The organism is Acinetobacter sp. SwsAc5, from assembly GCF_013391485.1.
In the GTDB taxonomy this organism is placed as follows: Bacteria; Pseudomonadota; Gammaproteobacteria; order Pseudomonadales; family Moraxellaceae; genus Acinetobacter; species Acinetobacter towneri.
Genome location: NZ_JACAXD010000001.1, coordinates 57,550 through 115,220, shown reverse-complemented (window position 1 = coordinate 115,220; position 57,671 = coordinate 57,550). Strand labels below are relative to the sequence as shown.

The window sequence follows — 57,671 nt, the reverse complement described above, 5'->3', positions numbered from 1 at the left end:
AGCGATGGAAGAAGGCGCGGTTACGGTGGATGGTGTGCGTTATAGCTTGCCGCAACCTTTTTGGGTGATTGCCACACAAAATCCACTGTTTCAAAGTGGTACTTATGCGCTGCCAGAATCACAGCTCGATCGTTTTTTAATGCGTCTGTCTTTGGGTTATCCATCGCGTTTTGCTGAAAAAATGCTGTTGCAACAAAACTCCAGACATGCGCTGATTGCCAGTTTGGCTCATATTTTTACTGAAACAGAAATTTTAAATTTACAGCAATTGGTCACAGAAATTTATGTGTCAGATACCGCGCTAGACTACTTACTCGACTTAGCCGCAGAAACCCGTAAAGCGCGTCACGGATTATCTACCCGTGGTGTTTTGGCACTTAAAAAAGCAGCGCAAGCACATGCCTTAATTGAGCAACGCAGTTTTGTCACTGCCGATGATATTCAAGCGGTATTTGTGGCAGTTGCCGCACATCGTATTGGATTGAGTGAGGCAGAAACTTTGCATGTGATGCAACAGGTTAAAGTGAGTTAGTACACGCATGTTTAAGCAGGCATGGCAAAACTGGATCAAGACACGTTTTAAGTTTGATCGACACAAAACCTTAAAACAAAAAGATATTTTGGTTTTTATTTACCAACAGGGTTATCTGTATTTAGTGCTGATTTTAATCACGTTTATTGCGGGTGTGAATTATGGCAATAACCTGATTTTAGGCTTTTGCTTTTTGATCAGCGCCATTTTATGTATCAGCTTTTATTTGACCTTTAAGCAGTTGCATGAATTAGAGATAGAAATTGTGACTACTGAAGTTGGGCAAGTGGGCGAAGTATTGCAATTACAATTGCATTTCAAACAAGAGGTCGCGCAGGCACGTTATTTATGGATTAAAGCCAATCATCAATTAGAAAAGGTTCTTATTCAAGACACCCAGCAGCAGTATGTATTGACATTTTTTGCGGAGCAACGTGGGCAGTTTAATTTCCCTCATTTACACATTTATTCGGTTTATCCTTTTGGCTTGGTACGTGCGTGGACTTATTTGAATTTGACACGTACCGCGTGGGTTGCGCCCAAAGCCGCCATGTATAGCGCAGAGAATAAACAGCATCAACACAGCTTTCAACCCGATTTAGACGAGTTTCGTGAGCTGCGTGATTTTCAATTGGGCGATTCCTTACAAGCCGTGTCGTGGAAGCAAGCGGCACGCGGTCAGGGCTTATATGTGAAAGTTTTTGAACAATATCAGGATCAACAGAGTATCGACATTCACTATGAACACATGCCTGCACCGACCCACGAAGAAAAACTAAGTTTGATGATGGGCTTAGTTGAACAATGTGAACAACAACAGTTGAATTATGCGATGTTTTTGCCGCATGCGACCCTTGAAAAAGGCGTAGGCGAGCGACAGTTGAAACAGGTAAAAATTCTTTTGGCACAGGCTTGATGATCATGCACAATTCGATTCAGCAATCTATTCTGCTTAGCCTGATCTTAATTTTGGCTGCTCACATGCTGTTTAGCCCTGTGGCATTGAGTGTCATTTTCGGACTCATGTTGTTGCTGTTGTATCTTCACTATAAAAACAAGACAGCGCATATTTCTAAAGTTTGGACTTATGGATTGACCTGTTGTGCCTTAGCCAGCATTTATTTGAGTTATAAAAGCCTGATTGGTGTAGAGGCAGGGGTTGCCTTATTAAGCACCTTTTTGTTTGCCAAAGCTTTAGAAAGTCATACTCAGCGCGACCTGATTATTTTATTTAATTTTGCGCTTTTTGTGAGCGCCAGTTCATTTTTATACAGCCAGAGCATGTGGATGACCGTGTTGGTCATTCTATGTTTAATCAGTTGTTTAATTGGGTTATATCGGATTCAAAAAAGTGCATTTTCAGATTATGCGTCGCGTCATTCGAGCAGGCAAGATGCAAAGCATGACCTTAAAAATGTCGCCAAGTTTATCGCATACGCTTTGCCATTCTTTTTATTATTGTTTTTATTCTTTCCACGTTTACCGCCATTGTGGCATGTACCTATTCCTGATGCCAAAGGCGTGACAGGTATTAGTGACACGATGTCACCGGGCGATATTGCCGAATTATCACAATCTTCTGCTTTGGCATTTCGTATTGTGGGGAATATGCAGCAACTGCCTCCACGTTCAAAACTATATTGGCGGGCGATGGTACTTGATCAATATGATGGTCGCACATGGACAAGCAATTTTAGCAATCAACAACCCGTTCAGGCAGCACAATTACAGCCAGAGCAAGTCGATTTTCAGTATCAATATATTGCAGCAGACCCACGTGCACAGTGGATTATGGCGCTGGAAAAATCTGTACCGAATCAACACGGTTATGTATTACGCCGTGATTGGAGTATGGTGCCACAGCGTCAAAATGGTCGGATTCAACCGATTGCTTTGCAGTGGGTTGGGGAATCCGCACGTATTCAAGGGGATGATGCACAGAACGAGCGTTATCGACGCTTTAGCCAGCGTTTAAATGTTCAGGTACAGACGCAATCTGACCCAAAAGCTCAGCAATTTGCCCTGCAGATGTTTGCTCAAAGTCAGCAACAACCTGAACGCTACGTGCAGAATGTATTGCAGTGGTATCGCAATAATGGCTTTAGTTATACCTTAAAACCTGGAATGCTCGGACAAAACCGAGTCGATGAATTCTTGTTTCAGAGTAAGCAAGGTTTTTGTGAACATTATGCCTCAAGTTTTGCCTTATTGATGCGTTATGTCGGGATTCCAGCGCGTGTAGTCGTGGGCTATCAGGGTGGGGAACTTGCACCCGATGGACAAAGCTGGGAAGTACGACAGCAAGATGCACATGCTTGGACAGAAGTGTTGCTCAATCAACAATGGGTACGCATAGACCCGACAGCCATCATTGCACCTCAACGTATAGATGATGGTATGCAAAACCTAATGGCAGATGATCGGGCCGTTTTGGGTGCTGACACACAAATGTGGCAATACCAACATTCTAATTTTATTCGTTCTTTACGGGTGTGGAGTGATTATGCAAGTTATCAATGGCAAAGCAAGGTCGTGGGTTATGATGCCGAGTCACAGCGTCACTGGTTTGGACGCTTAGGGCTGCACTCAAACTATGCTTTGGCAGCGGTGTTAGTTTCAAGTATTCTCATGATCTTAGCAGGGTATTTTGGCTGGATTTTTTGGAAAAAACGTCAGCAAGGTTCTCGCATAAATCGTGCCTTAGACAAATTTTCTAAAAGATTGCCCGCTCAGTTGCAAAAACAGGATGCAGAAACAGTGAGTGTGTGGATGCAGCGTTTAGCAGCGCAGGTAGATGCAAATGAACAAGAGGCATTTAAGCGTTTAGGCGTGTGCTATCAACAATATTCTTATGCGCCTGAACATGACCGTGTTTCAGAGCAGGTGTTTTTTGATTTGCTTAAAACTTGCTCGGATGTGTTGAAAAAACACAGAAAGGACTTGTCTTAAAAATCAAAACTGAATATGATGCGAAGCACTTTAGGCGTATAGCTCAGTTGGTTAGAGCGCTACGTTGACATCGTAGAGGTCTCCAGTTCGAGTCTGGATATGCCTACCAATACATTAAAATTATATGTTGTTACATAACTTCATATAAGTAATAAAGCTCTGAATTATAACGATTTAGGGCTTTTTTATTGCTTTTCTTAAAGATACATAAATTCGCTTATAGTTTAAAAATATGTACACAGTGGTGTACACATGTAAGTTTTCGGCTTATTTTGCACTAATTGGTTTTTATTTTGCACTAGAGCTTTGAAGCCTCTTTCCACATTTCATTTGTGCACTGATTCGTGAGCGAGAACATGGCACCATTAAGCATTTAACGGTTATGCTAGTCACGGTTTTTGAAATTATGCTGGCAAAGGTTTTATCGATGAGCCTTGTGGTGCTTTTAGCAGCTTTTTTAGGCTTAAAAGTAGTGGTGCAGGGGGCATTACAGGTACCCATAGAAGGAAGTTTGCTGTTATTTTTCTTTGGAGCCTTGCTGACCTTATTTGCAACAACCTCAATGGGTATATATATGGCAACCGTGTCTAAATCGATGCCGCAATTCGGTTTGCTGATGATGCTTATTCTGATTCCCTTGCAAATGTTGTCTGGGGCAAGTACACCACGAGAAAGCATGCCAGAAATTATTCAAAATATCATGTTGATTGCAACGACAATGCATTTTGTAACATTGGCGCAAGCAATTTTATACCGAAATGCAGGATTGGATGTGGTCTGGCCTTCCTTTCTATGGTTAATCGCAATTGCAACAACATTTTTCTATGTATCTTGGAAACGTTTTAAAAATACCATTCATACAATGGCTTAATGTAATAGATTGAGTTTGATCGCTGAAGCACAAATTTTGACTGGGGCGTATTAAGAGTTACACCGAGCATAATTTTTGCTAATATGTATGAAAATTGTTCAATAAAAGTAAATGACATGAAACACATTCTTGTGCCAGTTTTGGTGGTGTTGGTCGTTTTATTAGGTTATCTCGTTTACTTGGAAGAGGAAACGCGAAAGCAGGCAGAACTGAACCGAGTTTTGACTGAATCTGCAAATTTATCGCTAGAAAAAACAGAAGCGGCTACACCACAGATTTTGCAAGTCACAGAATAAGCGTAGAAATTTCTAACATAATGTGTGGTAATTGCTTTATTCATCACACTTTTGTGTGCTTCACTTTATCGTAAAATTTTATCTTTAATTCAAAAAACTAGAATTTTTAAAAAATCCCTATGGTATAATTTGCCAATTGAAACTGCTTCATCACAACTCAAAGGCATTACTTTTGAGAGTGACTGAAGTAAAAAAAAGATGAACAAAGCTGCATAAAATTTATGCGGCTTTTTTATTTAGCATTCCGAATTTTTGATTTTGATAAAATCAAATGCTTGATTGTGAATTAAGTTTATCTCTTTTGTGTAATTTCACATGCTTATTGGGCAAATCTATTGTTGCAACTAACACAGGCTTTTAAGTGCTGACTTAAAATTCAGTCATACTGCAAATTCAGTTTATTTACAGGGGCTAGGTCATGACGACTCCTAATCCATCCTCAGCGGGAATGCTTGAGCGCTTATTCAAATTAAGCGAAAACAAGACCACATTCCGTACCGAGATTTTGGCGGGTGTAACCACCTTCTTAACCATGTGTTACATCATTATTGTCAATCCAATGATTTTATCTGAAACAGGAATGGATCATGGAGCTGTCTTTGTCGCCACCTGCTTAGCCGCAGCAATTGGCTGCCTAGTGATGGGGATTGTTGCTAACTACCCAATCGCACTGGCACCGGGCATGGGGCTAAATGCTTATTTCACTTACTCGGTGTGTTTAGGCATGGGTGTGCCTTGGCAAACGGCTTTGGCTGCAGTTTTTGTATCAGGGATTATTTTCATTGCCATTAGCATGTTTAAAATCCGTGAAGCCATTGTTAATGCCATTCCCATGTCATTAAAACTAGCCATTGGCGGTGGTATTGGTTTATTCCTAGCTTTAATCGCCCTAAAAAATGCAGGTGTTATTGTTGATAATCCTGCGACTTTGGTGGGCTTGGGTGACTTAAAACAACCATCAGTACTGTTAGCGCTACTTGGCTTTTTAATGGTTGTAGTAATGCATCACTTTAAAGTACGTGGTGCAATTATCATCAGTATTTTGGTGCTGACTGCTATTTCAACAGCTTTAGGTTTAAGCGAATTTAAAGGTGTGGTTGGTGAAATTCCATCTATTGCACCTACTTTTATGCAAATGGACTTTGAAGGTCTATTTACAGCAAGTTTAATTGGCGTAATTTTCGTATTTTTCTTAGTCGATTTATTCGACTCTACAGGTACTTTAGTGGGTGTTTCACACCGTGCAGGCTTGTTGCAAGATGGTAAATTACCCCGTTTGAAAAAAGCACTTTTTGCCGATTCTTCTGCAATTGTTGCAGGTGCGGCATTGGGTACATCTTCAACAACGCCGTATATTGAATCATCTGCAGGTGTTGCAGCGGGTGGTCGTACAGGCTTAACCGCAGTGATTGTTGGCTTGTTGTTTATTGCCTGTTTGTTCTTGGCACCACTTGCGCAATCGGTACCAGGTTTTGCGACTGCACCTGCCTTGTTATTTGTGGGTGTGTTGATGATTCAAGGCATTGTGCATATTGATTGGGATGACATCACCGAAGCCGTGCCTGCATTCTTAACAGTCGTGTTCATGCCATTTACTTATTCTATTGCCGATGGCATCGCTATGGGCTTTATTAGCTATGCGCTGATTAAACTACTCACTGGCAAAGCCAAGTCTGTACCTTATATGGTGTGGATTATTGCTGCACTTTGGGCATTAAAATTTGCCATGTTTGGCGGTTAATATTCTTAAACTGAAAAGGGGTGTAAACTCAGTTTGCACCCTTTTTTATTTTGATCAATTTTTTAATATTCTCCCATAAAATAGCAAAAAGGACAGAACATGAATCAACTTGAGCTAATCTGTGCATTACCTAAAGCAGAATTGCATGTGCATATTGAAGGTACTTTTGAACCTGAATTGATGTTTGCCATTGCGCAGCGCAACCAAATAGACATCCCTTATCAGTCCGTAGAAGAAGTCAAACAAGCATATAACTTTCATAACTTGCAGTCTTTTTTAGATATTTATTATGCAGGCGCACAAGTGTTGGTGCATGAGCAAGATTTTTACGATTTGGCTTGGGCATATTTTGAAAAATGTGTTGAAGACCGTGTGGTACATACCGAAATGTTTTTTGATCCGCAAACCCATACCGAGCGTGGTGTGGCATTTGCAACCGTGATTAATGGCTTACAACGTGCTTGTGATGATGCGCAAACAAAATTAGGCATCAGTTCAAATTTAATTATGTGTTTCTTGCGTCATTTAAGCGAAGATGCAGCATTTGCCACACTTGAACAGGCTTTGCCTTATAAAGATCAAATTATCGCAGTGGGTTTGGACTCAAGCGAAGTTGGACATCCACCTTCAAAGTTTGAACGTGTCTTTGCCAAAGCACGTGAAGCAGGCTTTTTAGTCGTGGCACATGCAGGCGAAGAAGGGCCAGCCGAATATGTTTGGGAAGCATTAGATTTACTGAAAGTAAACCGTATTGATCATGGTGTGCGTTCTGAAGAAGATCCTGTATTAATGCAACGTCTAATTGCAGAGAAAATGCCGCTCACGGTCTGTCCATTGAGTAATTTAAAGCTATGCGTAGTGGATGATATGGCACAGCACAACATCCGCCGTTTATTGCAGCAGGGTGTTAAAGTGACAGTTAATTCAGATGATCCATCTTATTTTGGTGGTTATATGAATGATAACTTTGTTGCTATTAGCCAAGCTTTAGATTTAAGCAATGATGAACTGAAACAATTGGCAATCAATTCTTTTGAAGCCTCGTTCATTTCGGCTGAAGAAAAACAAAAATGGATAGATCAAATTCAGGCATTGGCTTGAACTTAATGTAATGCACACGATGTTAGATCACAAAAAAAAGCAGCTTCAATCAAGCTGCTTTTTTGTGGGAGAGTGTTGTGAATTTTTTTTAAAGTTTTAGTTAGATGACTTGCCTTGTTGAGTCATACTGCGAAGTACGTCATCTTTATCAATAAAGTGATGTTTCAGTGCGGCAAGTACGTGACCGACTACCATTACACCTGCAAACCAAGACAAATAAGTATGTACAGGTTTAACAATTGCTAATAGTTCGGGGTTCTTATCCACCAAGGCTGGAATTTCAAATAAATACAACACAGGCACAGGTTTACCCACGCTCCAGCTAAACAAACAGCCCGTGATTGGAATCGCAATCAGCATAAAATACAGACCTAGATGTCCTAAATGCGCTAGTGTTTTCATCAACGGTGACATGCTGTCAGGCAGTTGTGGCGCAGGGTGGGTGTAACGCCAAAATAAGCGAATCACCAATAAAAATATAATCGGTGTGGCGACATTTTTATGCAGGGTAATTACATCACCTTTGAAGCTGCCATCGGCTTCATAGCTCAAAAAGTTGCCACTGAAAAAACCGATTGCCCATGCGGCAATAAAAATAATCGCCATGAGCCAATGTAAAACTTGTGCGGTACGGGTGTAATATGAATGAGAACTGTTCATGTTGTGTTTCAGGCGAATAGTGTGCTTGCATGCTAAACAACAGCATGTAGCGAAAAAAGTATCCACCTGCAACGGAGTGTTGAAAATCTGCAACGCTGCAAAAAAATAGCGTTCTTGAGGGGCTGTTGATATTTCATAAATGGTTTGCGCTGTAGGCTAAAACTGAGCAGATCAGGCATGAAACGCAGGGAATAGCGAGACTATTGCCAAGTTTCATAACGCAATCTGAGAAAGTTTTAGCCACAGCCTTTCAGGACAAGCATATTTTTTGCTGCTATTGCGTTATGAGTCAGTCATTTAGAATGACTAAATTTCCTACCTCATGCTTTATATCGGCTAAAAAACCTTGCGAGATATATCTCTCATGTCGCAAACATAGAAGAATTGTCAACAGCCCCTAGCCTTAAGCCTAAGCACATGAATGTAGAAATTGCAAAAAGCTATTCCTTCGTCAAACAAGTTTAGGCACAATAGCGGCATTGTTTCACTCAAATGACTTGAATATTAAATACAGGAAATATCCATGAAAAAACTACTTGCTGTATTGGCACCTATCGCTTTGGTTTTATCTGCATGTACCACCACTACAGGTACTACTACAGGAACGACAACTGCACCGACAGCAACTCAACAATTGGGTATGGCGGCGATTAAAATTGCAATTAATGCCAAGTGTGTGACTGAATTAAACAACATTCCTGCATGGCACACTGCGACACGTGTTATGACACCAACGCAAAAGCAAAATGTTCAAGCGGAAATTTGTGGTTGTGTCAGTGAAAAAGCACCACAAAACGTAACTGCAGTAGATTTAGCCACCGCAGCAATTGACCCTGCTGCACGTGCAACCATTGTGAGCAATGCGGTATCTCGAACCATTAATGCATGTGTGGCAGAAGCAGTAAGATAAGTTTACTGATTCTGTAAAAGTAAAGATCATGCGTGGTGACTCGCATCGTGAGATAGGCTGAAGATTTCAGCCTATTTTTCTGGAAAAAGATGATGAAAATTGCAGGTGTAGATGAAGCAGGGCGTGGGCCTTTAGTGGGTTCTGTTGTCGCTGCGGCAGTTATTTTAGATCCGAATAACCCGATTGAAGGTTTAAATGATTCTAAAAAACTGACAGAAAAAAAGCGTGAAAAGTTATTTGTTGAAATTCAGGAAAAGGCTTTGGCTTGGGCAATTGCAGAAGCATCTGCAGCCGAAATTGATGAACTGAATATTTTGCAAGCGTCGTTATTGGCGATGCGTCGTGCGGTGGAAGCCTTATCTATTCAACCTGAGCATGTCTTGGTCGATGGCAATAAAATTCCGCAGGGTTTAGCGATGTCTTGTGATGCCGTTGTTGGGGGAGATGCATTACATGCAGAGATTTCGGCAGCCAGTATTTTAGCTAAAGTGGCGCGTGACCGTGAAATGGTATTGCTTGATCAAGCATTTCCACAATTTGGTTTTGCCAAACATAAAGGTTATCCAACCAAAGCACATTTTGAAGCCATTGCACAGCATGGCGTGATTGCGGCACATCGACGTAGTTTTGCACCTGTGCGTAAAGCTTTAGAATTAATGGAAAACTCACAGTAATTTTCATGCAAAACTTGTGCTGAGTTGCCTGTAAAATAGTCTTTACATGCTTCGAATCAGCGAGCAACTCTGAAATGATGCGAGTTTTTAAAAAGCATTCAGCAGAAAAATTTAAAGCGGCAAATGAGCCGCTTTATATTCAATTACCTTAATCGTTTAACGATTAAAGTCATTTTGCGAGTAGTTATCTTCTTCAAATGAAGGTTGATAATCTTGATCTAAATGTTGCAAATGCTCATGCATGGCACGCTCGTGTTGAATACGTTGATAGATTTCTTCACGATGAACCGATACTTCTTTCGGGGCATTTACACCAATACGAACTTGGTTACCTTTGACACCAAGCACAGTCACGCTGACTTGGTCCCCAATCATTAATGTTTCTCCGACACGTCGGGTCAGAATCAGCATGTTTATCTCCTTGCAAAATGCTAAACCTGCATTGATTTTTAAAGCAATTTAAAAGTCACAACCAAATAAAAACCAGTAAATTTTAACGGAACGTATCATTATTTATTTTATAAGATACAGCGCTGCCAAAATTTATGAAAGCATGTTGCTCAATATAACAGAGCCACTATAAAAAAAACTATAGTGGCTCTATTTTTTTGTACTTTTTCGCAAAATTTGTCAGACAATTACATTTTCTGACAGGGGCGTATTAAGCGCGTGCGCTAGACTCACCGCTTTCACGATCTAGACCAAATACAGTGTGTAAAGTACGTACTGCAAGCTCTAAATAGTTTTCTTCAATAATGACTGAAATTTTAATTTCAGAAGTAGAAATCATTAGAATGTTGATGCCTTCATCTGCAAGTGCAGTAAACATTTTGCTTGCAACACCTGCGTGTGAACGCATACCTACACCTACGATAGATACTTTCACGATGTCGCCACGTGTAGCCACTTCACGCGCACCAATTTCTTTAGCTGTTGCTTCAAGGATTGATTTTGCTTTGGCAAGTTCGCCACGGTTTACAGTAAAGGTAAAGTCAGTTGTACCATCTTCTTCTACGTTTTGGATGATCATGTCGACTTCAACATTGGCAGCGCCAATAGGTGACAAGATTTTAGATGCAATACCTGGCTCGTCAGGCACACCTAAAATAGTTAATTTTGCTTCGTCACGGTTAAACGCGATACCTGAGATGATAGGTTGTTCCATGTTGTCTTCCAATTCAGTAGTAATGAGTGTGCCGACATTTTGTTTAAAATCTTCGTCGAATGCGCCATCATTGTCATTATCAAAACTTGATAATACACGTAAAGGTACTTGGTATTTACCTGCAAATTCAACCGCACGAATTTGCAATACTTTAGAACCTAAAGAAGCCATTTCTAGCATTTCTTCAAAAGAAATACGATCTACTTTTTTGGCTTTTGGCGCAACGCGTGGGTCTGTGGTGTAAACGCCATCTACGTCAGTGTAAATTTGACATTCATCGGCTTTCAATGCAGCAGCAAGTGCAACGCCAGAAGTATCAGAACCGCCACGACCTAAAGTCGTGGTGTTACCTTCAGCATCAAACCCTTGGAAACCAGCAACCACAATCACACGGCCTGCGTCTAGGTTTTCAGTTAACACGTCAGTATTAATCGCTTCAATACGTGCTTTGGTAAATGCGCTGTCAGTTTGAATACCAACTTGGCGACCAGTTAGTGATTTTGCTGCAACGCCAATAGAATTCAGCGCCATCGCTAACATCGAAATCGTCACCTGTTCGCCTGTAGACACCATTTGGTCTAATTCACGCGGATCAGGGGTTTCGGTAATGGCTTTCGCGAGAGCGAGTAGGCGATTGGTTTCGCCACTCATGGCAGAAACGACAACCACTACTTTGTGGCCATGATCATGCCAGCGCTTCACACGACGAGCAACATTTAAAATGCGCTCGGGAGTACCCATTGAGGTACCGCCATATTTTTGAACGATTAGTGCCATAGTTGTTCCATATAAGCCATGACCCCGAATTTACCTGCTCAGGGTCAGTTACACAAAAAGTGAGATTATTTTGCCGCAAGCCAAGCAGTTAAACCTGCCATCACCGTTGCAAAGTTCTCGTTAAGTGGCGCGCCACCTTGTGCCAAATCAGGTTTACCACCACCTTTACCACCTAGTTCTGTAGCCAAGTGTTTGATGATGTCTCCTGCTTTAATCGTAGCAGTAAAGTCTGGTGCAACAGAAGCGATTAAGCTGACTTTATCGCCTTCTACAGCTGCAAGTACAATCACTGCTTGGTCGAGTTTGGATTTTACACCGTCGTGCAAATTACGCAGTGATTTTGCATCCATATTTTGTACAGTGGTAATGAGCGTGGTGCGTCCAGCAAGTTCTTGTACTTGACTTAAAAGTTCAGCTGCTTGGAAGTGCGCTAATTTTTGATTGAGCTGTTCAATCTGCTTTTGAAGGCTAGATGCTGTATCGACCAATGTATTCACTTTTTCTAAAGTTTGGTCTTTTTGTGCTTTCAACAAAGCATTGATGCTGTTGATATCGCGTTCAGTTTTTTGAACGGCTTCAACGGCTTTGCTGCCTGTAATTGCTTCAATACGACGTACACCAGCTGCAACACCACCTTCAGAGATGATTTTGAACAGACCAATATCACCTGTACGTTTCACGTGAATACCGCCACAAAGTTCAATGGAGAAGTTTTTATCTTCAATGATTGAACCCATAGAAAGTACGCGAACTTCATCGCCATACTTTTCACCAAATAGCATCATTGCGCCTTTGGCTTTGGCTGCTTCAATATCCAGTAATTCAGTAGAAACTGAGGTATTGGCAATGACTTCTGCATTTACCAAACGCTCAATTTCTTGCAATTGTTCAAATGACACAGGTTGGTCATTGGCAAAGTCAAAACGTAAAATATCAGAAGCAACCAACGAACCTTTTTGCTGTACGTGTGCGCCTAAAACTTGACGTAGGGCAGCGTGCAATAAGTGGGTTGCAGAGTGGTTGCGTGCAGTTGCTTCGCGGATGTCTGCTTTTACAATCGCTTCCACCGCTTGCGCAGCTTTTAAACTGCCCATGGTAACAATACCTTGATGGACAAAGGCACCGCCAGACTTTTTGGTGTCATGAACTTCAAAAATACCTGTTTCGTTTTTAAATAGACCCGTATCGCCAATCTGACCACCGCTTTCTGCATAGAACGGGGTTTGGTTGAGTACGATTAAAGCTTCATCGCCTTCAACCACTTCATCGACTTGTTCGCCATCTTTATAAATAGCCACAATTTGACCCTGACCAGTTGTTGCGTCATAGCCATCAAATTGAGTTTCGCCTTCAACTTTTACAATTGAGTTGTAGTCAACTGCAAATTTACCTGCATCGCGTGCACGTTGACGTTGTGCTGCCATTTCAACTTCAAAGCCAGCTTCGTCAATGGTCAAGTCGCGTTCACGAGCAATGTCTGCAGTTAAATCTGTTGGGAAGCCGTAAGTGTCATACAGTTTAAATACGACTTCGCCTGGAATCACAGAACCTTTCAGTTGCGCTAATTCACCTTCAAGCAATTTCAAACCTTGCTCAAGTGTTTTGGCGAATTGTTCTTCTTCTTTTAGAAGTTGCGCTTCAATACGCGCTTGTTGTGCTGCAAGTTCAGGATAGGCCTGACCCATCACCTCAATTAAAGGCTGGAGCATTTTGTGGAAGAATGAACCTGTTGCGCCAAGTTTGTTACCGTGACGTACTGCACGACGAATAATACGACGCAATACATAACCACGACCTTCATTCGATGGATTTACGCTATCAGCAATTAGGAAGCAGCAAGAACGGGCATGGTCTGCAACTACTTTAAGTGAAGCAGGGTAGTCTACAGGTTTACCAGTTTGCTGTGCAGTTGCCTCAAGCTCAGTCGTGTCTAAACCAATAATCTGTGCTGCATTTTTGAGTAAGTGCTGGAACAGGTCAATTTCGTAGTTTGAATTCACATGTTGCAATACTGCAGAAATACGCTCCAAGCCCATACCTGTATCTACAGAAGGTGCTGGAAGCGGGTGTAATACACCATCTGCAGTGCGGTTGAACTGCATGAATACGTTGTTCCAAATTTCAATGAAACGGTCGCCATCTTCTTCAGGTGTGCCTGGTAAGCCACCCCAGATATGATCGCCATGATCATAGAAAATTTCAGAACACGGACCGCAAGGACCTGTATCACCCATTGCCCAGAAGTTGTCTGAAGCATATTGGCCGCCTTTGTTATCGCCAATACGGATAATACGAGAAGCATCTAAACCAATTTCTTTGTTCCAGATGTCAAATGCTTCATCATCGGTGTGGTAAACCGTGGCATATAAACGGTCTTTTGGTAGCGCTAACCATTGTTCACTGGTTAAAAATTCCCAAGCAAATTTAATTGCATCACGTTTGAAATAATCACCAAACGAGAAGTTACCTAACATTTCAAAGAAAGTATGGTGACGTGCGGTATAACCCACATTGTCTAAATCGTTATGTTTACCGCCTGCACGCACACATTTTTGTGACGATACAGCACGTACATAATCACGTTTTTCTAACCCAAGGAAACAGTCTTTAAACTGGTTCATACCTGCATTGGTAAATAACAGGGTTGGGTCATTGGCGGGTACTAGAGAACTCGATGCGACACGTGTATGCCCTTGCGATTCAAAGTAACGCAAAAATGCTTCACGAATTTCAGCTGATGTCATAAAACGAGTACTCACAACCAAGTCACTCCATAATTTCCGATTGGGCTAAACGCAAGACAGTCTGACAAAAATAATTCTTTTGCTGTCATGCAGGCTTAAAATTTTAAAAACGCCAAATTATAACGGAAAAAGCCATTATCACCAATCATTTTAGTGTGAATAGATGACAATTCTGACGCAAACTTGGTTGCGATTACGCAGAATAAATCTTTGCAATAGAAGATGATGAACATTTACATTCAAAATAAGCGTTTACTGTAGGTCACGGAGTATGCCGAACTGCCATAAAGTAGAATACAAAATTTAAGAAAACGTAAATGTAAGCTAGAAAGTCAAAGCTGATATTTTTGATTTGCCGAATTAAACAACAAATTGCGTGAAAATTCGCAGAATTGATCTGATTTTTTTCAGTAAGACCTCAAAATCTATTAACATAGTCTGTGCTTAAATTTTGATTTCATTATGAAAGGATCGGTCATGCAACGAGTGGCAATCAATGGCTTTGGTAGAATCGGGCGCAATGTGCTGCGGGCTTGGTTTGAAAATCCCAAAGACTTTCATTTTGAAATCGTCGCCATAAATGACATTGCCGATGTAGAAACCTTGGTTCATTTATTTAAATATGACAGTACCCATGGTCGTTTTAAAGGACAGGTGGAAATTAGCCTCGAAAATGAACAGATTTTTTTGAATATTTCTGCAGGTTTGGCGCAATTAAAAGTTCAGGTGTTGAATCAGGCTCAACCTGCGCAATTACCGTGGCAAGCCTTAAATGTTGATGTGGTATTGGAATGTACAGGGTTGTTCCGTTCCCGCGAGGCGGCAACGCAGCATATTACTGCGGGCGCCAAACGTGTAATTATTGGTGCTGCACCATTCGATACTGTAGATGCTGCGATTGTTTATGGTGTGAATCATCATGAAGTCAAAAGTACCGACCAAATTATTTCCAGCGTATCTTGTACCACGCAGGCTTTAGTACCATTAGTTAAAATCATTGATGATGCTTTCGGAATTGATACCGCATTAATGACTGAAATTCATGCAGTCACAGCCGATCAAACTGTATTGGATCAGGCGCATCGCGATTTACGTCGTGCGCGTGCATCAGGACAAAATATTATTCCTACAACTTCTTCTGCCCTAGGTGCTTTAAAACAAGTCATGCCAAAAATGGCAGATCGGATAGATGGTTATTCGATTCGTGTGCCGACCATCAATGTTGCAGCCATTGATTTAACTTTTATTTCTCAGTCGCCAATTACGGTGCATAAATTGAATCAGGTGTTGTGTGCTTCGGCAGCGCATGATTATGCCGAAATTATGCAAGTGACCGATGAGCCTTTGGTATCGAGCGACTTTAACCATTCACCTTATTCTTTAATTGTCGATTTAAGTCAAACCATGGTCGTGGGTCATCAAGCCAAAGTTTTTGCGTGGTATGACAACGAGTGGGGTTATGCCAACCGTTTACTAGATTTGTGTGAATCTTTTAGTCAACGGGCGGTGTAAGCGGCTACTTTTTAAGACATATACAAAGTGTAAAAAGCATGTAATAGTGATGAAAGATTTTATAATTCGTATTCACAGTTAATTCACTGATTGATATAACAAAGTTTGCATAGAAAATTTGAATAGAGTAGTGGCATGATGATTATTTTATTGTGGGGATTTATTTTTTTGCTGGCACTTGCCGTCATTTTTCTGATTTGGTTGCAGTTTAAAAATCAGGCAGACAGCAGCAGTGATGTGCAGCATCAACAGCAAGTCGAGCAAAAAGTATTACATTTAGAAGAGCATCTAAAAAAGACGTTGGAGATTATGCAAGATTTGGCCAAAAAGATGCAGGTTCAGCAAGATGCGCTCGATAAAACTGTGCAAAAAACTGCACAGCTTGAAATGCAAAATGCTGAGTTGGTCAGTTTATTGGCAAAGGCGGTCAAATCAAATCAGGACTTTTAAATGACGGCTTTGAAAGATGTGGTGTATTCATATTTTTTACCGCATATTTCAGAAAAAGTCAGGTGCATGAGCAAAAGTATCATGCTAAACTAGGAGAAATCGGGTGTGCTCCCGATTTTTTTATGCGGATTCGTTCCGCGCAAACAAGAATTTAGGTTTACAACATGCCCATTTCAGAGACATGGTTATTACCTGATGGTGTAGCTGATGTATTACCAGAACAAGCGCAAGTGATTGAAAGCTTGCGTCGTAAGTCACTGGATTTCCTCGCATCTCGAGGTTATCAGTTGGTGTACACGCCATTCATAGAATACATTGAATCTCTATCTTCTCTTTCAGAATCGAATCAAGATTTAGACCTTGCCACATTTAAAGTCATCGACCAGCTTTCAGGTCGTTTGCTGGGTGTGCGTGCCGATATGACACCCCAAGTGGCGCGTATTGATGCGCATGTACATCCTGTAGATGGCATTGCACGTTACTGCTATGCAGGTACGGTTTTACATACCAAACCACAAGGTTTTAATACCACACGTGCACCATTGCAATTGGGTGCAGAGTTATTTGGTTCAGACAGCATTGATGCCGATGTAGAAATGGTTGATCTGATGCTCAGCTTGCTAAAAGAAGCAGGTCTGGCAGAAGGTGTGCATTTAGACTTGGGTCATGTCGGTTTGTTCCGTAGCTTGGTTAAACAAGCAGAATTAAGCAAAGCCACTGAACGTCAATTGTCAGATCTATATCAGCGTAAAGCATTACCAGAACTGGCAGAATTTACCCAAGATTTAAACTTCGGTTCAGATTTTTATGCTTTAGGTCGCTATGCCAGTGATTTAACTGCTTTGCAGGCTCATTTAAGTGCTGAAGTATTGGCAAATGCCGAATTTAAGCAAGCGTTTGAAGCTGTTAAAGCAACACAAGCTGAAATTCAGGCGCGTTGGCCAAACTTGCATATTGGTATTGATGTGGTTGAGCTGCGTTCTTATCACTATCACACAGGTTTAATGTATGCAGTGTATGCGCCAAATCGTGCTGCACCATTGGCACAAGGCGGTCGTTATGATGGCATTGGTCAGCATTTCGGACGTGCGCGCCCTGCAACAGGTTTCTCTTGTGACTTGTTTGTATTAAGTGCAGGTCGTTTTGAATCATCGTCTGTTGTTGTTGCGCCTAAAGGCTCACAACCTGATTTAATCGCGGCTATCCAAAACACACGTGCGCAAGGCTTTAGTGTAATTCAATTGTTGGGTAATGATGATTTAAACTCGGTTCCATACGCAACGCACCAATTGGTTCTTGCAAATGGTGAGTGGACAGTCGAAAAAATTTAATCGCCAAGGCATGTTTCATGTTACAGGTCTTGGTTTTCAATTTTAACAGCATGATGTAATGAGGCTATTATGGGCAAGAATGTTGTGGTACTTGGTACCCAATGGGGCGACGAAGGTAAAGGTAAGATCGTCGACCTGCTCACAGATCAGGCGGCGGCAGTCGTTCGTTATCAAGGCGGACACAACGCAGGCCATACTCTCGTGGTTGGTGGTAAGAAAACTGTATTACACCTCATTCCATCAGGTATTTTACGTGAAAACGTACTGTGCTTAATTGGTAATGGTGTAGTACTTTCTCCTGAAGCACTCATTAAAGAAATGGGTATTTTGGAACAAGAAGGCGTGCCAGTGAAAGAGCGTTTACGTATTTCACCAAACTGTCCGCTTATTTTGCCGAACCACATTGCACTTGACCAAGCACGTGAGAAAAAACGTGGTAATGCCAAAATTGGTACAACAGGTCGTGGTATTGGCCCAGCTTATGAAGACAAGGTTGCACGTCGTGCGATTCGTGTTGCTGACTTGGTTCGTGGCGGTGAAGCACTACGCGCTCAATTGACTGAATTATTGGACTATCACAACTTCCAATTGACACAATACTACGGTGTTGAAGCAGTTCAGTTAGATGAAGTTTTAGCGCTATGTGACCAATGGCGTGAAGTGATTGCACCATTAGTGGTTGATGTAACGACTGAAATTCATAATTACCGTAAAAACGGTGACAACATTATGTTTGAAGGTGCGCAAGGTTCATTACTTGATGTTGACCACGGTACTTATCCGTATGTGACTTCATCGAATACAACTGCGGGCGGTGTAAGCTCTGGTTCAGGCTTAGGTCCATTACATTTAGACTACGTTTTAGGGATTACCAAAGCTTATACCACACGTGTAGGTGCAGGCCCATTCCCAACTGAATTGGTGTATGACGCAGCAAATGACGTAGGTGATGCGATTGGTAAACACTTAGGTACTGTAGGTCACGAGTTCGGTGCTTCTACAGGCCGTCAACGTCGTTGTGGTTGGTTTGATGCCGAAATTTTACGTCGTTCAGTCGATGTAAACTCACTTTCTGGTATCTGCTTGACCAAGTTAGACGTATTGGACGGTTTAGAAGAAATTAAAATCTGCGTAGGTTATGAAAATACCGATTCAGGTTGCGTAGGTTCTTCTGATGCGCTTGCATACGAAAACTTAAAGCCAATTTACGAAACAATGCCGGGTTGGTCTGAGTCGACTGTGGGTGCGACCAGTGTAGAACAATTGCCTGAAAATGCAGTGAACTACATCAAACGTCTTGAGCAGTTAATTGAATGTCCAATCGACATTATTTCTACAGGTCCAGACCGCGCAGAAACTATCGTATTACGTCATCCATTTGATGCTTAAGTCGTTGTGCTTTAGCATAGCATTTAAGCTCTGATGATGTATTCAGCCCTGTCTAAATGATGGGGCTTTTTATTGCTGTTGTTTCAGTTTCAATAGCGACTCATTTTTGGAAACATTATAGATGATGCTGAGTGAGTTGTTTTTTCAAGACTAAAGTTGCAGATGACTGGCGCTGTGCAGAGCAGGGTGGCTTGTTACAATGGCTTTAGAAAATTAAATTTAATTAAGGTTATGCAGGATGCATAAAAATATTACCAGTACGATTTTTTATTCTTTATTGTTTGCGATGGGCGGCGCACCGACCATTGCCATGATGCTGATTTTATCGCAAAAGCATGATCCGAATATTATGTATCAGGCATTTATTGGTTTAAGCGTTATTTTTGCCTGTATTTTGGTGCCACTGATTCTGATTCAAAATGCTTACCTACTCTACAAACGCAAAAATCCAGAAATGGAAGAAAAAGTAGAAGTAGTGTCTAAAATTTACTTGGGTTTAAATGTTTTCTGTTTAGTATTTTGGTTGTGTTATCAATTTCTTTACTAGGGTAGTGATTGATCGCTCAGACATACAATCTGTACACAGCTTAGGCGTTGTTTACATAAATGATATGTTTATGAAGTGATTATAGATTTAAAGCCTTGAATTGATTTCATATAATTGATTGTTATGAAGATAGCTCGCAAGGCGGAGATTATTATAATGAACAAAAAACTGATGTTAAGTTTATGTGCCGCAGGCGCAATCACAGTTTCAGGGTGTACGACTGTTGCAGACATGGCGGGTGCAGATACTGCGACCTTAAATGCAACTGCTACCAAAAGCTATAATGAAATGGTGCAAGACGCACGCAATAAAAATCAGTTAGACACAAGCTCCACCACGTATAAACGTATCAATACTGTGTTTCAGCGTTTGATCCCACATGCCAATCAAATGAACCAAACAGGTCAGCCTTTCCAGTGGCAATTGGCGGTACTTAAGTCTGATCAAGTCAATGCTTTTGTCGCACCTGGTGGTAAAGTGGTGTTCTACACTGGTATTGTGAATAAACTGAATTTAACTGATGCTGAAATTGCCGCAATTATGGGGCATGAAATGGTGCATGCTTTAGAAGAACACGCGAAAAGTAAAATTGGTGCACAGGCTTTAACCAATATTGCCTTGAACGTAGGTTTAAGTGCGGCAGGCAATAACGTTGGTCAATTGGGTGCAGCAGCAGCGCAATTGGGTACCCAAATTGGGATTGGCTTGCCATATTCACGTAATTTGGAAAGTCGTGCCGATCAGGGTGGTTTAATGCTGATGGCGCGTGCAGGTTATAACCCACAAGCTGCAATTACCCTTTGGGAAAAAATGAACAAGCTTGAAGGTGGCGGCGGTGCGTCCTTCTTATCGACTCACCCATCGAACAGTCAGCGTATTGAAGCAATGCGTAAAAACTTGCCAGCAGCACAAGCGCTATATAACCAAAGTCGTCGTTAAGATGACCTCAGCCAGTTCAACTGGTTAAGATAAAACACAAAAAAGATGCGCATGGTTTTATGCGCATCTTTTTTTATGAAGACTTTTTGACTTTAAACAGCATAAAAATGATGAGTTATTGCTGAGTTCATATTTTTAATTTCATTTTAAAGCAGTGCTTAAAATAAAATTAAGGCGCTGGATTGGGTTGTTGACGATGAATGGCTTCAATGCCTTGTAAAATTTCATCTGATAAGGTGATGTCAAAGGCATCAATATTTTCTTTGAGTTGCGCCATATTCGTCGCGCCAATAATGGTACTTGTCACAAAAAATTGCTGCTTGATAAATGCCAGCGCCAGTTGCGTCAAACTCAAGCCGTGTTGTTCTGCAAGTTGGGCGTATTGCTCGGTTGCCCATTCGCTTTGTGGATTACTGTAACGGCTAAAACGTGAATATAGCGTGACACGTGCATTGGCAGGGCGTGCGCCATGACGGAATTTACCAGTTAAATAACCAAAAGCCAAAGGTGAGTAGGCGAGTAGTCCAACACCTTCATAATGGGCGATTTCAGACATGCCAATTTCATAAGTACGATTCAGTAGGTTATATGGATTTTGTACGCTGACAAATTTACTTAATCCTAATTGTTCTGCCAAGTGTAAAAACTTCATGGTGCCCCAAGGGGTTTCATTCGACAGACCTATATAGCGAATCCGTCCTTTTTGAATTTCTTGTTGCAACGCGGTTAAGGTTTCAGCAAGGTCGGTTACTTCTTGCGTATTTTGTGCTTCTTGGTTGCCATAACCAAGTTTGCCAAAAAAGTTGGTTGGGCGTTGTGGCCAGTGCAGTTGGTATAAGTCGATATAGTCGGTTTGCAGGCGTTTTAAATTGCCATCCAGTGCAGAATGAATATCCTCTGCGTTAAAGCGGGTTTTGCCGTCTCGAATATGACTGCCGCCTTGCGAAGGGCCTGCAATTTTAGAGGCTAAAAATAATTTGTCACGTCCGCCACGTTGCTGTAACCAATTGCCAATGATGGTTTCGGTTGCACCTTGAGTTTCTACTTTTGGTGGTACGGGATACATTTCTGCGGTATCCCAAAAAAATAAGCCTCGTTCTAGCGCATAATCGAGTTGTTGAAAGGCTTCTTGCTGGGTATTTTGTTCACCAAATGTCATGGTGCCTAAACAGATTTCTGGAACTAGAATGCCTGTTTTTGCCAATGGTTTAAATTGCATATTGTCTCTCGCTCAAGATTATATGTATATATTGATGTTACAAGAGCTGAAACCATTTTGCGCCACTTGTGGCTGCGAAAATTGCTACTTCATTGTAGTGACAGCAATAATGGTATTTTGATAATTGAAAATGGTAAAAAGTTAACAGCTGGTAATAAAAAAGCAAATCCGAAGATTTGCTTTTTTAATGAGCATATAGATGGTTTACTCGTCATCAAAGTTGCCATCAGTGGATTCATTTTGCTCCAAAGAAGCATCAAAAATCAGAATGGCTTTACCATCAGTTTCAATCATGCCTTGTTCTTCAAGTGTTTTTAGAACACGCCCGACCATTTCACGTGAACAGCCGACAATACGACCAATTTCTTGGCGTGTAATACGAATTTGACGACCGTTTGGCAAAATCATGGCTTCTGGTTGCGCAGAAAGATCAATCAAGCAACGTGCAATACGACCAGACACATCTATAAAGGCAAGGTCAGTTACCTTACGTGTAGTATTTTTTAAACGACGTACCAGCTGTGCAAAAACGGCATAGCTTAAGTCAGGATATTGTTTGCTGAGTTCGTGGAAGTTTTCATAAGTAATTTCTGCAATTTCACAGACATCACGAGTACGAACTTCTGCAGTACGTTGTGGATTCGATTCAAACAGACCCATTTCCCCAAAAAAGTCGCCTGGATTCAAATATGCCACAACAATTTCGCGATCATCATCTTCGCGAAGAATAATTGATACTGAACCTTTTAAAATCAAATATAACGATTTAGATTCAGTCCCCGCATCAACAATAGTTGTCCGTTTTGGATAACGGTTGATGTATGCACGTTTTAATAATGCTTTGACTGAGTCAGGCAGTTGTCCAGGGGACAATGCATCAGTGCTCAGCTGTGAAAAGTTTGAAGTCATGCTAACGGTTCCGAAAATGGATAAATAATAGATCGCACAAGACCTAGTCTGAACTTGTCACACAGTAGAGATGAAATTCCTTATCAACTCAAGTTATGTTAGTGTACAAATACCCGTGTCAATTTATAGTTTTTTTTAGGTAGTTGCAATGCAAACAAGTGTTCAGTGGTTAGAGAACGTTGCTTTTGAAGCCAAATCAGAAAGTGGTCATTCTGTAGTGATGGATGGATCCGCAGAATATGGTGGTGAAAACCGTGGTCCACGTCCTATGGAGTTAATCTTAATGGGACTTGGTGGTTGTGCTTCATTCGATATTGTGACTATTTTAAAAAAATCACGCCAAGAAGTGACGCATGTTGAATGTCAGTTAACAGCAGAACGTGCCGATAGCATCCCTGCAGTGTTCACCAAAATTCATTTGCATTTTGTGGTCAAAGGCAAGGCTGTTAAGGAAAAGCAGGTCGCGAAGGCGGTTGAACTTTCAGCAGAAAAATACTGTTCTGCCAGTAAAATGCTATCTGATGGTGGTGTTGAAATTAGCCATGATTTTGAAATTATTGAACAAGATTAAGCGTTGACTGATAGGTCATACAATGGTTGGTATATTTGCCAATCATTGTAACTAAATATTTCTATTTGCATGAATAATAATCAGAAGCCTTTAATTTGTTGATATATAAGTGTATGTCAATAATTCAACTCACTATAAAAAAATTACCAGATTAAACTTGAAATTTACTTTAATCAGTCCAATATTATAATTGAAATCTAACCGTTAATTTTAATTAAGATTTTGAAAAATATATAAAAAATTTAATTGAAATTTACGCCTGCGTTCCCATATATCCATCAAGTACACAATTTGTTGTGAGGAATAACAAGAATGCGTTTTGAAAAGTTTACCAACCGCCTACAGCAAGCTTTATCCGATGCCCAATCTCTCGCGATAGGGAAAGATCATACTGCCATTGAAGGCATTCACTTATTGGCGACTTTGCTCGAAGAAGCTTCCAATGTCAGTTTATTACAACAAGCAGGCGCAAACCTACGTGATTTGCAAAGCAAATTACAGCAAGCGATTGCTGATGCACCGACTTTGGCCAATCCAACAGGCGATATCAACTTAAGTCCAGATGCGGTTAAAGCCTTGAATTTGGCTGACAGTTTTGCCCAAAAAGCAGGTGATGAGTTCTTGTCAACTGATTGGTTGATGCTGGGTTTGACCGAAGTGGGCGCGACCAAAACACTACTGAACAGTGTAGGCGTGACCTCAGATAGTTTGCGTAGCGTGATTGACAAAATTAGAGGGGATGAAAAAGTCATGAGCAATAATCACGAAGATCAACGTGACTCACTCAATAAATATACCATCGATTTAACCGAACGTGCGTTGGCGGGCAAGCTAGACCCTGTAATTGGTCGTGATGATGAAATTCGCCGTACCGTTCAGGTGTTGTCACGCCGTACCAAAAACAACCCAGTACTCATTGGTGAACCTGGTGTGGGTAAAACTGCGATTGTTGAAGGTTTGGCGCAGCGTATTGTGAATGGTGAAGTGCCAGAAAGCTTAAAAGGTAAACGTGTTTTATCTTTAGATTTGGGCTCATTGTTGGCAGGTGCGAAATATCGCGGTGAGTTTGAAGAACGCCTAAAAGCGGTCTTAAAAGACTTGGCGAAACAAGAAGGTGAAGTCATCTTATTTATTGATGAATTACACACACTTGTGGGTGCAGGTAAAGGCGATGGTGCCATGGATGCAGGCAATATGTTGAAACCTGCATTGGCGCGTGGCGAATTGCGCTGCGTCGGTGCCACTACTTTAGATGAGTATCGTCAATATATTGAAAAAGATGCGGCTTTAGAGCGTCGTTTCCAAAAAGTATTGGTTGATGAGCCAAGTGTAGAAGACACCATTGCAATTTTACGAGGTCTGAAAGAACGCTACGAAGTGCACCACGGGGTTAAAATTTTAGATTCGGCGATTATTGCCGCCGCTAAAATGTCGCACCGTTATATCACTGACCGTCAACTTCCCGACAAGGCAATTGATTTGGTGGATGAGGCAGCGTCACGGATTAAAATGGAGCTAGATTCTAAGCCTGAAGCCTTAGATAAATTAGAGCGCCGTTTAATTCAATTAAAACTGCAACTTGAAGCCGTGAAGAAAGATGAAGATGCAGGCAGCCGTGCTGAAGTTGCACATCTGGAAAAACAAATTATTGAAGTTCAAAATGAATACAATGATTTGGAAGAAGTTTGGAAAGCGGAAAAAACCTTGGTTGAAGGCACTAAGCAAATTCAGACTCAGCTTGATCAGGCACGTATGGCATTGCAAAAAGCGCAGCGTGAAAATGACTTGGCGGAAATGTCACGTTTACAATACGGTGTGATTCCTGAGTTGGAAAAACAACTGGCACAAGATGAGTTGGTTGAAGAGAAAGAAGAACCAAAATTATTGCGTAACAAAGTTACGGACAATGAAATTGCTGAAGTCGTGAGTGCTGCAACGGGCATTCCTGTATCGAAAATGCTGCAGGGTGAACGTGAAAAATTGCTACACATGGAAGATTTCTTGCATAACCGTGTGGTGGGGCAAGATGAAGCTGTGGTGGCGGTGTCGAATGCGGTACGTCGTTCACGCGCAGGTTTGTCTGATCCTAACCGTCCAAGTGGTTCGTTCCTGTTCCTTGGCCCAACAGGGGTAGGTAAAACAGAATTGACCAAAGCGTTAGCGAACTTCTTGTTTGACAGCGATGACGCCATGATTCGGATTGATATGTCTGAATTTATGGAAAAACACTCGGTCAGCCGTTTGGTCGGTGCGCCTCCAGGCTATGTCGGTTATGAAGAAGGTGGTGTATTAACCGAAGCAGTACGTCGTAAACCGTACAGTGTGGTGCTGTTTGATGAGGTGGAAAAAGCCCATCCAGACGTATTTAACATCTTGTTGCAGGTGTTGGATGATGGACGCCTAACCGACTCGCAAGGTCGCGTGGTGGACTTTAAGAACACTGTAATTGTGATGACTTCTAACTTGGGTTCACACGAAGTACGTGAATTGGGTGACAATCCAACACGTGAAGAAGTGCGTACCGTGGTCATGGCCGCAGTTTCACAACATTTCCGCCCTGAGTTTATTAACCGTATTGATGAGTTGGTGGTGTTCCATTCACTGGAAAAAGCACAAATTCGTGGCATTGCCGATATTCAATTGGATCGTTTACGTGCGCGTTTAAGCGAACGCGACTTGAGCTTGTCGATAGACGATACTGCATTTGATCAATTGATTGAAGCAGGTTTTGACCCAGTCTACGGTGCGCGTCCATTGAAACGTGCAATTCAGCAACAAGTGGAAAACACATTGGCGCAAAAAATCCTCGCAGGTGACTTTGTTGCAGGTGATACGATTTTAATTAAAGCTGAAAATGGTCATTTGCTGTTTGAAAAAATGAAACTCAGCTAATTGGCTATGTGTAAGCAACTTTTAAGAAACCCAGCTTCGGCTGGGTTTTTTATGACTGACAATTTAGGTCACATAAGTAAAATTTTTGGTAAAAAATGACAGCTATTTTTAATATTTTGTGATGAATATTATATTTAAGTGATTTATTTGCAAAACAATTATCTTTTTTAAAGAAGATTAATTATAATTTATTGTTCAATAAGAATAGATAAATTCTGAGCAGAATCTATGTCAAAAATAGTATGGGGTGGAATGGGGGTTGCAGTGTTGGTAGGAGCTGTCACTGCAGGAAATTTATATGCAGATAAGAGCCTGCGTGAGCATTATCAACAAAATTTAAATCCTGTACCCAATGTGAGCGTCCAATATACGGACTACGACATGGGGACTTTAACAGGTACTGCCAAATGGAAAATGACCATTATTGCAGACCCATGTAATGCTAAAGAAAAACTGGTGTTTCACGGACAAGATCAAATTCAGCGGACATGGAAAGGTTACCAAATTGATTCTAAAATGAATCTGGAACAAGGGCAGGGACAATTTTCCGAGTTCTTTCAGCAGCCTCTAAATGTGACAACGCAAGTGAATTGGTTGGGTGTATCGACCACGAAATTGAGCATACCTGCTATAGAGAAAAAAGAAGCAGGACTTGAAGCTAAATTTTCTCCTATGCAGATTGAGTTTCAGGCGAAACAAAGTCAGGGGCAGCAGAAAATTGTAAATATGAGTTTTGATGTGCCTCAATTGACGGTGCTGGATCAATTTGGACATCTTCAAGTAAAAGGCATGCAGTTTAAAACCAATCAGGCTTTGAATGTGCAGTCTTTAGAGCCGGGCTATTTCCAATTCAGTATTGCAGAAATGCAGCGTCAAGACCCAAAAGCAGTGGGTTCAGGCAAAATGAAAGACTTCAGTTGGCGTATGGATACTCAACTGCATGAGCGCACGGTAGATATTCAATCGAAATTTAAAATTGCCGAGTTAGGTTTAAATAATGTGCCTGCCATGCAAGACCTGCAAGTGAATTGGGATGTTAAAAACTTGCAGCGCAGTAAAATGCAGACGTTTCTTGATATTGTGCAAAAACAAAACAACTCATGCCTAGAAGCGGAAAACTTTGAGAAAGAAGTTCAACAAGCCTTGTTGGCTGTGATTAATGAGGGCTTTCAGTTCGAATCCAAGAAGAATCAGTTGAAATTAGGCACGGGCAGTATTCGGGCAGATTTGGTTGGTAAAGTGATGCCAGGGCATCAAACCACTGTAGAAGGCTTAGCGAAAATGTTCCCAAGTTTATTGGAAATGCAAACCGATGTGAGTTTTAACAAGCAAGTGGTCAAAACCATTATGAATAATTATATGAATGCTGCAGGTAAAAGCATGTCTGATCAAGAGTTGGAACAGATACTCAGTGCGATGCAAAGCAATCAGCAAATTCAACGTGATGGTGATGAATTTAAACTGTCGATGCATTATCAATATGGTGAAAAGAAGTTTTTAACTGGTCAATAATCTAGATACTGATCTACGATAAAACAAAGCCTGTTCAAATGAACAGGCTTTGTTGTATTGCCATATCGTTTATTTAAACAGGCGGGTGCTGAATTTTCCAAGCACGGTGGATTTTGGTGTTGCGTTTGAAATCTTGCCCAATGGTTTCATGGCTAATTTCCTGCACATCAAACATGGCTTCAATTTCTTCATCCATTTCAAAACCACGGTAGTTGTTGGAGAAGTACAGCGTTCCGCCTGTGGTTAAGCGGTTCATGGCACGCTTAATTAAAGAAACGTGGTCGCGTTGTACGTCAAATGTTCCGTAGAACTTTTTAGAGTTTGAGAAAGTTGGTGGGTCAATAAAGATCAGATCATATTGTTCATGACCTTCTTTGAGCCATTCAAAACAATCACTGGCAAAGAATTGATGTTGTTCATCGGCATGGTCTACCGTTAAACCATTCAATACAAAGTTTTCTTTAGACCAATTCAAATAAGTATTGGATAAATCGACGCTGGTGGTACTTGCTGCACCGCCAAGCGCGGCATGTAAACTTGCAGTTGAGGTATAACTGTATAAATTTAGGAAGTGCTTGCCACGTGCTTCTTTGGCAATACGTAAACGCATTTGACGATGGTCAAGGAACAAGCCTGTATCTAGGTAGTCGGTGAGGTTAACCAAAATTTTAGCCTGACCTTCTTGCACAATAAAACGCTTCGAGGCGGTACTTTGTTTGGTGTACTGGTTTTTACCTTCCTGACGGGCACGGGTTTTAATAAATACCGCATCGCGCCCTAAACCTGTGACAGCGCGAATGGCTTGTAAGGCAAGGTTAAAACGCTTTTTGGCTTTTTCAGGATCAATTTTTTTCGGCGGCGCATATTCCTGCACGTGCAAACGGTCGCCGTATAAATCGACTGCGACATTAAAGTCAGGTAAGTCTGCATCGTATAAACGCAGGCAATGCACATTTTCTTTCACCGCCCATTTTTTCAGGCTCTGCATGTTTTTTTGCAAACGGTTGGTGAAATCTTCTGCGCCTTCAATGGGTTCAAACTGTTGCGGTTGCCAATCTGCTAAGAATGGGCGTGCGAATGTTGCAGGTTTGATCGTACCAAAACGGACATAAATTGGCAGTTTACCGTTCATCAAACGTAAAATTTGCGGGTCATTGAAAGCCAACACATCGGCTTGTTCAACTTGGGCTGCAATGACGGCTGCTTTTTGATTTGGGAAATGCTTTTGCAAGAGGGCAGACAGACCCAAATATAAGGCACGGTTCGAGGCTTTATCGCCCAAACGCTCACCATAAGGTGGGTTGGTTACAATAAAGGCCTTTTTACCTTCGGCTTGAAAGTCGGGCCAGTCAGCCAAAGTACGTTCTTCAATTTGAATCTGATCGAGCAGACTTTCAAAACCTGCTGCAATAATATTTTGCTTGGTGGCTTTGACTGCTTCCCAGTCGGCATCGAAAGCATAAAATTTTGGCAATGGTTGTTGTAATGCAGTTTGATGGCGTTCAGCCGCTTCTGCTTTAATGCTCATCCATAATTCATGGTCGTGACCTTGCCAACCGTTAAAACCGAAACGACGTACCAAACCCGGTGCACGGTCAGTCAGCATCATCAATGCTTCAATAATAAACGTACCCGAACCACACATTGGGTCTAAAATAATGTCGGGTTGGATTTGTTGTAATTGACCTTTTTGCAGAATCGCTGCGGCAAGGTTTTCTTTAATTGGGGCATCGGTCATAAAACGACGATAGCCGCGTTTATGCAGTGAATCGCCAGATAAATCTAGGCAGTATGTATGTTCTTTTTTACCTGCCAACACGTATAAGGTAATTTCAGGCTGTTTGATGTCAATGCTTGGACGTTTGCCCACTGCATCCATAAATGAATCGACCACGCCATCTTTAACGCGCAAGGTCGCAAATTGGCTGTTCACTTTAATGTCACGCTCTATATGCAAACGCACTGCAAAAGTACTTTGTGGCGCAAAAATCAGTGACCAGTCAAAGCTCAGCGCACCTTCATAAAGCTCTTCGGCTACATCGCGCGCGTCGTGACTAAATTCAATTTCGTGTGTGTGAATTGGTGTAAGGACACGTGAGGCTAAACGTGACCACATGCAGACACGATAGGCATTTTCGAGTGTGCCTTTGAAAATTAAACGACCCGGTAAACGTTCGATATTTTGAATACCTAAACCTTGCATTTCTTCTTGCAATAAGGTTTCAAGTCCATCTGCACAGGTGACCCAATATGTAGAAAGACGGGGTTTCGAATTCATGAAAATTTCCAAAAGCAATTCAGCAATCGGCTATTTTACCGTATTTTGTGCTAGAAAACTTAGTGATTTAGCGTGAATCGTGCAGAATTTTAAAGGTCTAGGTTTGAAGAGCTTCAGGGCATTTTTTACTGTTTTTTTCTAAAAAGGCAATGAGGATGTAATGACATCTCTAAAAAATTTTGAGTGATTGTATTGCGGAAAATAAAAACCTGAATATTCACATGATTGGTATGTATTTTGCTCATACATTGTTGTGATGGTGAACATTTTGCAGATGAGCATCAAACACTGCAAAACAACAATGAAGCGATAAGGGGAATATTTAAATGACCACGGCTACTTTAAACACGGCACAGGCTTTAACAGCAAATAACGAGATTTTTTCAGTTGCCACTTTAATTTATACGCGATTAAGACGGGTCAGTGGACGTGTGATTGATGTCATGTATCTGGTTGAAAATTCAGACTATGCACGTGCTGTGCTGCAATTGGCGCTCGCTACACACGATGAGGAATTGTGCCGTTATGCGCTGCGCTTAAACAGTATATTGGCTAACTTAATGGATGCTGATGCAGAAATAACGTCGCCACAGACTGAAGCGCAGCAATTAGATGCAGTAGAAAATATAGAAAATATAGATGACTTGACTGAACCTACAGCTGAAGAAATTTATCGGGCGCAGGTGTCCCATCATTATATAGGGGCATTGCGTTAAACGGTGAATTGTACAGACTATGCCTACATAGCCTGAAGGTTGCGTAGGCAGTTGTAGGCGAAGATTGACCCACCAGATGTTCATCAAGCTCATATCAAGATGATTGGCTAGCAGAGCAGTTAAATATAAATGCCATCCTTTCACATCGCTTTGTAGAGTATTAAGCATGAAAGAAAGTGTAGATGAGTCTGCATGACTTAATTTTTAAAATCATAAGTTTCTTTTGACTAAATCATGCCAAGTTACACTGCTTTGCCAAATCAATTTCTGTATAATGCGTTAACTTAACGTATAAGGAATCTCTCATGCATTTGGCGGCATTGCATACTCCGAGCCAGATTCAATTGAATAAAGATGGGCATTTAAAACACTTTTTAACCATCGAAGGTCTTTCCAAAGAAACCCTCACCCAAATTCTGGACACAGCACAGTCCTTTTTCAATGAACAAAACCAACTGATCACCAATAATTTGCTCGAAGGGCGCACGGTGATGAATTTGTTCTTCGAAAACTCTACTCGTACCCGCACCACATTTGAAGCCGCAGCCAAGCGTCTTTCTGCCAATGTACTCAATATTGATATTGCCCGTTCAAGTACCTCTAAAGGTGAAACTTTGCGTGACACTTTGTGGAACTTAGAGGCGATGGCTGCTGACATTTTTGTGGTGCGTCATTCATCTTCAGGTGCAGCACATTTTATTGCTAAAACGGTTTGCCCAAAGGTTGCCATTATTAATGCGGGTGATGGCCGTCATGCACATCCAACGCAAGCGATGTTGGATATGCTGACCATTCGCCGTGAAACCCAACGACCTTATGAAGAATTAAGTGTTGCGATTATTGGTGATATCAAACATTCACGCGTGGCGCGTTCCGATGTGGCTGCCTTGCAAACACTGGGCTGTAAAGACATTCGCGTGATTGCACCGAACACCTTGTTGCCCTACGGTTTTGATGAATATGGCGCAGGCGTGCGTTTATTTAACAAAATGGAAGAAGGCATTAAAGATTGCGACGTGATTATCACCCTGCGTATTCAAAATGAACGTATTGATTCGCCAGCACTTGCCTCACAAGCCGAATTCTACAAAATGTACGGTTTAAACAAAGAGCGTTTGGCGCTTGCAAAACCAAACTGTATTGTGATGCATCCTGGTCCAATGAACCGTGGTGTCGAAATTGATTCAAGCATTGCCGATGGGCCTCAATCGGTGATTTTAAATCAAGTAACCAACGGTATTGCGGTACGTATGGCGGTATTGGCCTTGGCGATGCAAGGTCAATTGCAAGAACAAGGTTTGATTGACGCGATTGCGGTATAAGGAAAAAGTCATGGCGATTGTAAAAATTGAAAATGTACGTGTGCTTGACCCAATCCAGCAAATTGACCGCGTACAAACGGTATATCTTGAAAATGGCAAGTTGGTTGCAGAAAGTGCAGATATTAGCGAAAGTATAGATGCCCAAGGTCAATGGCTCATGCCAACTATGGTCGATTTATGCGCACGTTTACGTGAACCTGGTCAGCAACAACATGGCACGCTCAAATCTGAAGGCAAGGCCGCACGTGAAAACGGAATTCTGCACTTATTTACGCCACCCGATTCTAAACCAATCGTGCAAGACAACGGTGCACTCATTCATGGTTTGGTCGAAAAAGCCATGTTGGATGGTGGCATTTATTTAGAAGTGATTGGTGCACAAACTCAAGGTTTAAACGGCAAGCAGCCTGCCAATATGGCGGGACTGAAAAAAGGCGGCTGTAGTGCAGTGTCCAATGCCAATGCACCTTTTGAAGATGATGATGTCGTGATTCGCACACTGGAATATGCTGCAGGTTTGGACATGACCGTGGTGTTCTATGCCGAAGAACCGCAAATTGCTAAAGATGGCTGTGTGCATGAAGGTTTTATTGCATCGCGTCAGGGCTTGCCTATGATTCCAACTTTGGCAGAAACCGTAGCGATTGCCAAATATTTGCTGATGATTGAAGCCACAGGTGTACGTGCGCATTTTGGCTTATTGTCTTGTGGTGCATCAGTTGAATTGATTCAACAAGCTAAAGCCAAAGGTTTACCTGTCACTTGTGATATTGCGATGCATCAACTGCATTTAACCGATCAAATTATTGATGGTTTTAACTCGTTAGCGCATGTACGTCCGCCACTGCGCTCAGAGCAAGACAAAGCATTACTGCGTCAAGGTGTAAAAGATGGTGTGATTGATGCGATTTGTACTCATCATGAGCCGTTAAATAGCTCTGCAAAAATGGCACCATTTGCAGATACTTTGTCAGGTTTTACTGCATTTGATACTTATATTCCATTTGGGATTCAACTGATTCAGGAAGGTCTGTTCAGTCCATTGGAATGGGTAGAAAAAGTGACACTTGCACCTGCGCGTGTGGCAAAAATGCAAAGTCGTTGGGAACAGGAAGCGGGTTGGGTCTTGGTTGATCCAGAAGTGGAATGGACACTGAACAAAGAAACGATTGTGTCACAAGGCAAAAATACGCCTTTGATTAATCAAGTTGTAAAAGGCAAAGCAGTACGCGTCTTTACTGCTTAATATGCTCTGATTGATATTTTATTTTCAAGTTTAAATAAGAGTCAGCTTCGGCTGGCTTTTTTATTGAATTTTAACAATCCCCAAATAGAAAATCGAAGAAGAGACTCTACATTCCGTTGACTCAAATTTCACAACAAAATCAAAACACCACAATTTATTACATTTGTTTAAATTTTAAGCATATACACTAAAAAACAACTTGAAAACAAAGACAAAAAAGAGGGCATATATATGCAAACAGATTTTATAGACTTGCTCAAACAAAGTGTGTCATCCATTGTATTGGAAGGGGAAACCCAGCATTTGCTTGAAAAAAATCAGGCATTAAATAGTTTTTATCCCATTTTATTGTCTATTTTAAATTCACGACCTGAACTGATTGATAATCTGCTGCGACAACTGAATCCACGTGTGGGCGATGTATTTGGTTCAAATCTATCTTTAAAACAGCAGTTTTTAGATTTGGTCAGCGGCACAGCACCGCAAACCGAAATTGAAAACACCCTGAATCGTTCAATTGCACCAAGTTTAAACTTTTTGGAAAATCAGGCAGGTTCATCTGACCGAGTTGCAATTCAGCATTTACTGCAAAACAATTTAGATTCAATTCAGGCGGCTTTACCGCAGTGGGCAACAGCATTATTGGCTGCTTTGGGGGTAAATAATGCTGCGGGCCAAACCGTACATCAAGCACCTGAAGTCATTGTGACTGAGCCAGTAGAAGAACGCCGTTCGTGGTTATTGCCAATTTTAGCTTTAATTATTTTAATTGGTTTATTGGCATTTTTATTCCGTGCATGTAGTGACCGCAACCAAGCGCCTGCAACCACACAGACCCAAGTGGCAGCCAATCAGGCTGCAATGTTGCAAGTCAGTACAGGCAGTGATGGTAATTTGGTGACCTGTCAAATTTTGCTGAATAATCCAAGCTATATGGAAATTCTGCAGAATGAAGTGAAGCAAATTTTCAATCATCCAACAGGTTGTGGTGCAGAAAACTTTGCCAACTATCATTCGGAATTTATTGATCAGGACGTGATTCCAAGCGTTTTAAAAATGCTGAAAGGTGTACCGAATGTCAATTTAAACTGGGTGGGTAATCAACTGTCTATTCAAGCCGCGAACCCTGCCGATGCAGAGCGTTTAGCCAGTCAAATTCGTCCATTGGCTAAAAACATGACTGTAGTGACTCAGCAACCTGCAGAAACTACAGTAACCGATGTTAATCAGGCTGTAACCAGCAGTATTAGCAATGCCGAGCAGGCTTTGGCTGCAATTAATCCTGACAATATTCAAGCTTTGGATATTGCGACGGCACTCAATATGCAAATCATTAATTTTGATTCTGCATCGACTGAAATTCCAGCAGCCAATAAGTCTATTTTAGATCAGGCTGCGATATTGATGCAGCGCGCGCCACAAGTGCAATTAACCGTGAAAGGGCATACCGATGCCGTAGGTGATGCCAATGCCAACAAAACTTTGTCACAACAACGTGCGCAAGCAGTGGTCGATTATTTAGTATCACGTGGTGTAAATCCGGGTCAATTGCAAGCCATTGGTTTTGGTTCAGAGCAGCCGATTGCGGCAAATGCAACGCCAGAAGGTCAATTTAAAAACCGCCGTATTGAGTTTGAAGTCTTGAATGTAGATACAGGCACGGTGCGTAGTGTGGAAGATGCTGGCGTGGTAGAGCAAAAGGCGCCTCAATCTTAAAATAGGTCTATTTTCTTGTAAGCCTTCACTTTGCAAAGTGAAGGCTTTTTTATTGTGGATCAATCCCGAAGTATTGTGCAAATATCGAAATTGAAAGTGATTTTTTAAATGTTTTTTGGTTTAGTGGAATCGTTTTATAAATCAGTGATTTATTGGTTTTGTTGAGTGGAAAAGTATAGGAGTCAAAATAAACTCTCTCCCTTGTATTAAGTTTTAAAGCAGTGCATCAAAACTTGCAAAGGAGAGGGTTATTCACTCGAGATAAATTCATCAAGCTGCGACTTTTTGTAAGGCAACACCTGTGACTTTTTGAATTTCATCAAAACTGACATCGGGTGCAAGTTCAATCAACTTTACGCCTTGTGGAGTAATATCAAGCACGCCTAAGTCGGTAATGATACGATGCACCACCGCTTTACCTGTGAGTGGCAAACTGCACTGCGATACAATTTTAGGCGTACCATCTTTGGCACAATGTTCCATCAGCACTACAACTTTTTGTACGCCTGCAACCAAATCCATTGCACCGCCCATACCTTTAACTTTCTTGCCGGGAATCATCCAGTTGGCAAGATCGCCTTGTTCAGAAACTTCCATTGCCCCTAAAATAGCGATATTGACATGCCCGCCACGAATCATGGCAAAGGAATCTGCGCTAGAGAAAAAAGCCGCACCTTTACGCGCTGTCACAGTTTGTTTACCTGCATTGATCAGGTCGGCATCTACAGTTTCGGCAGTTGGGAACTCACCAATGCCAAGCAAGCCATTTTCGGACTGTAACCAGACATTGATATGTTCAGGAATATAATTGGCGACCAGTGTGGGTAAGCCAATGCCTAAATTGACATAAAAACCATCTTCTAATTCTTGTGCAGCGCGCTGCGCCATTTGATTACGCGTCCAAGCCATGTCTTAAGCCTCCGCCTTTAAAGTCATTTGTTCAATCCGTTTTTCTGGGCTTGCATTGAGGACAATGCGGTTCACATAAATACCAGCTAAGTGGATTTCGTCGGGGTCTAAATCGCCAATTTCAACGATTTGTTCAACTTCGGCAATGGTGATTTTGCCTGCCATAGCACAAACAGGATTAAAGTTTTGTGCTGTTTTACGGAAAATAAGATTACCCGCTTTATCTGCTTTGTAGGCTTTGACCAAAGCGACATCTGCGGTCAAAGATTCTTCTAAAATATAATCTTTGCCGTTAAATTCACGGACTTCTTTGCCTTCTGCAATGACAGTGCCTACACCTGTTGGGGTGAAAAATGCAGGAATACCCGCACCGCCTGCGCGTAATTTTTCTGCCAGTGTGCCTTGCGGGGTAAGTTCAACTTCCAGTTCACCGCTTAAAAACTGGCGTTCAAATTCTTTATTTTCGCCGACATAAGATGAAATCATTTTTTTAATTTGTTTGGTTTCAAGCAATAAGCCTAAACCAAAACCATCGACCCCTGCGTTGTTGGAAATACAAGTCAGCTGTTTCACACCTGTATCTTTTAACGCAGCAATCAAGGCTTCAGGAATACCGCATAAACCAAAACCACCCACCGCCAAGGTATGCCCATCTTGAACCACGCCATTTAATGCAGCTTGTGCGCTGTCATATACTTTATTGGACATTTGTCACCTCTTTATTCTCTGCACGGCATTCACTTGCCATGTTGTGTTGTTGCCATCCTTATTGCTTATGTTCCAATGCTATTGAGGATGAAATAGGTTTTAAGCACAAACCTTTTGCCAGTAGGCATTGGCATAGTGAGATGGATTATTGCGCTGTAAGACATTGCTGATGTTACGACTAGCTGTCATCAGCGGTTCTAACCGCACACCTGTTTCAAAACCCATCTTGGACAGTAAATAGTACAAGTCTTCGGTAGACACATTGCCCGATGCACCTTTGGCATACGGACAGCCACCCAAACCAGCAATAGATGAATCAAATACACGAATGCCTTGCAAGAGCGACTGATAAATATTGGCAATCGCCATGCCGTAAGTATTGTGAAAATGACCTGCTAAAACTTTGGCATCGACCTCTGCCAAACATGCATCCCAGACTTTTTGCACACGGTCAGGGGTTGCTGTACCAATGGTTTCACCCAAAGACACTTCATAGCAGCCCATGTCCAATAATTGCTGTGTGACTTTTGCGACTTGTTTCGGGTCAATTGCGCCTTCATAAGGACAGTCCACCATACAAGATACATAACCACGCACGCGAATGTTGTGCGCTTTGGCTTGACGCATGACATCGCTAAATTTTTCCAAACTTTCTTCAATTGAACAGTTGATATTTTTTCGGGTAAAGCTTTCAGAAGCGGCGGTAAACACGGCAACTTCTTTGCAACCCACCGCCAAAGCCGACTCAAAACCTTTTGAGTTTGGGGTCAGTAAACTGAATTGAATGTTTGGGTTTTGTGGCAGGCTGGCAAACAGCACATCGCTGTCTGCCATTTGCGGTACCCATTTGGCCGATACGCAAGAACCGACCTCAATGCTGCTTAAACCTGTTTGCATTAAATCCAAAATCAGGTTTTTACGGTCTGCCAAAGTGAGTGGCGTTTTCTCATTTTGCAGACCATCTCGTGGGCCAACCTCTACAATTTTGACAAATTCAGTCATGCAACTTCCTCCGTCAAGGCTTCAAATTCAACCAGTTCATCGCCTGCTTTGACCTGATCGCCCGCTTGGAAGTACGAACTTGCCACAATGCCATCGAAAGGTGCACGAATTGAATATTCAATTTTCATGGCTTCCAGTGTCATCAGTACATCATCTTTTTTCACACGGGCATTGGCTGCCACCAAAACTTGGGTGATTACACCCGGCATTGGTGCAGTCAGATTGTTGGCATTGTCTTGTTGATCATCGCTGTTAAAGTTTGCTTGTACATAGCTAAACACATGACGCTGACCGTTTTGGAACAGGGTGATGCCTTGCGCATGTTGGTTAAATGCTATTTTTTGTTGCTGACCATTGATACAAACCTGTAGACGATGTGCATCCAAAAGCTCGCCTTGAACGCTCAGCGTTTGCCCATTGTAGTGAGCCTCAAAACCAGAAGTGCATGGTTTTAACTGGATTTTGAGTGTTTGGTCATTGCACTGTAATTGCACTGTGTGGGCGCTTTGCTGATTTAAGCGCCAGAAGTGGTCTTTTTGCCAAACCGCGTTGTTTGCCGCTTTGTTGTTTTGAATACGAGAAAGTACATCAATTAACGCAGCTGCAACGACAGTTTCTGTAGCGACTTCAGGTTTTGCGTTAAGTAAAAATGCTTCCTCACGTTGAATAAGCCCTGTATCCAAATTGGCATGTTTAAAGGAATCACACAGCACCAAACGATCCAAGAATGCAATGTTGTTGCCTAAACCATCGACGTGGAACTGACCTAAAGCATGGTGCATTTGCGTTAATGCTGCTTCACGGTTTTTACCCCAAACAATCAGTTTGGCAATCATTGGGTCGTAGTAGGTGCTGATTTCATCACCTTCGACAATCCCGCTATCGACACGTACGGCATCATTTTGCTCTGGATAATGCAGATAGCTGATTTGACCAATGGCAGGAATAAAGCCTTTTTCTGGTTCTTCGGCATACACACGCGCTTCAAGGGCATGACCATGAATTTGCAATTCATGTTGCTGTTTTGGCAATGGCTCACCAAAAGCAACTCGCAATTGCCACTCAACCAAGTCTTGCCCTGTAATCATTTCTGTGACGGGGTGTTCGACCTGCAAGCGGGTATTCATTTCCATGAAATAAGCAGTACCGTCTTGCTCGACAATAAACTCTACCGTACCTGCGCCCACGTAATTTACAGCACGTGCGGCATCAATTGCGGCTTGGCGCATAGTTTCGAGTTTATCTTCTGGCATTTTTGGTGCAGGTGCTTCTTCAAGCACTTTTTGGTGGCGACGTTGTACCGAGCAATCACGTTCAAACAAATGCACGTAGTTGCCGTGAGTATCGCCAAAAACCTGTACTTCAATATGACGTGGTTGAATCACATAGCGTTCAATCAGCACATCTTCATTACCAAAGCTAGAACGTGCTTCACTTTTACATGAAGCGAGTGAGCTGAGAAAGTCTTCACTGCGTTCTACTAAACGCATGCCTTTACCCCCACCGCCTGCACTGGCTTTAATGAGCACAGGATAACCAATGCTGTCGGCTTGTTGCTTTAAAAATGCCGCATCTTGATTGCTGCCGTGGTAGCCCGGAGTTAGTGGCACACCTGCTTTTTCCATCAAGGCTTTAGAGGTTGCTTTTAGACCCATCGCCAAAATGGCTTCAACTGGCGGGCCAATAAAAACAATATTGTTGTCTTTACAGGCAAGTGCGAATTGGTCATTTTCAGATAAGAAACCATAACCCGGGTGAATCGCTTGTGCACCTGTGCTTTTGGCTGCCTGAATAATACGTTCAACTTGCAAATAACTTTGTGCCGCAGGCGATTCACCAATATAAATGGCTTCGTCTGCCAGTTTAACGTGTTGTGATTGCGCATCGGCATCTGAATACACCGCGACAGTCGCAATCCCAAGTTTTTTTGCGGTACGAATTACACGGCAGGCAATTTCACCACGGTTGGCAATTAAAATCTTTTCAAACATCGTGCGATCCTTCTTTTATTCTGCCGTGGTCTTGATCCAAGCCGGGCTTTGTTTATTTAAAAAAGCATTTAAGCCATTTTTCGCCTCAGTTCCTTGGCGAACATGTGCAATATGCTGTGCAGTTTGTTGGAGTAAATCTTCGGTCAAAACTTGATGATTAACCATCTGAATCAGTTGTTTAGAAGCATGTTGCGCTTCTGGGCCACCAAGCAATAAGGCTTGCACAATTTCATCAATTTTGCTGTCTAAGTCTTCGGCTGAAGTGACTTCATGCGCTAAACCAATTTGCTGTGCCTGTTCTGCAGAAATACGCTCTGCCGTTAAAAAGTAACGTGATGCCTGACGTGCGCCAATCGCACGAATGACGTAAGGGCTAATGGTAGATGGTGCTAAACCTAAACGTACTTCAGAGGTCGCAAACTTGGCATCGGTGCTGGCAACGCAAATATCACAGGCAGCTGCCAAACCCATACCACCACCAAAGGCAATACCATGCACACGGGCAATAGTCGGTTGTTTTAACGTCGCTAAACTTTGCAGCATTTTTGCCAGTTTTAGGGCATCGGCTTGATTTTCTGCTGTAGAAGCTTGACCTGCCTGTTTCATCCAGTTCAAATCTGCACCTGCAGAAAAGCTTTTGCCGCGTCCTGCCAAAATCACCACTCGAATATCATCACGGCTATTCAGTGCCTGAAAGCAGGCGTGTAATTCTTCAATCACCTCTGTATTGAAAGCGTTATGCAATTCCGCACGATTAATCCAAACCGTAGCCACTTGGTTGTTCTGTTCGAGCTGTAAAAACTGATAATCCATTTTGTCACCTCTTACATGCGGAACACGCCAAATTTGGTCGGTTGGATGGGTGCATTGAGGGCAGCGGCTAAACTTAATGCCAAAACTTCACGCGACTGTGCTGGATCAATCACACCATCATCCCATAAGCGTGCAGACGCATAATATGGATGACCCTGACGTTCGTATTGTTCACGAATTGGCTGTTTGAACTGATCTTCTTCTTCTGCAGACCAGCTACCACCTTTGGCTTCAATCTGATCACGCTTTAAGGTAGACAATACGCTCGATGCTTGTTCGCCACCCATCACTGAAATACGTGAGTTTGGCCATGTCCACATAAAACGTGGTGAATAAGCACGACCACACATCCCGTAGTTACCTGCACCAAAAGAACCGCCAATCACCAAAGTCAGTTTAGGCACATTGGCTGTGGCAACCGCCATCACCAGTTTGGCACCATTTTTGGCAATGCCTTCATTTTCATATTGGCGTCCAACCATGAAGCCTGTGATATTTTGAATAAATAACAGGGGAATGTTGCGTTGGGTGCATAGTTCAATAAAGTGTGCGCCTTTTTGTGCCGACTCGGAAAATAAAATACCGTTGTTGGCAATAATCCCGACAGGCATACCATATAGTTTGGCAAAACCTGTAATTAATGTGGTGCCAAAGCGCGCTTTAAATTCATCAAAACGTGAACCATCGACAATACGGGCAATCACTTCACGTACATCAAACGGTTTACGCGCGTCAGTCGGAACAATGCCATACAGTTCAGAGGCATCGAATAATGGTGCTTCTATATGCTCAGGCTGCGGGTTTGGCTTTTTATTTAAATTGGCAACGATGTTGCGGGCAATTGCCAAGGCATGTTCATCATTTTCTGCCAAATGATCGGCTACACCTGAAAGGCGAGTGTGTACATCGCCACCACCCAAGTCTTCGCTGCTAACCACTTCACCTGTTGCGGCTTTAACCAGCGGTGGGCCGCCCAAGAAAATTGTCCCCTGATTACGCACAATGATGGTTTCATCTGACATGGCAGGGACATACGCACCGCCTGCGGTACAACTTCCCATCACAACGGCAATTTGGGCAATGCCCATGCTCGACATACGCGCTTGGTTATAGAAAATGCGTCCGAAATGATCACGGTCTGGAAAGACTTCATCTTGTAGCGGCAAATATGCACCGCCAGAATCGACCAAATAAATACAAGTCAGGTGATTCTGTTCGGCAATTTCCTGTGCGCGTAAATGCTTTTTCACAGTCAGTGGATAGTACGTTCCACCTTTTACTGTGGCATCGTTGGCAATGATCATGCAGGTCACGCCATTCACTTGACCGACACCCGCCACTACACCCGCAGCAGGGACATCATCCTGATAGACCTGATAAGCGGCCAACTGACCAATTTCAATAAATGCAGTACCCGGATCGATCAGGTGGTCAATCCGTTCACGTGGCAGTAATTTGCCACGGTCTAAATGTTTTTGGCGTGCAGTTTCGCCACCACCCAAAGCAATTTTTTGGACTTTTTCTCTGAGGTCATCGACTAGGCTTTGCATCGCAGCTTGGTTGTTTTTAAACTCGTCGCTGCGAATATTAATTTTGCTCTGTAATTGATTCATGCCAACATCCTTGTCTATTCTTGTGATTTATTTTTAGGCAGTTTCGTTAAACAATTCACGGCCAATCAACATACGGCGAATTTCTGAAGTACCCGCACCAATTTCATAGAGTTTGGCATCACGCCATAAACGTCCTGCAGAGAACTCATTGATATAGCCATTACCGCCCAAGGTTTGAATGGTTTCACCTGCCATCCATGTGGCTTTTTCGGCAGCGTATAAAATGGCACTGGCTGCATCTTTACGTAAACTACGGCTGTGTTCAGCTTTGTCACATTCTGCGCCAACGGCATAGACCAGTGCTTTACATGCCAACCAAGTCGAATACATATCGGCAATTTTGCCTTGCATAAGCTGGAATTCACCCAATGCCTGACCAAACTGTTTACGCTCATGAATATAAGGAATCACGGTATCCATGCAGGCATCCATAATGCCTAGCGGCCCTGCACTTAAAACTGCACGTTCATAGTCCAGTCCACTCATTAGTACTTTTGTACCATTGCCCACACCGCCCAAGACGTTTTCTTTTGGTACTTCAACATTGTCAAAGAACAATGGATAGGTATTTGAGCCGCGCATCCCGAGTTTGTCTAAATGGCTGCCGTGGCTAAAACCTGACATGGTTTTTTCAATTAAGAAAGCAGTCATACCTTTGGCGCCTGCCTGTAAGTCAGTTTTGGCATACACCACCAAAACATCGGCATCACCGCCATTGGTAATCCACATTTTTGAGCCGTTGAGCAAGTAATGATCGCCTTTATCTTCAGCTTTCAGTTTCATGCTAACCACGTCTGAGCCTGCATTTGGTTCAGACATTGCCAAAGCGCCGACGTAATCGCCTGAAATCAGTTTTGGTAAATAGCGTTGCTTCTGTTCTTCTGTCCCATTTCGCTTAATTTGGTTCACACATAGGTTAGAATGAGCACCGTAAGACAAACCAATGGATGCTGATGCACGAGAAATTTCTTGCATGGCAATGATGTGAGCTAAATAGCCTAAGTTAGTGCCGCCGTATTCTTCACTCACGGTTAAGCCAAGTAAGCCCATATCGCCAAATTTTTTCCAAAGCTGGGCAGGGAATTCGTTATCACGATCAACCTGTTGAGCAATGGGTGCAATTTCCTTTGCACAAAAAGCAGCGATTGAATCGCGCAGGGCGATTAAGGTTTCATCTAAGCCGAAGTCTAAGCTTTGTAAAATCATGTGTTCATCCATCCTGTGGTTATATTTGTTGTTCCTAAAACAAGCATTGTTGTTGTGCTTAGGTTCTAACATACATCGAAAATTTAAAAAAGTGAACTAAAATTCACAAAATGATTTACAATTCATTTTATCTGGTTGAGAATAAGATATGAGTTATAAAAGATCATCATTGATGCAGGAACGTATGGAACAAAATCGCATGGCGATTTTAGATTCTGCTCGTGAACTTATTGCTCATGGGGGCTTTAAAGAAGCGTCTATCCAAGCCATTGCAGAACGCGCAGGCGTATCTACAGGTTTGGTGTATCGCTACTTTGAAAATAAAAGTCAGATTTTGATTGAAGTTTTATCGGATGCGATTCGTCGTGAGGTCGAAATTTTGGACCACATTGCGAAGTCAGATTTAAGTGCAAAACAAAAATTGCAAAAATCTGTCACCACTTTTGTGAAGCGTGCGATGAACAGCCCTCAATTGGCGTATTCGTTAATGTTCGAGCCTGTAGACCCAGAAATGGAACATGAGCGTTTTCGCAGTAAACAACTGATCAAACAGAGCATCAAGGAAATTTTGGCTGAAGGAAAAGTCAATGGTGAGTTTGATTTTGAAGATTTGAACACTGCTGCTTTAGGTGTGGTTGGCTCCATGACCTTTGTAGTGATTGAACCTTTAAACCCGTCTCGCAATGTGATGTTTGATCAAAATTATAAAGATTACTTTGTCAAACAAATTGCCGACTTTTGTGTAAATGCAGTGCGAAAACAGCAGGGAGGGTAGTAAAAACAACGCACAAAACAGGCAAAAAGTAATCGTCGTCATAATGGAAAACAGAATTACAAAGAATCAAGGAGATCGATTCAATGACACAAGTACGGTTAAGTTATGCCTATGGCACCAGTAATCAGCCTTTGTTAGGCATGACCATTGGTGAAAAGTTTGATCAGGCTTGCCAGCAATATGCAGATCAGGATGCTTTGGTAAGCGTGCATCAAAATGTGCGTCTGACCTATAAGCAACTACAGCAACAGGTCAATGCCTTTGCCTGTAGTTTGTTAAAACTCGGTTTTAAAAAAGGTGACCGCCTTGCCATTTGGTCTCCGAATTGTGTGGAATGGACGATCACTCAATTCGCAGCCTTTAAGGCAGGGGTGATTTTGGTGAATTTAAACCCAGCCTATAAAAGCAATGAACTGGAATTTGTGCTCAACAAAGTTTCCTGTAAAGGTTTGGTAATTGCATCGCAGTTTAAAAGTACCAACTATCAGGACATCTTAACGAAAATTGCCCCAGAGCTGTGTCAGGCAGACAATAAAGTCCTCAACGCCAAGCGTTTACCGCATTTAAAGCATGTGATTAAAATTGATGATCAAGCACATACAGGAATGCATCGTTTTCAGGATTTATTGACAGCTCCAACCACACACATGCTGAAAAAACTGCAACACATTGCTAGTGAGTTGCAGTTCGATGAAACCATTAATATTCAATTTACCTCAGGCACGACGGGCAATCCGAAAGGCACTATGCTGACCCACAACAACATTTTAAATAATGGTTACTTTGTAGGAGAAGCAATTCATTTAAGTCCACAAGACCGTGTTTGTATTTCCGTGCCGCTGTTTCACTGCTTTGGTATGGTGATGGGCAATTTAGCGTGTATCACACATGGTTCAACCATGGTCTATCCATCGGCAGTGTTTAACCCGCTCGATACCTTAAAAGCCATTCAGCAAGAAAAATGTACAGCTGCTTACGGCGTACCGACCATGTTTATTGCCATTTTAGAGCATGAACAGTTTGATGAATTTAATTTATCTAGCTTGCGCACAGGCATTATGGCAGGCAGTCCGTGTCCGCAAGAAATTATGCAACGCGTCATCGACCGTATGCACATGGCGCAAATCACCATTTGTTATGGCATGACCGAAACAGCGCCTGTGAGCGCACAAAGTTCGACTGAAGATTCGGTGGAACGTCGAGTCAGTACGGTGGGGCGTGTACATCCACATCTGGAAGTAAAAATTGTCGATGAAGAAGGCAAAGTCGTGCCGCGCGGACAGTTAGGAGAATTGTGTGTGCGTGGTTATTCAGTCATGCTGGGTTACTGGGATGAACATGACAAAACCCAAGAAGTCATTGATGTTGCACGTTGGATGCACACAGGCGACATTGCAGAAATGGATGATGAAGGCTTTGTAAAAATCAAAGGTCGCATTAAAGATGTGGTGATTCGTGGCGGTGAAAACCTGTTCCCGAAAGAAATTGAAGATTTCTTATATACTCACGATGCGGTCTGCGATGTGCAAGTAATTGGCGTGCCAGATCATCGTTATGGTGAAGAACTATGTGCCTGTATTATTTTGCATGAACACCATGAATGTACCGAAGAGGCAATTCGCCAATACTGTGCAGAACACATTTCACACAATAAAGTCCCACGTTATGTGCGCTTCTTTAGTGAATTTCCAATGACCGCTTCAGGCAAGGCACAGAAATTTAAATTACGTGAATTTATGCGTGAAGAATTAAATTTAAAGGAAATTGCTTAAGGCATTATTTCAGCTATTTACTGCTGCAAGATCGACCTTTTAATTTTGTCAGCACACACCCTTTATTTCTCACGCAGAGATAAAGGGATACTCTATACAGGAATAATCACACTAAAAATATATCGCATGCTCGGCTTAATAAAAGATGGCACAAGTTTAAGCATGATGCGTGATAATCAAGGATGAAAATAATGACCGTACGCAATGATTGGACTCGAGAAGAAATTCAGCAGTTATATGAACAACCTTTTCTGGATTTAGTCTTTGAAGCACAGCGTGTGCATCGCCAACATTTTGCTGCCAATACCGTACAAGTCAGTACCTTATTGTCGATTAAAACAGGCAAATGCCCTGAGGACTGCAAATATTGCTCGCAATCTGCGCATTATGATTCACAGCTTGAAGCTGAAAAACGTATTGCAGTTGATAAAGTCATTCAGGAAGCCAAAGAAGCATTAGCCTCAGGCTCTTCACGTTTTTGTATGGGCGCTGCTTGGCGTAATCCGCATGAACGCGATATGCCCTATGTTCTGGAAATGGTGCGTGAAGTCAAAGCTCTGGGCTTAGAAACTTGCATGACTTTAGGGATGTTAAACCAATCGCAGGCAGAACGCTTAAAAGATGCAGGCTTAGATTATTACAACCATAACCTAGACACATCGCGTGAGTATTATCCTAATGTGATTAGTACCCGCTGTTTTGATGATCGCTTAAACACTTTGGATATTGTGCGTCAAACAGGTATGAAAGTATGTAGTGGCGGTATTGTCGGTTTAGGTGAAGATACCCAAGACCGTATTGGTTTATTACATGAATTAGCGACTTTACCGTTACATCCTGAATCTGTGCCGATCAATATGTTAGTTCCGATTGAAGGTACACCATTGGCTGAAGTAGAAAAACTGGATGTGATTGAGTGGATTCGTACCATTGCAGTTGCACGTATTATCATGCCAAACAGCTATATTCGTTTATCTGCAGGGCGTGAATCATTATCTGATTCAGATCAGGCGTTGGCATTTATGGCAGGTGCGAACTCGTTATTCTCAGGTGAAAAGCTTTTGACCACACCAAACGCAGGCGAAGGCAAAGACAAACAATTGTTCCAAAAATTAGGCTTAGTGCCTGAACGTGCCAAGCCAACCGTTTCGGAATTGTCGGTAGATGCAATGGCTGTGGCTTAAGCAGATCTTGAAAAAGACTCAGATATTTAATGTCAGTAAATTAAAGAAGAATCATGTGATATGGCAAAAGATTTTCACAGTGCAACTGTGGTTGCAGGCTATGACAGTCATATTCGGAAACTCATTCCCGGATATGAATTGGTACATCAACACATCAATGCAATTTTAAGTAGTCATTTGCCCGAAACAGCACAAGTTTTAGTGGTGGGGTGTGGCACAGGCTATGAGTTGCAGTATTTACTGCAGCAACATCCACAGTGGCAATTTACGGCCATCGACCCATCTTTAAGCATGTTACAGCAGGCAGAAAAAAACATTCAGTCTGTGGCAGGGCATGAGCGAGTACGTTTTATACAGGCAGATACCCACCAATTTGCCCAACAAGCGCAGGTTGAAAATTTGCAGTTTGATGCGGCATTGGCGATTTTGGTGGCGCATTTTGTGCCAGTCGCAGAAAAAACATTATTTTTTCAAGATATTTACCAAACATTAAAACCTACAGCGATTTTATTAAGCTATGATCTGATGCAGCAGACTGAAAATATAGAACTGCGCTGGATGCAGAATTTGGCTTTGGATTGTGGTTTAACTACGACTCAAGCGGAAAAAATGCTTGCACGACTGGCCGATGATTTTCATTTAATTATGGCAGATGCGCAGGCAGCATTGCTTACTCAAGTGGGTTTTCGTCAGTGTAAAACATATTGTCAACTTATGAATTATTATGGTTTTTTTGCAGAGAAATAGTTGATAAATAACATTATTTAGTCAGTAATCTTTGTAGTAAAAGTATCCGCACAAGAAAAGTTAGATCAGGGAAAGAGAAAAAATGTCAGCATATTACACTTTACTCAAACGTGAACAACATGCCGATGGTGGCTGTACTGCGCACTATCGTTGCAACATTCATGCACAAGGCGCGTGGAATCCGCATGAACAACACATGGCACCTGCAACGGGTATTTTGTGTGCAGAACTTGAGCAATTTATGCCGCGTGATGATATGCGAATTGGTCGGGTCGGTTTAGATATTTTTGGCTTAATTGCCTTTGGTGAATTTAGTATCACCACCCGTATGATTCGACCGGGTAAAACCATTGAGCTGATTGAAGCGGAAATGTGTGCTGAAGGAAAAACCTGTATTGTGGCGCGTGCATGGAAAATGAAAACCTCAGATACACGCGCAATTGCAGGATTGGAAGATTTACCGATAGAAAACCCTGAATATTTGCCCGATTGGGATGGCATGCGTTGTTGGCCGGGCGGCTATATTCAAAGCATTGAAACCCGTGCGCATTTAGATCGTCGTGCAGGTAAGGGCATCGTTTGGTTAAGAAACCAATTGGATATGGTTGAAAATCAAAGCACATCTAGTTTTGTGCGTTTATTGGGGATGGTGGATACCGCCAATGGCGTAGTGCCACGTTTAGACCCGAATGCGGGTTGGGGTTTTCCAAATTTAGATTTGCAAATGCATTTACACCGTTTACCGCAAGGCGAATGGCTAGGCTTGGAAGTAACACAACAATATGGTGAAGATGGTATTGGCTTAACGAGTGCAGTTTTGCATGATACTCAAGGGCCATTTGGACGTAGTGAGCAGATTTTAACTTTGCGTCAATTCTAAATCTATTCGATATCAAACAAAAAACATCAGGACGAATTGCTTCGTCCTTTTTTTATTGGCATGCTGTGTGCAGATTATTTCATCTTATTTTATCTGAAAATATTATGCGAATTAGTTTGATTGGTGCAGGGCGCGTTGCACATCATTTGGCTCATGTTTTAAACGCACAGCATCAAATTGTGCAAATTTATAGCCGTAGTCTGGACAAGGCGCAGCATTTGGCTGCGCAGGTTGGCGCAGAAGCGATTGCTGAAGTAGAAAAACTTCATTCAGATCTAGATTTAGTGATTATTGCAGTGAGTGATCAGGGCATTGCACAGGTGATTCAGGAAGTTCATCGTGATTTAAATCATGTGTTGATTGTGCATACCTCAGGCAGTACTAAATTAGATGTATTGCAACAGCATCATGTACGTTCAGGGGTATTTTATCCCTTGCAAACCTTTAGTTTAGAGCGTGAAATTGATTGGTCAGAAACGCCTTTATTTATAGAAGCTGCATTTGCTGAAGATCAGCAGCTTTTAATGACTTTGGCAAATAGCCTAAGCAAAAGGGTTTATGCCTATACTTCAGCACAGCGTTTGAGTTTGCATTTGGCTGCGGTATTTGCCTGTAATTTTAGTAATTATTGTTATGACATGGCCAAGCAAGTGGTCGATGCTCAGAAAGTAGATTTCAGTCTGCTGTATCCTCTTATTTTGGAAACTGCGCATAAAGCGACCCAGAATGATCCGCGTCAAATGCAAACAGGGCCTGCTATGCGGGGTGATCACAATATTTTAAAAATGCATCAGGACTTATTGGTAGCAGGGCAGCAACATGCACTTGCCGAAGTTTATGCGCTAATGAGCCAACAGATTTTAACGCGGCATCAATCTTAGTCATTTGATGAGATAAAACGAGTTCAAATAAAAAATGCTTCCTTGTGGAAGCATTTTTTCTAGCAGAAATTAGTTAATTTTCTTGAAGATAAAATCATTAATCTTATGACCTGCTTCAATTCCGCGGCGTTCAAACTTGGTTTGTGGACGCCATTCAGGGCGAGGGTAGCTATTGCCTTTACCCGCCAAGTTTTCTAAACGTGGACGGTTGTCCAATACATCCAGCATCCATTCTGCATACGGTTCCCAGTCGGTTGCTGCATGGAACGTACCACCTAACACTAATTTTTGCTCTACCAATTCCATGCGTTCATGAGCAACAAAACGGCGTTTGAAGTGACGTTTTTTCTGCCATGGGTCTGGGAAATATAACTGCACCGTATCAATGCTATTGTCTGGCATTTCACGTAGCACTTGAATTGCATCGGCATCTAAGACACGTAAGTTGCTTAAACCTGCTGTACCTGCTTCATAAACGCACTGTGCAATCCCTGGAATATGGACTTCAATCCCGACAAAGTTACGTTCAGGATTGGCCTGCGCCATAAGTACCAAAGAACGCCCCATCCCAAAACCAATTTCTACTGTAAGCGGGCGTTCAGGGTGTTCAAAATGTTGACGTAAATCGCCAACAGGATATTCCAAAATTAAGTCGCCGTATTGTTCCAAGGCGCTACGTTGTGACGTATTCAATGGTGAAGAACGGCGCATGAACGTTACAATTTCACGATGCTCGTTGAGGTTGTCCAGCTCGACAACGTGCTGGTCTAATTGATCGTTCGACATAATTTTGGCAAATCTAATAAATTCGAATGCGGTATTTTAAGTCCTGAGCCATTGAAGTCAAATTTTTTCGCTGTTTTTCGCAGCGCCGTGCAAGATTGCGATACATCTGCATCTTTTGAGCATAAAAAATGCCGAATCATTAAGATTTAGCATTCAGGGTCTTCGTCGGTACTTTAACTTTTCTCAGTAATTACGGATTGGTACTGTATTGATCAATTAAGGTGTGACTGGCCTCATTTAATCCAATAATATGCACTTTAATTTGTTGCGCTTTAAATTTGTTCACCACGCTATTCAGCATATTTACAGAGGTAATATCCCAAATATGTGCATGCGTTAAGTCGATGGTGACATTGCTAATATCTTCTGAAAAATCAAAAAACTGATAAAACTTTTCCGAACTACTAAAGAAAATTTGCCCAGAAATCACATATTGGCGAGTATGTTCGCCCAATAAAAATGAGCCGACTTTAACTTCACTTTCCAGTTTATTCACCAAAAATAGAGCAGAAAGCAGTACGCCAACAAAAACACCCAAAGCAAGGTTGTGGGTAGCTAACACCACAATCACCACAGCTAACATAACAATATTGCTTTGTTTAGGATGCTTTTTAAAGTTACGGATGGAATCCCAGTTAAAAGTCGTGAAAGACACCATAATCATAATTGCGACCAGTGCTGCCATAGGAATATATGCCAACCAATCTTTGAGAAACACCACCAAGCACAGCAAAAATACGCCTGCAGTAAGTGTAGATAGACGTGTGCGCGCCCCAGAACTGACGTTGATAATAGATTGCCCAATCATGGCACAGCCTGCCATTCCACCCATAAAACCACTTACTATATTGGCATAGCCTTGACCACGACATTCCTGATGTCGGTCACCTTCTGTGCCTGTGGCTTCATTTACAATTGTGGTGGTCATCATGGTTTCTAATAAACCCACCGTAGCTAAAGTGATGGCATAAGGAAAAATAATTGATAAAGTTTCAAAATTGAGCGGAATCTCAGGCACTAAAAATATAGGTAAGGTATCTGGAAATTGTCCCAAATCATTTACGGTTCGCATATCTGTACCAAGCAATAATGCAACAACACTTAGCACAATAATGCAGACCAAAGGAGAGGGGATGCTTTTACCAATTTTAGGGATATACGGAAACAGATACACGACCGCTAAACCCAAACCTACAAATAAATAGCCTAAGCTATCCATTTGTGATAATTCAGGCAGTTGTGCCACAAAAATTAAAATTGCCAGCGCATTTACAAAGCCATATACCACCGACTGTGATACAAAACGCATGAGTTTAGCGACTTTGAAGTAACCTGCGATTACCTGAATAATGCCTGTGAGTACTGTCGCAGCCAGTAAATATTGCAGGCCGTGCTCTTTTACCAAGGTAATCATCAGCAATGCCATTGCCCCTGTTGCTGCAGAAATCATGGCAGTACGACCACCTAAGAAAGCAATCGTAACCGCAATACAAAATGAGGCATATAAACCGACTTGCGGGTCGACACCTGCAATTGCAGAAAAAGCAATTGATTCAGGAATCAGCGCCAAGCCAACCACTAATCCTGCCAATACATCGGTACGGATATTGGAAAACCATTCTTCTTTTTTCAGGCTAATCACAATCTAAATTTCATGAAACTTTAAAGGGCTGTATGTTAAAACATCTTTAGATAAAAAGCAGGTTAAACAGACTTGAAAAAGACTTTCATTTGCAGGATAGTCAAAGCGTAAGAACTTTTAAAACATTTATGCTTTTTTGCAATTTATAGGTTCAATCACTTGCAAGTTGATGCCAAGCGATTTACAACAGAGATAGTTATATAACAAGGATCAAATATGAAGCTTTATTATTCACCTGGTGCAAGCTCTTTGGCAGCCCATATTATTTTAAATGAAGTCAATGTCGATTTTGATATAGAACGTGTGGATTTAAAAACCCATAAAACAGAAAAGGGTGCCGATTATTATGAAATTAACCCTAAAGGTTATGTACCTGCTTTAGAAATTAACCCAGGTTTAATTTTGACGGAAAACGTAGCGCTATTGCCATTTTTAGCGCAGCAAGACCCTAAACAGGATTTAATTCCACCATCTGGTTTAGGTCGTGCTAAAGTTTTGGAATGGTTGGGTTATTTAAACTCTGAATTACATGACGCTTACGCAGTATTTTTTGGCGCGCCTTTAGATGCAGAAGCCAAAGAAAAAGCCTATGCAGAAATTGATCGCTTGTTGACTTATATTGATCAAGCGATTGCATCATCAGACCATGAATATTTGGTGGATGATAACTTTGGTCCAGCCGATGCGTATTTGTTTGTTATCACTAATTGGTCAAACTATATTGAGCATGATTTAACTCCGTATAGCCATGTGGTTGAAATCCGTAATAAAGTTGCTGCGCGTCAGTCGGTACAAATTGCTATGCGTGATGAAGGCTTGATTCCTTAATCGGCTTTTACTTGCCAGAATCAGATAATAAAAAAGACGTTGAGTTAATACTTAACGTCTTTTTATTTGAGTTGTCGGACTTGGAAAAGACCCTAATGATTATTTAAAGAAATAACCCGTTTCAGGTGAGCTGGCATTCGCCATACGCTTACGTGGCATACGTCCTGCCAAATAAGCTTCACGTCCTGCTTCTACTGCTTTACGCATCGCAGATGCCATTAGCACTGGGTTTTGTGCTGCTGCAATTGCAGTATTCATCAGCACACCATCGCAACCTAATTCCATTGCAATCGCAGCATCACTGGCAGTACCCACACCTGCATCTACCAATACAGGTACTTTGGCATTTTCTTTAATAATTGAAATGGTATGCGGGTTAAGAATACCTAAGCCCGAACCAATTAAACTACCCAACGGCATAATTGCCACGCAGCCCATACTTTCCAATTCTTGTGCCACAATCGGGTCATCTGAAGTATAGACCATGATCTCAAAACCATCGTCAATTAGCGTGCGCGCAGCTTTTAAAGTTTCGGTGATATTTGGGTAGAGGGTTTTTTCATCGCCCAAAACTTCTAGTTTGACGAGGTTGTGACCATCTAGCAATTCACGCGCCAACATGCAGGTGCGCACGGCACTGTTGGCATCAAAACAGCCTGCTGTATTTGGCAAAATGGTGTATTTTTCTGGTGGAATTACGGAAAGTAAGTTTGGCTGATCTGGATGTTGCCCAATGTTTACACGACGAATGGCAACCGTAACAATTTCTGCGCCACTGGCTTGAATCGCCAAATCTGTTTCGGTTAAATCTTTGTATTTGCCCGTACCCACCAATAAACGTGAATTAAAGGTACGTGAACCGATTTTAAAGGTATCTTGCATGGGTGCTCCGAGTTTAGCCGCCACCAACGGCATGAATAATTTCAATGCGGTCTTGATCGCAAATAGGGGTTTCGGCAAGTTTGCTTTTGGCAATAATTTTTTCGTTTTGCTCCACAGCAAAACGTTTGCCTTCTAAATCTAATGCCTGAATCAGTTGTAACAGGGTCGTGTGAGTGGTCTGTTGTGTTTCGCCATTCAGATAAATTTGCATGACCGAGAATCCATCTTCAAAATTACAAAATATAATTGAGCTTTATTTGGCATATTTCATGGCTTGCCACGCTAAGCTTAGCCAGCCTGCAATCATGAGTGCTCCACCAATTGGGGTAATCATGCCCAAGCCACGGGCTAAATCCAATGCCATGATATACAGTGAACCGCAGAAAAATAAAATACCCAGTTGAATCAGAATAAAACTGGCTTTAATAGGAAGTTGTGGAATTACTTTGGCCAATATGCCCAATGCTAAAAGTCCAAGGGCATGATAGAAAAAATAATCTGTTGCAGTTTGCCACCAAAGCAATTGCGCTTCAGTTGCACGGGCCTTTAAGCCATGTGCACCAAATGCACCGAGCATGACTGCTATAGCTAAATTCAGGGCAGAAATTGCAATCCACATACGCAAATTGACCTATTTAATTTTGCGCTTAACCTTAGCACATTTTTAGGGGCGGGAAAATCTGAGATTTGCCTGCCTGTATGTAGCTGTACCAATTAAAGACAATAAAAAAGGGCAGTTTGCCCAATTTTATTTTTCGATGTGTCTGCATCAATTTGGAGAATGTCAGTTTAGTTTGATGACATCGCCACTTTAATTTTTTCCATGGCATTTTTTTCGAGCTGACGAATACGTTCTGCCGAAACATTATATTCTGCTGCCAATTCATGCAGGGTCGATTTATCATCATCTAACCAGCGACGCTGCAAAATGTTACGTGAACGATCATCCAACTGCTCCATGGCTTCATGTAGGGCAGAAGTGCTTTGTTCTTCGTAGTCTTCGTTTTCGACCAAACGTGCAGGGTCGTAACGGTTATCTTCCAAATACAATGCAGGTGCAACATAAGTTGAACCTTCATCGTCATCATCGCCCTGTGCTTCAAAAGCTGCGTCATAAGCGGTTAAACGACCTTCCATTTCCAAGACTTGTTCTGCAGTTACATTTAAGTCATTGGCAATAGATTGTGCTTCTTCAAGCGTCAGTTTTTTGCTAGATTTTTTGAGGCTACGCAAATTAAAGAACAATTTACGCTGCGCCTTGGTGGTGGCAATTTTAACAATACGCCAGTTACGAATCACATATTCGTGAATTTCAGCTTTAATCCAGTGCACGGCAAATGACACCAAACGCACGCCCATATTCGGGTCAAAGCGTTTCACGGCTTTCATTAAGCCCAAGTTGCCTTCCTGAATTAAATCGCCCTGCGGTAAACCATAGCCCGCATAACTTCGTGCAATATGCACCACAAAACGTAAATGCGACATGACCAACATTTTGGCCGCGTCTAAATCTTGATCGTAATAATAACGCTCGGCTAACTCTTTTTCTTGTTCAGCCGTTAAAATAGGAATTTGGTTAACAGTACTAATATAAGCCCCGAGGTTTACCCCTGGTGCAGATAATGACAGGGGCATCAACTGATTGCTGCTGTCACTCATGAGATCTCCTTATAGGATTAGGTAGGTAAAATAACCGATGTCTTTATCTTAATGCCAATATTCTACTTAAATAAGTAAAATTGGTGTAGATATGTAAATCTTTATAGCAATAAGCGGCGAATATTAAGTCATTAAAACAAATGAACAATCCAACAGATACGCTTATTACGATGCTTTTGGCTTGGCAACATCAATCACATAATGAAACTCTGTTGCCGAAATCTGACTTGCTTCACAGCTATATTGATGTAACTGACAATAACGCGCCACATCTTGCTGGCTATGCGGATCAGATGACTTCAATAAAAACCGTGCAGAATCTGATTGTTTAAGGGCACGTTTTAGCATCAATAAAGGCATAGGACAAGGTTGTCCCATGGCATCAATCACTATGATAGGTTGTTCAGCATCACACAGCATTGAAGTAAAAATTCGCCTTAAAAAACAGAATGATCATACTAGCAAATTCGCTCACAAATCCCAAATAAATTTCATCTGAAGCATCCAGACTATTCATTGCGCGGCTTACTGCGCATAAGGGCAAGAGAATTGGCTTATTTTGTGAGATATTTGCAATAAAATTTATAGATCAAAATTGTGCTAAGTCACTTAACAGAAATAAAAATTTTCCATTTGTTCAAATCGTTTCAAACTGAACAAGATAAATCAAAAAAAATCTATTAATTGTCATAAACCCGTGTTAAGCTCGATGCGTATTTAGGATTTTAGATAGACAATCGTTGTTTGTCGCCCTATTACAAATGGATGTAACCGGGATTTTGTTAATAGTTATACAGAATGATTACAAGCTTAGAAATAAAAATATTTTTAAACTTTGTTTGCTCTGCTGTTTGCAACACCGGGTGGTCCTTCTTTTTAATCAATGAGGATTAACTTATGACAGCTCGTGAACAAGGCGTAGTTAAATGGTTCAACGACACTAAAGGCTTTGGCTTTATCCAACGCAATGGCGGCGACGATGTATTCGTTCACTTCCGTGCGATCCAAGGTGACGGCCACCGTTCACTTCGTGACGGCCAACGTGTTGAATTCAGCGTAGTAAAAGGCCAAAAAGGCTTCCAAGCTGAAGAAGTACAGCCACTAGACTAATCACTCGATTATTCTAAAAAAACGCTCCAATCCTGATTGGGGCGTTTTTTATTTGTATTTCTGTTTATAATAGGTCAGTTTTTTGTCTGTATAAGTTCGAGCACATATTTATGTCATCTGGTTTTGAAACCTTAAATTTACATCCGCAATTGAAACAGGCTATTGATGCTTTGGGTTTCAAGGAAATGACGCCAATTCAGCAAAAGGTTTTAAAATTTACTTTGGCTGGACATGATGCCATTGGTCGTGCGCAAACAGGTACAGGAAAAACTGCTGCCTTTTTAATTAGTGTGATCAACGATTTATTGAATAACCCAATTCAAGGGCAGCGTTATCGTGGTGAACCACGTGCATTGGTTTTAGCGCCTACGCGTGAATTGGCTTTGCAAATCGAAAGTGATGCAAAAGACTTAACCAAATTTACCGACTTAAATGTGGTGACTTTGTTGGGTGGTGTAGATTTTGATAAGCAAAAGTCACAACTCAATAAAAACTTTGTCGATATTATTGTTGCGACACCAGGGCGCTTGATTGATTTTGTAGAACAAAAAGAAGTTTGGCTAGATCAGATTGAGTTTTTAGTGATTGATGAAGCAGACCGCTTGCTGGATATGGGCTTTATTCCATCGGTAAAACGTATTGTGCGTTATTCACCGCGTAAGGAACAGCGTCAGACGTTAATGTTCTCGGCAACTTTTAGTTATGATGTGTTGAACTTGGCTCAACAGTGGTTATTTGAACCTGTTACAGTCGAAATTGAACCTGAAAAGAAAACCAATGCCGATGTTGAGCAACGGGTATATATGGTTGCCAAAACCGATAAATACAAATTGCTTGAAGAAATTTTACGTGATGAGCCGATTGAAAAAGTCATGATTTTTGCCAATCGGCGTGATCAGGTGCGTAAGCTTTATGATCATTTAAAGCGTGATGGCTATAAAGTGGTGATGTTGTCAGGTGAAATTGCCCAAGACAAACGCTTAAAAATGCTGGATCAGTTTAAAAATGGCAAACATAACATCATGATTGCAACAGACGTTGCAGGGCGTGGTATTCATGTCGATGGTGTTTCGCATGTGGTGAATTTCACTTTGCCTGAACAGTCAGATGATTATGTGCACCGTATTGGTCGTACAGGTCGTGCAGGTACACGTGGTGTGAGTATTAGCTTCTTGTCGGAAGATGATGCGTTCTATTTACCAGAAATTGAAAAAGCCATTGGTCAAAAATTGCCATTAACACGTTTAGATGGTTATTGCTAATTACTCATTTAAGCTATTTTTTAGTTTAAATCCTGCTGTTCTTAGTTTAAAA

At 41.8% G+C, this 57,671-nt stretch carries 51 protein-coding genes, 1 tRNA gene and 1 pseudogene (1 of these 53 running past the window's edge); 32 read left to right on the top strand and 21 right to left on the bottom strand.

Going from position 1 to position 57,671, the window contains the following annotated elements; all coding sequences use genetic code 11:
• The 8 genes and pseudogenes from HYG89_RS00585 to HYG89_RS00550 form a co-directional block, all read left to right on the top strand.
• Nucleotides 1-532, top strand: the 3' portion of a protein-coding gene (locus HYG89_RS00585) for a MoxR family ATPase (RefSeq protein WP_104853219.1). It extends 428 nt beyond the left edge of the window; the window shows 532 of its 960 coding nt (coding positions 429-960); the start codon falls outside the window, past its left edge; its stop codon occupies nt 530-532.
• 7 nt (nt 533-539) lie between these two features.
• The gene (locus HYG89_RS00580; RefSeq protein WP_178865567.1) at nt 540-1,448 is read left to right on the top strand and encodes a DUF58 domain-containing protein; all 909 of its coding nucleotides are present in this window, start codon (nt 540-542) and stop codon (nt 1,446-1,448) included.
• A 5-nt stretch (nt 1,449-1,453) separates the two neighbouring features.
• Nucleotides 1,454-3,481, top strand: a complete 2,028-nt coding sequence (locus tag HYG89_RS00575) for a DUF3488 and transglutaminase-like domain-containing protein (RefSeq protein WP_178865564.1) — start codon at nt 1,454-1,456, stop codon at nt 3,479-3,481.
• Between the two features lie 32 nt (nt 3,482-3,513).
• A tRNA-Val gene (locus HYG89_RS00570) sits at nt 3,514-3,590 on the top strand.
• A 225-nt stretch (nt 3,591-3,815) separates the two neighbouring features.
• A pseudogene (locus HYG89_RS00565) lies at nt 3,816-4,352 on the top strand (ABC transporter permease); the annotation flags it as partial.
• Between the two features lie 116 nt (nt 4,353-4,468).
• Nucleotides 4,469-4,648, top strand: a complete 180-nt coding sequence (locus tag HYG89_RS00560) for a hypothetical protein (protein WP_004971601.1) — start codon at nt 4,469-4,471, stop codon at nt 4,646-4,648.
• A 418-nt stretch (nt 4,649-5,066) separates the two neighbouring features.
• Nucleotides 5,067-6,389 (top strand): NCS2 family permease, encoded by a 1,323-nt coding sequence (locus tag HYG89_RS00555; protein WP_096901065.1) that lies wholly within the window; start codon nt 5,067-5,069, stop codon nt 6,387-6,389.
• 99 nt (nt 6,390-6,488) lie between these two features.
• Nucleotides 6,489-7,490 (top strand): adenosine deaminase, encoded by a 1,002-nt coding sequence (locus HYG89_RS00550; RefSeq protein WP_178865561.1) that lies wholly within the window; start codon nt 6,489-6,491, stop codon nt 7,488-7,490.
• A gap of 96 nt (nt 7,491-7,586) precedes the next feature.
• On the opposite strand, the gene HYG89_RS00545 is transcribed toward HYG89_RS00550, so the two are convergent.
• The gene (locus HYG89_RS00545) at nt 7,587-8,150 is read right to left on the bottom strand and encodes a cytochrome b (protein WP_178865557.1); all 564 of its coding nucleotides are present in this window, start codon (nt 8,148-8,150) and stop codon (nt 7,587-7,589) included.
• A gap of 523 nt (nt 8,151-8,673) precedes the next feature.
• On the opposite strand from HYG89_RS00545, the gene HYG89_RS00540 reads away from it, so the two are divergent.
• Nucleotides 8,674-9,060 (top strand): hypothetical protein, encoded by a 387-nt coding sequence (locus HYG89_RS00540; protein ID WP_004971594.1) that lies wholly within the window; start codon nt 8,674-8,676, stop codon nt 9,058-9,060.
• A gap of 89 nt (nt 9,061-9,149) precedes the next feature.
• Nucleotides 9,150-9,734 (top strand): ribonuclease HII, encoded by a 585-nt coding sequence (gene rnhB, locus HYG89_RS00535; protein ID WP_286416765.1) that lies wholly within the window; start codon nt 9,150-9,152, stop codon nt 9,732-9,734.
• Between the two features lie 156 nt (nt 9,735-9,890).
• Here rnhB and csrA read toward each other — a convergent pair whose 3' ends face one another.
• The 3 genes from csrA to alaS form a co-directional block, all read right to left on the bottom strand.
• On the bottom strand, nt 9,891-10,145 hold the full coding sequence (gene csrA, locus HYG89_RS00530) for a carbon storage regulator CsrA (RefSeq protein WP_004971589.1): 255 nt from the start codon (nt 10,143-10,145) through the stop codon (nt 9,891-9,893).
• Nucleotides 10,146-10,395: 250 nt separating this feature from the next.
• Nucleotides 10,396-11,676 (bottom strand): aspartate kinase, encoded by a 1,281-nt coding sequence (locus HYG89_RS00525; RefSeq protein ID WP_004971586.1) that lies wholly within the window; start codon nt 11,674-11,676, stop codon nt 10,396-10,398.
• Between the two features lie 65 nt (nt 11,677-11,741).
• Entirely contained in the window at nt 11,742-14,435 is a 2,694-nt protein-coding gene (alaS, locus tag HYG89_RS00520) for an alanine--tRNA ligase (RefSeq protein ID WP_178865555.1), read from the bottom strand.
• A gap of 462 nt (nt 14,436-14,897) precedes the next feature.
• Between alaS and HYG89_RS00515 the strand changes: the two genes are divergently transcribed.
• From HYG89_RS00515 to HYG89_RS00490, 6 genes are all read left to right on the top strand, one after another.
• The gene (locus HYG89_RS00515) at nt 14,898-15,932 is read left to right on the top strand and encodes a type I glyceraldehyde-3-phosphate dehydrogenase (RefSeq protein ID WP_096901062.1); all 1,035 of its coding nucleotides are present in this window, start codon (nt 14,898-14,900) and stop codon (nt 15,930-15,932) included.
• 135 nt (nt 15,933-16,067) lie between these two features.
• Nucleotides 16,068-16,382 carry a hypothetical protein gene (locus HYG89_RS00510; RefSeq protein ID WP_004971580.1) on the top strand — a complete coding sequence of 105 codons (315 nt, stop codon included), beginning with the start codon at nt 16,068-16,070 and terminating at the stop codon, nt 16,380-16,382.
• 164 nt (nt 16,383-16,546) lie between these two features.
• Nucleotides 16,547-17,713, top strand: a complete 1,167-nt coding sequence (locus tag HYG89_RS00505; RefSeq protein ID WP_004971576.1) for an ATP phosphoribosyltransferase regulatory subunit — start codon at nt 16,547-16,549, stop codon at nt 17,711-17,713.
• Nucleotides 17,714-17,782: 69 nt separating this feature from the next.
• Complete coding sequence (locus HYG89_RS00500; protein WP_004971574.1) at nt 17,783-19,102, top strand: adenylosuccinate synthase; 1,320 nt, start codon at nt 17,783-17,785, stop codon at nt 19,100-19,102.
• Between the two features lie 238 nt (nt 19,103-19,340).
• Nucleotides 19,341-19,649, top strand: coding sequence for a hypothetical protein (locus tag HYG89_RS00495; protein ID WP_004971573.1), 309 nt, complete (start codon nt 19,341-19,343; stop codon nt 19,647-19,649).
• A 156-nt stretch (nt 19,650-19,805) separates the two neighbouring features.
• Entirely contained in the window at nt 19,806-20,588 is a 783-nt protein-coding gene (locus tag HYG89_RS00490; RefSeq protein WP_004971571.1) for a M48 family metallopeptidase, read from the top strand.
• Between the two features lie 169 nt (nt 20,589-20,757).
• On the opposite strand, the gene HYG89_RS00485 is transcribed toward HYG89_RS00490, so the two are convergent.
• Nucleotides 20,758-21,807: an NADP(H)-dependent aldo-keto reductase gene (locus tag HYG89_RS00485; protein WP_178865552.1), complete on the bottom strand. Its 1,050-nt coding sequence runs from the start codon at nt 21,805-21,807 to the stop codon at nt 20,758-20,760.
• Nucleotides 21,808-22,011: 204 nt separating this feature from the next.
• The gene (crp, locus tag HYG89_RS00480; RefSeq protein ID WP_004971566.1) at nt 22,012-22,716 is read right to left on the bottom strand and encodes a cAMP-activated global transcriptional regulator CRP; all 705 of its coding nucleotides are present in this window, start codon (nt 22,714-22,716) and stop codon (nt 22,012-22,014) included.
• A gap of 148 nt (nt 22,717-22,864) precedes the next feature.
• On the opposite strand from crp, the gene HYG89_RS00475 reads away from it, so the two are divergent.
• The 3 genes from HYG89_RS00475 (at nt 22,865) to HYG89_RS00465 (ending at nt 27,691) form a co-directional block, all read left to right on the top strand.
• Entirely contained in the window at nt 22,865-23,287 is a 423-nt protein-coding gene (locus HYG89_RS00475; RefSeq protein ID WP_070156041.1) for an OsmC family protein, read from the top strand.
• A gap of 312 nt (nt 23,288-23,599) precedes the next feature.
• Complete coding sequence (clpB, locus tag HYG89_RS00470; RefSeq protein WP_004971561.1) at nt 23,600-26,179, top strand: ATP-dependent chaperone ClpB; 2,580 nt, start codon at nt 23,600-23,602, stop codon at nt 26,177-26,179.
• A 228-nt stretch (nt 26,180-26,407) separates the two neighbouring features.
• Complete coding sequence (locus tag HYG89_RS00465) at nt 26,408-27,691, top strand: DUF945 family protein (protein WP_178865550.1); 1,284 nt, start codon at nt 26,408-26,410, stop codon at nt 27,689-27,691.
• A 73-nt stretch (nt 27,692-27,764) separates the two neighbouring features.
• Here HYG89_RS00465 and rlmKL read toward each other — a convergent pair whose 3' ends face one another.
• A complete protein-coding gene (gene rlmKL, locus HYG89_RS00460) occupies nt 27,765-29,969 on the bottom strand; it encodes a bifunctional 23S rRNA (guanine(2069)-N(7))-methyltransferase RlmK/23S rRNA (guanine(2445)-N(2))-methyltransferase RlmL (protein WP_004971555.1) in 2,205 nt (734 codons plus the stop codon).
• A gap of 326 nt (nt 29,970-30,295) precedes the next feature.
• Here rlmKL and HYG89_RS00455 point away from each other — a divergent pair, with 326 nt between their 5' ends.
• The 4 genes from HYG89_RS00455 to HYG89_RS00440 all read left to right on the top strand — a co-directional run bounded on the left by HYG89_RS00455 (nt 30,296) and on the right by HYG89_RS00440 (nt 34,969).
• Entirely contained in the window at nt 30,296-30,685 is a 390-nt protein-coding gene (locus HYG89_RS00455; protein ID WP_104851793.1) for a hypothetical protein, read from the top strand.
• A 305-nt stretch (nt 30,686-30,990) separates the two neighbouring features.
• Nucleotides 30,991-32,007 (top strand): aspartate carbamoyltransferase catalytic subunit, encoded by a 1,017-nt coding sequence (locus HYG89_RS00450; RefSeq protein ID WP_004971550.1) that lies wholly within the window; start codon nt 30,991-30,993, stop codon nt 32,005-32,007.
• A gap of 10 nt (nt 32,008-32,017) precedes the next feature.
• Nucleotides 32,018-33,253 carry a dihydroorotase gene (locus HYG89_RS00445; RefSeq protein ID WP_178865548.1) on the top strand — a complete coding sequence of 412 codons (1,236 nt, stop codon included), beginning with the start codon at nt 32,018-32,020 and terminating at the stop codon, nt 33,251-33,253.
• A gap of 231 nt (nt 33,254-33,484) precedes the next feature.
• Nucleotides 33,485-34,969 carry an OmpA family protein gene (locus HYG89_RS00440; protein WP_178865546.1) on the top strand — a complete coding sequence of 495 codons (1,485 nt, stop codon included), beginning with the start codon at nt 33,485-33,487 and terminating at the stop codon, nt 34,967-34,969.
• Nucleotides 34,970-35,239: 270 nt separating this feature from the next.
• Here HYG89_RS00440 and HYG89_RS00435 read toward each other — a convergent pair whose 3' ends face one another.
• The 7 genes from HYG89_RS00435 to HYG89_RS00405 all read right to left on the bottom strand — a co-directional run bounded on the left by HYG89_RS00435 (nt 35,240) and on the right by HYG89_RS00405 (nt 43,211).
• Entirely contained in the window at nt 35,240-35,878 is a 639-nt protein-coding gene (locus tag HYG89_RS00435; RefSeq protein ID WP_004971544.1) for a CoA transferase subunit B, read from the bottom strand.
• 3 nt (nt 35,879-35,881) lie between these two features.
• Nucleotides 35,882-36,586 (bottom strand): CoA transferase subunit A, encoded by a 705-nt coding sequence (locus tag HYG89_RS00430; protein ID WP_004971542.1) that lies wholly within the window; start codon nt 36,584-36,586, stop codon nt 35,882-35,884.
• A gap of 99 nt (nt 36,587-36,685) precedes the next feature.
• A complete protein-coding gene (locus HYG89_RS00425) occupies nt 36,686-37,588 on the bottom strand; it encodes a hydroxymethylglutaryl-CoA lyase (protein ID WP_178318497.1) in 903 nt (300 codons plus the stop codon).
• Nucleotides 37,585-39,579 carry an acetyl/propionyl/methylcrotonyl-CoA carboxylase subunit alpha gene (locus tag HYG89_RS00420; RefSeq protein ID WP_167845930.1) on the bottom strand — a complete coding sequence of 665 codons (1,995 nt, stop codon included), beginning with the start codon at nt 39,577-39,579 and terminating at the stop codon, nt 37,585-37,587. The genes HYG89_RS00425 and HYG89_RS00420 overlap by 4 nt, the downstream gene beginning before the upstream one ends.
• 15 nt (nt 39,580-39,594) lie before the next feature.
• A complete protein-coding gene (locus HYG89_RS00415; RefSeq protein ID WP_004971533.1) occupies nt 39,595-40,392 on the bottom strand; it encodes an enoyl-CoA hydratase/isomerase family protein in 798 nt (265 codons plus the stop codon).
• A gap of 11 nt (nt 40,393-40,403) precedes the next feature.
• Complete coding sequence (locus HYG89_RS00410; protein ID WP_131261348.1) at nt 40,404-42,005, bottom strand: carboxyl transferase domain-containing protein; 1,602 nt, start codon at nt 42,003-42,005, stop codon at nt 40,404-40,406.
• Between the two features lie 33 nt (nt 42,006-42,038).
• Entirely contained in the window at nt 42,039-43,211 is a 1,173-nt protein-coding gene (locus HYG89_RS00405) for an isovaleryl-CoA dehydrogenase (RefSeq protein WP_004971528.1), read from the bottom strand.
• Between the two features lie 148 nt (nt 43,212-43,359).
• Between HYG89_RS00405 and HYG89_RS00400 the strand changes: the two genes are divergently transcribed.
• From HYG89_RS00400 to HYG89_RS00375, 6 genes are all read left to right on the top strand, one after another.
• Nucleotides 43,360-43,986, top strand: a complete 627-nt coding sequence (locus HYG89_RS00400) for a TetR/AcrR family transcriptional regulator (protein WP_004971526.1) — start codon at nt 43,360-43,362, stop codon at nt 43,984-43,986.
• A gap of 83 nt (nt 43,987-44,069) precedes the next feature.
• Nucleotides 44,070-45,758 (top strand): AMP-binding protein, encoded by a 1,689-nt coding sequence (locus tag HYG89_RS00395; protein ID WP_178865544.1) that lies wholly within the window; start codon nt 44,070-44,072, stop codon nt 45,756-45,758.
• A 191-nt stretch (nt 45,759-45,949) separates the two neighbouring features.
• The gene (gene bioB, locus HYG89_RS00390) at nt 45,950-46,942 is read left to right on the top strand and encodes a biotin synthase BioB (RefSeq protein WP_004971522.1); all 993 of its coding nucleotides are present in this window, start codon (nt 45,950-45,952) and stop codon (nt 46,940-46,942) included.
• Nucleotides 46,943-47,002: 60 nt separating this feature from the next.
• Entirely contained in the window at nt 47,003-47,689 is a 687-nt protein-coding gene (locus tag HYG89_RS00385) for a class I SAM-dependent methyltransferase (RefSeq protein ID WP_004971520.1), read from the top strand.
• An 82-nt stretch (nt 47,690-47,771) separates the two neighbouring features.
• On the top strand, nt 47,772-48,569 hold the full coding sequence (locus HYG89_RS00380; protein ID WP_104851802.1) for a thioesterase family protein: 798 nt from the start codon (nt 47,772-47,774) through the stop codon (nt 48,567-48,569).
• Nucleotides 48,570-48,673: 104 nt separating this feature from the next.
• The gene (locus tag HYG89_RS00375; protein WP_096902536.1) at nt 48,674-49,450 is read left to right on the top strand and encodes a Rossmann-like and DUF2520 domain-containing protein; all 777 of its coding nucleotides are present in this window, start codon (nt 48,674-48,676) and stop codon (nt 49,448-49,450) included.
• A gap of 69 nt (nt 49,451-49,519) precedes the next feature.
• Here the strand turns inward: HYG89_RS00375 and trmB are convergent, their stop codons facing one another.
• Both trmB and HYG89_RS00365 read right to left on the bottom strand, forming a co-directional pair.
• A complete protein-coding gene (gene trmB, locus HYG89_RS00370) occupies nt 49,520-50,236 on the bottom strand; it encodes a tRNA (guanosine(46)-N7)-methyltransferase TrmB (RefSeq protein WP_004971514.1) in 717 nt (238 codons plus the stop codon).
• A 190-nt stretch (nt 50,237-50,426) separates the two neighbouring features.
• The gene (locus HYG89_RS00365; protein ID WP_178865542.1) at nt 50,427-51,878 is read right to left on the bottom strand and encodes a SulP family inorganic anion transporter; all 1,452 of its coding nucleotides are present in this window, start codon (nt 51,876-51,878) and stop codon (nt 50,427-50,429) included.
• 216 nt (nt 51,879-52,094) lie between these two features.
• Between HYG89_RS00365 and HYG89_RS00360 the strand changes: the two genes are divergently transcribed.
• Nucleotides 52,095-52,706, top strand: a complete 612-nt coding sequence (locus HYG89_RS00360) for a glutathione binding-like protein (RefSeq protein ID WP_178865540.1) — start codon at nt 52,095-52,097, stop codon at nt 52,704-52,706.
• A 99-nt stretch (nt 52,707-52,805) separates the two neighbouring features.
• Here HYG89_RS00360 and HYG89_RS00355 read toward each other — a convergent pair whose 3' ends face one another.
• From HYG89_RS00355 to HYG89_RS00335, 5 genes are all read right to left on the bottom strand, one after another.
• Nucleotides 52,806-53,588 carry a thiazole synthase gene (locus HYG89_RS00355; protein WP_004971502.1) on the bottom strand — a complete coding sequence of 261 codons (783 nt, stop codon included), beginning with the start codon at nt 53,586-53,588 and terminating at the stop codon, nt 52,806-52,808.
• 13 nt (nt 53,589-53,601) lie between these two features.
• Nucleotides 53,602-53,799, bottom strand: coding sequence for a sulfur carrier protein ThiS (thiS, locus tag HYG89_RS00350; protein ID WP_178865538.1), 198 nt, complete (start codon nt 53,797-53,799; stop codon nt 53,602-53,604).
• Between the two features lie 42 nt (nt 53,800-53,841).
• Nucleotides 53,842-54,207, bottom strand: coding sequence for a DUF423 domain-containing protein (locus HYG89_RS00345; RefSeq protein WP_131261341.1), 366 nt, complete (start codon nt 54,205-54,207; stop codon nt 53,842-53,844).
• A gap of 170 nt (nt 54,208-54,377) precedes the next feature.
• Nucleotides 54,378-55,247 carry an RNA polymerase sigma factor RpoH gene (rpoH, locus tag HYG89_RS00340; RefSeq protein ID WP_004971496.1) on the bottom strand — a complete coding sequence of 290 codons (870 nt, stop codon included), beginning with the start codon at nt 55,245-55,247 and terminating at the stop codon, nt 54,378-54,380.
• 165 nt (nt 55,248-55,412) lie between these two features.
• Nucleotides 55,413-55,667, bottom strand: coding sequence for a sulfurtransferase TusA family protein (locus HYG89_RS00335; RefSeq protein ID WP_096902533.1), 255 nt, complete (start codon nt 55,665-55,667; stop codon nt 55,413-55,415).
• Between the two features lie 477 nt (nt 55,668-56,144).
• Between HYG89_RS00335 and HYG89_RS00330 the strand changes: the two genes are divergently transcribed.
• Together HYG89_RS00330 and rhlB are read left to right on the top strand one after the other, a co-directional pair.
• Nucleotides 56,145-56,357: a cold-shock protein gene (locus HYG89_RS00330; protein ID WP_004648643.1), complete on the top strand. Its 213-nt coding sequence runs from the start codon at nt 56,145-56,147 to the stop codon at nt 56,355-56,357.
• Nucleotides 56,358-56,467: 110 nt separating this feature from the next.
• Nucleotides 56,468-57,619 (top strand): ATP-dependent RNA helicase RhlB, encoded by a 1,152-nt coding sequence (gene rhlB, locus HYG89_RS00325; RefSeq protein WP_004971493.1) that lies wholly within the window; start codon nt 56,468-56,470, stop codon nt 57,617-57,619.
• The last annotated feature ends 52 nt before the right edge of the window (nt 57,620-57,671 follow it).

What these genes read in the sequence shown, in the direction of transcription:
- HYG89_RS00495 (WP_004971573.1), top strand. Translation starts at nt 19,341, where the DNA reads ATGCATAAAAATATTACCAGTACGATTTTTTATTCTTTATTGTTTGCG.
- HYG89_RS00560 (WP_004971601.1), top strand. Translation starts at nt 4,469, where the DNA reads ATGAAACACATTCTTGTGCCAGTTTTGGTGGTGTTGGTCGTTTTATTA.
- HYG89_RS00410 (WP_131261348.1), bottom strand. Translation starts at nt 42,005, where the DNA reads ATGAATCAATTACAGAGCAAAATTAATATTCGCAGCGACGAGTTTAAA.
- HYG89_RS00380 (WP_104851802.1), top strand. Translation starts at nt 47,772, where the DNA reads ATGTCAGCATATTACACTTTACTCAAACGTGAACAACATGCCGATGGT.
- HYG89_RS00545 (WP_178865557.1), bottom strand. Translation starts at nt 8,150, where the DNA reads ATGAACAGTTCTCATTCATATTACACCCGTACCGCACAAGTTTTACAT.
- HYG89_RS00420 (WP_167845930.1), bottom strand. Translation starts at nt 39,579, where the DNA reads ATGTTTGAAAAGATTTTAATTGCCAACCGTGGTGAAATTGCCTGCCGT.
- HYG89_RS00435 (WP_004971544.1), bottom strand. Translation starts at nt 35,878, where the DNA reads ATGGCTTGGACGCGTAATCAAATGGCGCAGCGCGCTGCACAAGAATTA.
- bioB (WP_004971522.1), top strand. Translation starts at nt 45,950, where the DNA reads ATGACCGTACGCAATGATTGGACTCGAGAAGAAATTCAGCAGTTATAT.
- HYG89_RS00375 (WP_096902536.1), top strand. Translation starts at nt 48,674, where the DNA reads ATGCGAATTAGTTTGATTGGTGCAGGGCGCGTTGCACATCATTTGGCT.
- rpoH (WP_004971496.1), bottom strand. Translation starts at nt 55,247, where the DNA reads ATGAGTGACAGCAGCAATCAGTTGATGCCCCTGTCATTATCTGCACCA.
- HYG89_RS00330 (WP_004648643.1), top strand. Translation starts at nt 56,145, where the DNA reads ATGACAGCTCGTGAACAAGGCGTAGTTAAATGGTTCAACGACACTAAA.
- HYG89_RS00360 (WP_178865540.1), top strand. Translation starts at nt 52,095, where the DNA reads ATGAAGCTTTATTATTCACCTGGTGCAAGCTCTTTGGCAGCCCATATT.
- HYG89_RS00485 (WP_178865552.1), bottom strand. Translation starts at nt 21,807, where the DNA reads ATGCAATTTAAACCATTGGCAAAAACAGGCATTCTAGTTCCAGAAATC.
- HYG89_RS00455 (WP_104851793.1), top strand. Translation starts at nt 30,296, where the DNA reads ATGACCACGGCTACTTTAAACACGGCACAGGCTTTAACAGCAAATAAC.
- clpB (WP_004971561.1), top strand. Translation starts at nt 23,600, where the DNA reads ATGCGTTTTGAAAAGTTTACCAACCGCCTACAGCAAGCTTTATCCGAT.
- HYG89_RS00515 (WP_096901062.1), top strand. Translation starts at nt 14,898, where the DNA reads ATGCAACGAGTGGCAATCAATGGCTTTGGTAGAATCGGGCGCAATGTG.
- rlmKL (WP_004971555.1), bottom strand. Translation starts at nt 29,969, where the DNA reads ATGAATTCGAAACCCCGTCTTTCTACATATTGGGTCACCTGTGCAGAT.
- HYG89_RS00500 (WP_004971574.1), top strand. Translation starts at nt 17,783, where the DNA reads ATGGGCAAGAATGTTGTGGTACTTGGTACCCAATGGGGCGACGAAGGT.
- HYG89_RS00335 (WP_096902533.1), bottom strand. Translation starts at nt 55,667, where the DNA reads ATGCTGTGTGATGCTGAACAACCTATCATAGTGATTGATGCCATGGGA.
- HYG89_RS00540 (WP_004971594.1), top strand. Translation starts at nt 8,674, where the DNA reads ATGAAAAAACTACTTGCTGTATTGGCACCTATCGCTTTGGTTTTATCT.
- HYG89_RS00510 (WP_004971580.1), top strand. Translation starts at nt 16,068, where the DNA reads ATGATGATTATTTTATTGTGGGGATTTATTTTTTTGCTGGCACTTGCC.
- HYG89_RS00445 (WP_178865548.1), top strand. Translation starts at nt 32,018, where the DNA reads ATGGCGATTGTAAAAATTGAAAATGTACGTGTGCTTGACCCAATCCAG.
- rhlB (WP_004971493.1), top strand. Translation starts at nt 56,468, where the DNA reads ATGTCATCTGGTTTTGAAACCTTAAATTTACATCCGCAATTGAAACAG.
- HYG89_RS00405 (WP_004971528.1), bottom strand. Translation starts at nt 43,211, where the DNA reads ATGATTTTACAAAGCTTAGACTTCGGCTTAGATGAAACCTTAATCGCC.
- HYG89_RS00440 (WP_178865546.1), top strand. Translation starts at nt 33,485, where the DNA reads ATGCAAACAGATTTTATAGACTTGCTCAAACAAAGTGTGTCATCCATT.
- HYG89_RS00550 (WP_178865561.1), top strand. Translation starts at nt 6,489, where the DNA reads ATGAATCAACTTGAGCTAATCTGTGCATTACCTAAAGCAGAATTGCAT.
- HYG89_RS00505 (WP_004971576.1), top strand. Translation starts at nt 16,547, where the DNA reads ATGCCCATTTCAGAGACATGGTTATTACCTGATGGTGTAGCTGATGTA.
- HYG89_RS00580 (WP_178865567.1), top strand. Translation starts at nt 540, where the DNA reads ATGTTTAAGCAGGCATGGCAAAACTGGATCAAGACACGTTTTAAGTTT.
- HYG89_RS00430 (WP_004971542.1), bottom strand. Translation starts at nt 36,586, where the DNA reads ATGTCCAATAAAGTATATGACAGCGCACAAGCTGCATTAAATGGCGTG.
- rnhB (WP_286416765.1), top strand. Translation starts at nt 9,150, where the DNA reads ATGATGAAAATTGCAGGTGTAGATGAAGCAGGGCGTGGGCCTTTAGTG.
- HYG89_RS00490 (WP_004971571.1), top strand. Translation starts at nt 19,806, where the DNA reads ATGAACAAAAAACTGATGTTAAGTTTATGTGCCGCAGGCGCAATCACA.
- trmB (WP_004971514.1), bottom strand. Translation starts at nt 50,236, where the DNA reads ATGTCGAACGATCAATTAGACCAGCACGTTGTCGAGCTGGACAACCTC.
- HYG89_RS00355 (WP_004971502.1), bottom strand. Translation starts at nt 53,588, where the DNA reads ATGCAAGATACCTTTAAAATCGGTTCACGTACCTTTAATTCACGTTTA.
- HYG89_RS00450 (WP_004971550.1), top strand. Translation starts at nt 30,991, where the DNA reads ATGCATTTGGCGGCATTGCATACTCCGAGCCAGATTCAATTGAATAAA.
- crp (WP_004971566.1), bottom strand. Translation starts at nt 22,716, where the DNA reads ATGACTTCAAACTTTTCACAGCTGAGCACTGATGCATTGTCCCCTGGA.
- HYG89_RS00400 (WP_004971526.1), top strand. Translation starts at nt 43,360, where the DNA reads ATGAGTTATAAAAGATCATCATTGATGCAGGAACGTATGGAACAAAAT.
- csrA (WP_004971589.1), bottom strand. Translation starts at nt 10,145, where the DNA reads ATGCTGATTCTGACCCGACGTGTCGGAGAAACATTAATGATTGGGGAC.
- HYG89_RS00415 (WP_004971533.1), bottom strand. Translation starts at nt 40,392, where the DNA reads ATGGATTATCAGTTTTTACAGCTCGAACAGAACAACCAAGTGGCTACG.
- HYG89_RS00475 (WP_070156041.1), top strand. Translation starts at nt 22,865, where the DNA reads ATGCAAACAAGTGTTCAGTGGTTAGAGAACGTTGCTTTTGAAGCCAAA.
- HYG89_RS00385 (WP_004971520.1), top strand. Translation starts at nt 47,003, where the DNA reads ATGGCAAAAGATTTTCACAGTGCAACTGTGGTTGCAGGCTATGACAGT.
- HYG89_RS00465 (WP_178865550.1), top strand. Translation starts at nt 26,408, where the DNA reads ATGTCAAAAATAGTATGGGGTGGAATGGGGGTTGCAGTGTTGGTAGGA.
- HYG89_RS00525 (WP_004971586.1), bottom strand. Translation starts at nt 11,676, where the DNA reads ATGGCACTAATCGTTCAAAAATATGGCGGTACCTCAATGGGTACTCCC.
- thiS (WP_178865538.1), bottom strand. Translation starts at nt 53,799, where the DNA reads ATGCAAATTTATCTGAATGGCGAAACACAACAGACCACTCACACGACC.
- HYG89_RS00575 (WP_178865564.1), top strand. Translation starts at nt 1,454, where the DNA reads ATGCACAATTCGATTCAGCAATCTATTCTGCTTAGCCTGATCTTAATT.
- HYG89_RS00555 (WP_096901065.1), top strand. Translation starts at nt 5,067, where the DNA reads ATGACGACTCCTAATCCATCCTCAGCGGGAATGCTTGAGCGCTTATTC.
- HYG89_RS00425 (WP_178318497.1), bottom strand. Translation starts at nt 37,588, where the DNA reads ATGACTGAATTTGTCAAAATTGTAGAGGTTGGCCCACGAGATGGTCTG.
- HYG89_RS00345 (WP_131261341.1), bottom strand. Translation starts at nt 54,207, where the DNA reads ATGTGGATTGCAATTTCTGCCCTGAATTTAGCTATAGCAGTCATGCTC.
- HYG89_RS00395 (WP_178865544.1), top strand. Translation starts at nt 44,070, where the DNA reads ATGACACAAGTACGGTTAAGTTATGCCTATGGCACCAGTAATCAGCCT.